Annotated in this window: 42 protein-coding genes and 2 pseudogenes (2 of these 44 only partly in view); 28 read left to right on the top strand and 16 right to left on the bottom strand. The window is 62.3% G+C overall.

Annotated elements, in window-relative coordinates; translation table 11 throughout:
- From HU770_RS00750 to HU770_RS00685, 14 genes are all read left to right on the top strand, one after another.
- Nucleotides 1–7,053, top strand: the final stretch of a protein-coding gene (locus HU770_RS00750) for a BapA/Bap/LapF family large adhesin (protein WP_186662898.1). Its footprint begins 16,002 nt before the window's first position; only the last 7,053 of its 23,055 coding nucleotides appear in the window; the start codon falls outside the window, past its left edge; the stop codon is at nt 7,051–7,053.
- Nucleotides 7,054–7,117: 64 nt separating this feature from the next.
- Nucleotides 7,118–8,554 (top strand): TolC family outer membrane protein, encoded by a 1,437-nt coding sequence (locus HU770_RS00745; protein ID WP_033701236.1) that lies wholly within the window; start codon nt 7,118–7,120, stop codon nt 8,552–8,554.
- Nucleotides 8,551–10,713, top strand: a complete 2,163-nt coding sequence (locus tag HU770_RS00740; RefSeq protein WP_186661059.1) for a type I secretion system permease/ATPase — start codon at nt 8,551–8,553, stop codon at nt 10,711–10,713. Before HU770_RS00745 ends, HU770_RS00740 begins: the two co-directional genes overlap by 4 nt.
- Complete coding sequence (locus HU770_RS00735; RefSeq protein ID WP_033701238.1) at nt 10,710–11,894, top strand: HlyD family type I secretion periplasmic adaptor subunit; 1,185 nt, start codon at nt 10,710–10,712, stop codon at nt 11,892–11,894. The genes HU770_RS00740 and HU770_RS00735 overlap by 4 nt, the downstream gene beginning before the upstream one ends.
- Before the next feature lie 117 nt (nt 11,895–12,011).
- A complete protein-coding gene (locus tag HU770_RS00730) occupies nt 12,012–12,911 on the top strand; it encodes a chemotaxis protein (protein ID WP_186662897.1) in 900 nt (299 codons plus the stop codon).
- 88 nt (nt 12,912–12,999) lie between these two features.
- On the top strand, nt 13,000–13,311 hold the full coding sequence (locus HU770_RS00725; protein ID WP_033701241.1) for a hypothetical protein: 312 nt from the start codon (nt 13,000–13,002) through the stop codon (nt 13,309–13,311).
- Complete coding sequence (locus HU770_RS00720; protein ID WP_186662896.1) at nt 13,308–14,042, top strand: YkgJ family cysteine cluster protein; 735 nt, start codon at nt 13,308–13,310, stop codon at nt 14,040–14,042. Before HU770_RS00725 ends, HU770_RS00720 begins: the two co-directional genes overlap by 4 nt.
- Nucleotides 14,043–14,274: 232 nt before the next feature.
- Nucleotides 14,275–15,438: an efflux RND transporter periplasmic adaptor subunit gene (locus HU770_RS00715; protein ID WP_186662895.1), complete on the top strand. Its 1,164-nt coding sequence runs from the start codon at nt 14,275–14,277 to the stop codon at nt 15,436–15,438.
- Entirely contained in the window at nt 15,435–18,527 is a 3,093-nt protein-coding gene (locus HU770_RS00710; protein ID WP_186662894.1) for a multidrug efflux RND transporter permease subunit, read from the top strand. Before HU770_RS00715 ends, HU770_RS00710 begins: the two co-directional genes overlap by 4 nt.
- Before the next feature lie 9 nt (nt 18,528–18,536).
- Nucleotides 18,537–19,211, top strand: coding sequence for a heavy metal response regulator transcription factor (locus HU770_RS00705; RefSeq protein WP_186661069.1), 675 nt, complete (start codon nt 18,537–18,539; stop codon nt 19,209–19,211).
- On the top strand, nt 19,186–20,598 hold the full coding sequence (locus HU770_RS00700) for a heavy metal sensor histidine kinase (protein WP_186661071.1): 1,413 nt from the start codon (nt 19,186–19,188) through the stop codon (nt 20,596–20,598). Before HU770_RS00705 ends, HU770_RS00700 begins: the two co-directional genes overlap by 26 nt.
- Before the next feature lie 130 nt (nt 20,599–20,728).
- On the top strand, nt 20,729–20,953 hold the full coding sequence (locus HU770_RS00695) for a hypothetical protein (protein ID WP_033701248.1): 225 nt from the start codon (nt 20,729–20,731) through the stop codon (nt 20,951–20,953).
- A 204-nt stretch (nt 20,954–21,157) separates the two neighbouring features.
- Nucleotides 21,158–22,492, top strand: a complete 1,335-nt coding sequence (locus tag HU770_RS00690; protein WP_095064026.1) for an OprD family porin — start codon at nt 21,158–21,160, stop codon at nt 22,490–22,492.
- Nucleotides 22,493–22,673: 181 nt separating this feature from the next.
- Nucleotides 22,674–24,170, top strand: coding sequence for a sensor domain-containing diguanylate cyclase (locus HU770_RS00685; RefSeq protein ID WP_186662893.1), 1,497 nt, complete (start codon nt 22,674–22,676; stop codon nt 24,168–24,170).
- Here the strand turns inward: HU770_RS00685 and HU770_RS00680 are convergent.
- Complete coding sequence (locus tag HU770_RS00680; protein WP_186660213.1) at nt 24,167–24,643, bottom strand: PA2169 family four-helix-bundle protein; 477 nt, start codon at nt 24,641–24,643, stop codon at nt 24,167–24,169. The genes HU770_RS00685 and HU770_RS00680 overlap by 4 nt on opposite strands.
- 201 nt (nt 24,644–24,844) lie before the next feature.
- Here HU770_RS00680 and HU770_RS00675 point away from each other — a divergent pair, with 201 nt between their 5' ends.
- Entirely contained in the window at nt 24,845–25,066 is a 222-nt protein-coding gene (locus tag HU770_RS00675; RefSeq protein ID WP_095064025.1) for a DUF3820 family protein, read from the top strand.
- Between the two features lie 34 nt (nt 25,067–25,100).
- Here HU770_RS00675 and HU770_RS00670 read toward each other — a convergent pair whose 3' ends face one another.
- The 3 genes from HU770_RS00670 to ptsP are packed head-to-tail and all read right to left on the bottom strand — an operon-like array spanning nt 25,101 to nt 30,636.
- Nucleotides 25,101–26,840, bottom strand: coding sequence for a PTS fructose-like transporter subunit IIB (locus tag HU770_RS00670; RefSeq protein WP_186660215.1), 1,740 nt, complete (start codon nt 26,838–26,840; stop codon nt 25,101–25,103).
- Nucleotides 26,837–27,784: a 1-phosphofructokinase gene (gene pfkB, locus HU770_RS00665; protein WP_186662892.1), complete on the bottom strand. Its 948-nt coding sequence runs from the start codon at nt 27,782–27,784 to the stop codon at nt 26,837–26,839. The genes HU770_RS00670 and pfkB overlap by 4 nt, the downstream gene beginning before the upstream one ends.
- A complete protein-coding gene (gene ptsP / locus HU770_RS00660; RefSeq protein WP_186662891.1) occupies nt 27,784–30,636 on the bottom strand; it encodes a phosphoenolpyruvate--protein phosphotransferase in 2,853 nt (950 codons plus the stop codon). Before ptsP ends, pfkB begins: the two co-directional genes overlap by 1 nt.
- Nucleotides 30,637–30,923: 287 nt before the next feature.
- Here ptsP and cra point away from each other — a divergent pair, with 287 nt between their 5' ends.
- Nucleotides 30,924–31,919, top strand: coding sequence for a catabolite repressor/activator (gene cra / locus HU770_RS00655; protein ID WP_186660221.1), 996 nt, complete (start codon nt 30,924–30,926; stop codon nt 31,917–31,919).
- A gap of 2 nt (nt 31,920–31,921) precedes the next feature.
- Nucleotides 31,922–32,698, top strand: a complete 777-nt coding sequence (locus HU770_RS00650; RefSeq protein ID WP_047582730.1) for a TatD family hydrolase — start codon at nt 31,922–31,924, stop codon at nt 32,696–32,698.
- An 18-nt stretch (nt 32,699–32,716) separates the two neighbouring features.
- Here the strand turns inward: HU770_RS00650 and ampE are convergent, their stop codons facing one another.
- The 3 genes from ampE to HU770_RS00635 form a co-directional block, all read right to left on the bottom strand.
- Nucleotides 32,717–33,547 carry a regulatory signaling modulator protein AmpE gene (ampE, locus tag HU770_RS00645; RefSeq protein ID WP_186662890.1) on the bottom strand — a complete coding sequence of 277 codons (831 nt, stop codon included), beginning with the start codon at nt 33,545–33,547 and terminating at the stop codon, nt 32,717–32,719.
- Entirely contained in the window at nt 33,544–34,110 is a 567-nt protein-coding gene (gene ampD, locus HU770_RS00640; protein ID WP_033701263.1) for a 1,6-anhydro-N-acetylmuramyl-L-alanine amidase AmpD, read from the bottom strand. The genes ampE and ampD overlap by 4 nt, the downstream gene beginning before the upstream one ends.
- An 86-nt stretch (nt 34,111–34,196) precedes the next feature.
- On the bottom strand, nt 34,197–36,362 hold the full coding sequence (locus HU770_RS00635) for a DUF1631 domain-containing protein (protein WP_186662889.1): 2,166 nt from the start codon (nt 36,360–36,362) through the stop codon (nt 34,197–34,199).
- Between the two features lie 242 nt (nt 36,363–36,604).
- Between HU770_RS00635 and nadC the strand changes: the two genes are divergently transcribed.
- Complete coding sequence (gene nadC / locus HU770_RS00630; RefSeq protein ID WP_186660227.1) at nt 36,605–37,453, top strand: carboxylating nicotinate-nucleotide diphosphorylase; 849 nt, start codon at nt 36,605–36,607, stop codon at nt 37,451–37,453.
- Nucleotides 37,454–37,516: 63 nt separating this feature from the next.
- Here nadC and trxB read toward each other — a convergent pair whose 3' ends face one another.
- Entirely contained in the window at nt 37,517–38,479 is a 963-nt protein-coding gene (gene trxB, locus HU770_RS00625) for a thioredoxin-disulfide reductase (protein ID WP_033701267.1), read from the bottom strand.
- A gap of 329 nt (nt 38,480–38,808) precedes the next feature.
- Between trxB and cysZ the strand changes: the two genes are divergently transcribed.
- The 4 genes and pseudogenes from cysZ to HU770_RS00610 all read left to right on the top strand — a co-directional run bounded on the left by cysZ (nt 38,809) and on the right by HU770_RS00610 (nt 43,087).
- Nucleotides 38,809–39,573 (top strand): sulfate transporter CysZ, encoded by a 765-nt coding sequence (gene cysZ / locus HU770_RS00620; RefSeq protein ID WP_186662888.1) that lies wholly within the window; start codon nt 38,809–38,811, stop codon nt 39,571–39,573.
- Nucleotides 39,574–39,627: 54 nt separating this feature from the next.
- A complete protein-coding gene (locus tag HU770_RS00615) occupies nt 39,628–40,908 on the top strand; it encodes a site-specific integrase (RefSeq protein WP_186662887.1) in 1,281 nt (426 codons plus the stop codon).
- A 68-nt stretch (nt 40,909–40,976) separates the two neighbouring features.
- Nucleotides 40,977–41,141: pseudogene (locus HU770_RS27000) on the top strand (integrase); the annotation flags it as partial.
- 470 nt (nt 41,142–41,611) lie between these two features.
- Nucleotides 41,612–43,087 (top strand): DEAD/DEAH box helicase family protein, encoded by a 1,476-nt coding sequence (locus HU770_RS00610; protein ID WP_186662886.1) that lies wholly within the window; start codon nt 41,612–41,614, stop codon nt 43,085–43,087.
- A 1,118-nt stretch (nt 43,088–44,205) separates the two neighbouring features.
- Here HU770_RS00610 and HU770_RS00605 read toward each other — a convergent pair.
- Together HU770_RS00605 and HU770_RS00600 are read right to left on the bottom strand one after the other, a co-directional pair.
- Nucleotides 44,206–44,643, bottom strand: a complete 438-nt coding sequence (locus HU770_RS00605; protein ID WP_148265666.1) for a hypothetical protein — start codon at nt 44,641–44,643, stop codon at nt 44,206–44,208.
- 108 nt (nt 44,644–44,751) lie between these two features.
- A complete protein-coding gene (locus HU770_RS00600; RefSeq protein WP_238347458.1) occupies nt 44,752–45,030 on the bottom strand; it encodes a hypothetical protein in 279 nt (92 codons plus the stop codon).
- 170 nt (nt 45,031–45,200) lie between these two features.
- Between HU770_RS00600 and HU770_RS00595 the strand changes: the two genes are divergently transcribed.
- Both HU770_RS00595 and HU770_RS00590 read left to right on the top strand, forming a co-directional pair.
- Nucleotides 45,201–45,428: a helix-turn-helix transcriptional regulator gene (locus HU770_RS00595; protein ID WP_186662885.1), complete on the top strand. Its 228-nt coding sequence runs from the start codon at nt 45,201–45,203 to the stop codon at nt 45,426–45,428.
- 440 nt (nt 45,429–45,868) lie between these two features.
- On the top strand, nt 45,869–46,573 hold the full coding sequence (locus HU770_RS00590; RefSeq protein ID WP_186662884.1) for a recombinase family protein: 705 nt from the start codon (nt 45,869–45,871) through the stop codon (nt 46,571–46,573).
- 674 nt (nt 46,574–47,247) lie between these two features.
- Here the strand turns inward: HU770_RS00590 and HU770_RS00585 are convergent.
- Nucleotides 47,248–49,332, bottom strand: coding sequence for a hypothetical protein (locus HU770_RS00585; RefSeq protein WP_186662883.1), 2,085 nt, complete (start codon nt 49,330–49,332; stop codon nt 47,248–47,250).
- Between the two features lie 478 nt (nt 49,333–49,810).
- Here HU770_RS00585 and HU770_RS00580 point away from each other — a divergent pair.
- Nucleotides 49,811–50,005, top strand: a pseudogene (locus tag HU770_RS00580) (EI24 domain-containing protein); the annotation flags it as partial.
- A gap of 177 nt (nt 50,006–50,182) precedes the next feature.
- Here HU770_RS00580 and HU770_RS00575 read toward each other — a convergent pair.
- Nucleotides 50,183–51,499, bottom strand: a complete 1,317-nt coding sequence (locus tag HU770_RS00575) for a PAS domain-containing methyl-accepting chemotaxis protein (protein ID WP_186662882.1) — start codon at nt 51,497–51,499, stop codon at nt 50,183–50,185.
- A gap of 178 nt (nt 51,500–51,677) precedes the next feature.
- Here HU770_RS00575 and HU770_RS00570 point away from each other — a divergent pair, with 178 nt between their 5' ends.
- Nucleotides 51,678–52,895: a glycosyltransferase family 1 protein gene (locus tag HU770_RS00570; protein ID WP_186662881.1), complete on the top strand. Its 1,218-nt coding sequence runs from the start codon at nt 51,678–51,680 to the stop codon at nt 52,893–52,895.
- 9 nt (nt 52,896–52,904) lie between these two features.
- On the opposite strand, the gene HU770_RS00565 is transcribed toward HU770_RS00570, so the two are convergent.
- Nucleotides 52,905–53,387: a glutathione peroxidase gene (locus HU770_RS00565; RefSeq protein WP_186660236.1), complete on the bottom strand. Its 483-nt coding sequence runs from the start codon at nt 53,385–53,387 to the stop codon at nt 52,905–52,907.
- A gap of 145 nt (nt 53,388–53,532) precedes the next feature.
- Complete coding sequence (locus tag HU770_RS00560; RefSeq protein WP_016501463.1) at nt 53,533–54,018, bottom strand: peptidylprolyl isomerase; 486 nt, start codon at nt 54,016–54,018, stop codon at nt 53,533–53,535.
- On the opposite strand from HU770_RS00560, the gene HU770_RS00555 reads away from it, so the two are divergent.
- Both HU770_RS00555 and pta read left to right on the top strand, forming a co-directional pair.
- Nucleotides 54,017–54,319: a DUF3565 domain-containing protein gene (locus HU770_RS00555; RefSeq protein ID WP_095064021.1), complete on the top strand. Its 303-nt coding sequence runs from the start codon at nt 54,017–54,019 to the stop codon at nt 54,317–54,319. The genes HU770_RS00560 and HU770_RS00555 overlap by 2 nt on opposite strands.
- Nucleotides 54,320–54,351: 32 nt before the next feature.
- Nucleotides 54,352–56,439: a phosphate acetyltransferase gene (gene pta, locus HU770_RS00550; protein ID WP_186662880.1), complete on the top strand. Its 2,088-nt coding sequence runs from the start codon at nt 54,352–54,354 to the stop codon at nt 56,437–56,439.
- Nucleotides 56,440–56,481: 42 nt separating this feature from the next.
- On the opposite strand, the gene HU770_RS00545 is transcribed toward pta, so the two are convergent.
- Both HU770_RS00545 and HU770_RS00540 read right to left on the bottom strand, forming a co-directional pair.
- Nucleotides 56,482–57,201: an OmpA family protein gene (locus HU770_RS00545; protein ID WP_033701275.1), complete on the bottom strand. Its 720-nt coding sequence runs from the start codon at nt 57,199–57,201 to the stop codon at nt 56,482–56,484.
- Nucleotides 57,202–57,310: 109 nt separating this feature from the next.
- Nucleotides 57,311–57,671 carry the 3' portion of an MBL fold metallo-hydrolase gene (locus HU770_RS00540; protein ID WP_186660238.1) on the bottom strand. It continues 284 nt past the right edge of the window, so 361 of the gene's 645 nt are visible here — the last part of the coding sequence; its start codon lies beyond the right edge, outside the window; the stop codon is at nt 57,311–57,313.

The raw sequence follows: 57,671 nt of genomic DNA, 5'->3' as shown, positions 1-57,671 counted from the left end.
GGCACCGCGACCGTCGGCAGCAATGGCTTGTTCAGCATCAGCTTCGCGCCAGCGCTGGCCAATGCGCAAAACCTGATCGTCACCCAGGTCGATGGCGCGGGTAACGTCTCGCTCGCGGCCACCCTGCAGGCACCTGACCTGCAGGCGCCGCTGGCAGCCAACAACCTCAGCCTGAACAGCGCGGCCACCGTGCTCAGCGGCGAAGGCGAAGCCGGTGCCAACGTCACCGTGCGTGATGCCAGCGGCGCGATCCTGGCCACCGGCACCGTCAACCAGAACGGCCAGTTCCAGATCACCCTGCCGAGCGCGCAAACCGACGGCAGCCCCCTGCAGGTCACGCTCAGCGATGCTGCGGGTAACGTGTCTGGCCCGGCCAGCATGGCGACGCCAGACCGCACACCGCCTGCCGCCATCAGCAACCCCGTCCTCAGCCAGGACGGCCGGCAGCTGTCGGGCAGCGGTGAAGTGGGCGCCACGGTCCAGGTCCGCAATGCCGCCGGCATCGTGCTCGGCACCGCCGTGGTCGGGGCCGATGGGCGCTTCACGGTGGTGTTCGACACACCGCAGGCCAACGGCCAGGCCATCGGCGTCACGCAAGTGGATGCTGCTGGCAATACCTCGACGGCAGTCAACGTCAGCACCCCTGACCTGACCCCACCCGCGCCGCTGACCAATGTGGTGCTGAACAACAACGGCCTGACCCTGAGCGGCCTCGGTGAAGCAGGCGCCACCGTGACCGTGCGCGGCCCGGATGGCACCATCATCGGCACCGGGCTGGTGGCCGCCAACGGCAGCTTCACACTGACGCTCGACAATGCACAGCTCAACGCCCAGCACTTGAGCGTGACCCAAACCGACGCGGGCAACAACACCTCTACTGCAGTGGCAGTCACCGCGCCGGACTTCACCCCACCACCGGCACCGACCACCCTGGCCCTGGCTGCCACCGGCCTGCAACTGACCGGTAACGCAGAAGCGGGCAGCACCGTGACCGTGCGCGATGCCGCAGGCAACGTGCTCGGCACTGCAGTGGCCGGCAGCAATGGCACCTTCCAGGTCACCCTGAACAGTGCCCAGACCAACGGCCAGACCGTGCAGGTAACCGCCACCGATGCCGCAGGCAACGTGTCGCCAGCCGCGCCTTACACCGCAGCCGATACCACGCCACCTGCCGTCGTGACCAACCTTGCTGTAGCGGCCAATGGCGCGACCCTCACCGGCACCGGTGAAGCCAACGCCACAGTCACCGTTCGCGCACCGGACGGTAGCGTGCTAGGCACCGCCACCGTCGGGGCCGATGGCCACTTCAGCGTGGCCCTGTCACCGGCTGCCATTACCGGCGAAAGCCTCAGCGTGGTGCAGGCCGATGCCGCGCAGAACGTTTCGCCTGCGCAAACCGTCACCGCGCCGGGCGTGCTGGCGCCGGATACACCCGACAACCTGGTACTGGCTGCCGATGGCCTGGCAGTGACCGGCACGGCAACCCCAGGCAGCACGGTGAATGTGTATGGCCCCAATGGCGTACTGCTGGGTACCGCCCCGGTCGCCAACGACGGCACCTTCACGGTCAACCTCGGTAGCGCCCAGGCCAACGGCGAAGTGCTGCAAGTCAGCGCCGTAGGCACCGACGGCAGCACGTCGCTGCCGGCCAGCCTGCAAGCGCCCGACACCACCGCACCGTTGCCACTGGCCAATGTCGTGCTGTCCAGCGACGGGCTGGTGCTCAGTGGCCGCGGCGAGCCGGGTGCCACCGTCACCGTGATCGGTGAAGGCGGCATCGATCTCGGCACCGGTCTGGTCGATGTCAATGGCAACTTCAGCATTGGCCTTGGCAGCGCGCAGATCAACGGCGAACAGCTCAGCGCCAGCCAGTCCGATGTTGCCGGCAACGAGTCCAACAGCATCAGCCTCACCGCGCCTGATCGCGTGGCACCCGATGCCGCCGAGAACCTGGCCTTCGCCGGGGGCGGCAGCCTGCTCAACGGTACCGGCGAAGCGGGCGCCACTGTCCGCGTGCTGGCTGCCGATGGCAGCGTGCTCGGCACCGCGGTCGTGCGTGGCGACGGCAGCTTCCAGGTAGACCTCGGTACGCCGCAGGCCAACGGCCAGCAGGTGCAAGTGGTGCTGATCGATGCCGCCGGCAACCAGTCGGATGCCAGTGCCATCACCGCGCCCGACACCACGCCACCAGCCGCACCAACCGAGCTTGCCATCTCCAGCGATGGCATCACCCTCACCGGCCGCGGCGAGGTTGGGGCAGAGGTCATCGTCACCGCGCCGAATGGCGATGAAGTCGGCAGGGCCACGGTCGACGCCAGCGGGCATTTCACCGTCACCCTCACCCCGGCGTTGGGTAACAGCGAGCTGCTCAGCTTCACCCAGACCGACGCTGCCGGCAACGTATCGGCGGTGGCCACCCTGCAGACCCCAGACTTCACCCCGCCCGCCGCGCTCACCGAGGTCGACATCAGTGTCGACGGCAGCGTGGTGACCGGCCTGGGCGAAGCCGGGGCAACCGTCACCGTGCGCAACACTGCAGGCACCGTGCTGGGCTTTGGCACCGTGCAGGCCGACGGCAGCTTCCGCGTCGAGCTGACCCCCGCGCAGATCAACAGCGAACCGCTGTCGGTACAGCAGGCCGACCCACCCGGCAATATCAGTGCGCCGGTCAACATCCTGGCGCCCGACCTCACGCCACCAGCGCCTGCGACCGAGCTGCGGCTCAACGTGGCGGGCGACCAGCTCAGCGGCATCGGCGAAGCGGGCGCTACCGTTCGCGTCTATGTCGGCATCACCCAGATCGGTACCATCGAGGTCGGTGCCGACGGTAAGTTCGTGGTCGACCTGAGCTCGGCGCAGCTTGACGGGCAGGTGCTGCAAGTGACCCTGACCGATCCGCGCGGCAACGTCTCGCCGATCAGCACGACCACCGCAGCTGACATTACCCCGCCAGCCACAGTGATCGCCGTGATCAACGACAGCGGCACCCAGCTGGTTGGTACCGGTGAAGCCGGCGCCCGCGTCACCGTGGTAAACAACAATGGCGACCTGCTTGGCCAGGTGACAGTCGACCCGGACGGCACCTTCGTGCTCGACCTGAACGCTGCGCAGATCAACGGCCAAACCCTGACCCTCATCGCCCAGGACGCCACCGGCAACCCGTCCGCGCCACTGCAAGTGACCGCACCGGACCTGACGCCACCGCTACCACCGACCGACTTGTTGCTCAACCCGGCCGGCACCTCGATGACGGGTACTGCCGAAGCAGGCACCACCATCACCGTTCGCGGGCCGAACAACGCGGTGGTTGGCACGGTGGAGGTACCTGAGAACGGCCAGTTCACCGTCACCCTCAACCCGGCCCAGAACAATGGCCAACTGCTGACCGTTGTGTCCACCGACGATGCCGGCAACGCCTCGCTGCCTGCCAGCTACCAGACCAACGACACCTCGCCGCCTGCGGTGGTCACGGACATGGCCATCAACAACACCTTCAACGTGCTGACCGGTAAAGGCGAACCCAATGCGACGGTCACCGTCAGCCGCGGCGGCATCGTGCTGGGCACTGGCGAGGTGGATGCTGCCGGCAACTTCCAGGTAACCCTGGTGCCGGCAGCCGGCAGCCTTGCCACGTTGGCGGTGACGCAGTCTGACGGCTTCAACACCTCGGCGGTCGCGACCTATATCACGCCACTGCTGGCACCGCCAGTGCCGCCCACCAACGTGACCCTGGGCAGCGACGGCCTGACCCTGTCGGGCAACGCGCCGAGCGGTGTCGGCATCCGCGTGTACGATGCCGCAGGCAACCTGATCGGCACGGGCGGGGCCACACTCAATGGCACCTTCACCCTGCAACTGGACACGGCGCAGCTCGACGGCCAGCACCTTAGCGTGACGGCAGTGGCACTGGTGGGCGGCGAATCGCAACCGACCTTCGTCCAGGCCGCCGACATCACGCCACCGGCCAACCCGCTGGTGACCGGCCTGTCCGCCAATGGCCTGGTACTCACCGGTACCGGTGAGGCCAATGCTACGGTGACCGTGCGCGACGCCGCCAACAACGTGCTCGGCACCGGGGTGGTGAATGCCGGTGGCGTGTTCAGCATCAACCTGATCACGCCGCAGCTCAATGGCCAGGTATTGGCCGTGAGCCAGGCCGATACGACCGGCAACGCGTCTGGCAGCACCAGCTTCACGGCTATCGATGTACAGCCGCCTGTTGCGCCTACCAACGTGGTCATCAACGGCACGGGTACCGAGCTCACAGGGCGTGGCGAGGCCGGTGCAACCGTGACCGTGCAAGGCCCGAGCGGCCCGCTCGGCTCGGCCGTGGTGCAACCCGACGGTACCTTCACCATCACCCTGACCACAGCGCAAAATGATGGGCAATTGCTGGTCGTACGCCAGTCCGACCCGTCCGGCAACCTGTCCGCCAGCATCAGCCTGACGGCGCCGGACACCACGCCACCGGCAGCGCCGCTGGCAACCATCAACGCCAACGGCACGGCCGTCAGCGGCTCTGGCCAGGTCGGCAGCACCGTCACCGTGCGCAACAGCGCAGGCACCGTGCTGGGCACTGCAACAGTGGGCAGCAACGGCCTGTTCGTGGTCAGCCTGACTGCGGCGCAGATCGACAACCAGGCCCTGAGCGTCACCCTCACCGACGGTGCGGGTAATGCCTCAACCGGCACCGCGCTTACCGCACCTGACCTGACCCCACCAGCGGCCGCCAGCAACCTGGTTATCAGCGCCGACGGCAGCAGCCTCACCGGCAGTGGCGAGGTGGGTGCCACCGTCACCGTGCGCAGTGCCAACGGCACCGTGCTGCAGACGGCGGTGGTGCAACCGGACGGCAACTTCACCGTGGCCCTGAGCCCACCTCAGGATAATGGCCAGTTGCTGTCGGTCACCCTCAGCGACGGGCGCGGCAACGTGTCCGGCAACGTCAACATCACCGCGCCCGACGTCGACGCCAATGCCCCGGTGATCGCCAGCGACAACCTGGTGACCGCCGAGGTCAACCTGGCACCGGTGGTCAGCTCGCGGACTTATCAGGACAGCTTCACGACCTTGCTGGCGGGCTTCACCAAGACCTACACCTGGACGGTAGGTGCCGGTACCACCGTGGACCCGACGCTGACCCTGAACACCAGCAGCGCGCTGTCGCTGCTCGACAACACGACCTTCACCCTGCAGGTGAAGAACGCTGACGGTAACTGGGTGACCTTGGCCACAGGCACCAGCCAAGGCCTGCTCGACCTGATCCTGCTGCCGCTGGGCCAGGGCATCCGCGTCGATATCGGCGTGCTGCAGGCGGGGGACTATCGCCTGACCGTCGGCAGTGGCGGCATCGGCCTGATTACCAACGTGACCACCACGCTGGACATCGAAACCACCAGCCTCACGCAGTTCACCGGCACCGGCACGGCAACATCGGGGAACGTCATCACTGACGTCGGCACCGACGGCGCCGTCGACGCCCTTGGCCCGGACAGCGCCGCCGTCCTTCAGGTCATGAAGGACGGCAGCTATGTCTCGGCGGGCAGCGCCACCACGGTGCAGGGCTTGTACGGCACCCTGGTGATCCGCGGCGACGGCAGCTACACCTACACGCCTAACGGCAGCCCATCGAGCGTCGGCAAGGTCGATGTGTTCAGCTACCAGCTGCTGCATGCCAACGGCGCGTCCGATGCCGCCAACCTGTATGTGCGCATCGACAGCCCACAAGCCACGGAAATCTGGAGCGACAGCAACTACGGCGCACCGGCCACGGTGGTCGACGCGGTCAACGATGCCGGTACCAGCCACCTCACCCTGGCCAACCGGGTAGACACCAACAGTGACACGCTAGGCACGCTCCGCTTGCCATTGATTGGTTCACGCCAGGCCCTCTACGACACTAGCGTTGCCGCCGACACCACGGCCAACCTGCAAGTGGTAGTCAACTCCACCAACCTGTTGAGCCTGCTCAATGGCACCACCCTCGACCTGCTCAAACTCAACCCGGCTACCGGCCAGTACGTGCTGGTGCAGTCGGTCGGTGGCGGCTCACTGATCAGCCTGCTTGGCGGCGGTGCCGGCTACACGTTCCAGAACCAAGGCGCCGGCGCCTACCAAATACGTGTCACCGCAGGCGGCATCGGCCTGGCCAGCTCGATCACCACCAGCGTCAACGCCACTACCACGCACCTGACCGAGTTCGTGGTCAGCGGCGCCACCGCAGTCACCGGCAACCTGTTGACCGACGACAACGTCGGCTCGCCATTGACCGTGCTGAGTGTGATGACGGCGGCCAATACCTACACCATCCCGGGCTACAACGGGGTCAGTGTGGAGGGCAACTACGGCACCTTGCTGGTGCACGCCGATGGCAGCTACACCTACACCCTCGACGCCGGGCTGACCAATGCGGTGATCGGCCAGCATGAAACCTTCACCTACGAACTGACCCACCCCAACGGCACCACCGACACCGCCAACCTCACCATCAACCTGGACAACGCCGCCAATTTCACCGCCACCAGCTCGCTGCTGGCCGACACCGGCGACGAAGGTGTGGCACTGGCCAGTATCGCGGCGGCGGCCTCCAGCGAAGTGATCGCCGGCACCGACGGCAACGACCACCTCGATGGCAGCCAGGGCGGCCACATCACCCTGCAAGGGGGGGCGGGCGACGACACCTTGGTGGTGGTCGACCAGAACTTCGCCAGCGTCGATGGCGGCACCGGTACCGACACCCTGCTGTGGGGCGGCGGTGATGCCAGCATCGACCTGGGTAACCTGGCCGGGCGGGTGCATGACATCGAAGTGATCGACCTCAACGACACCAGTTCGGTGGCGCTGACCCTGAACCTGGCGGACGTGGTTGCGATCACCGAAACCGGCACCGACACACTGGTCATCAAGGGGGATGAAAACGACTCGGTTCACATGACGGACAACTGGGCGCTGGTCGGAAACCAAACCGCCGACGGCATCGACTATAACCAATACACGGCCCAGGAGGATCCAAGCCAGCACCTGTGGGTGCAGAACGGTATCCATGTCGTCTGAGGCCGCTGCAACCCCGCCGGGCCATCGCCCGGCGGCAAGGACGGAATAGCAGTAAGGGAACTATGTGAAGCGAAGCAGTCCGCTGTCACCGCTGTTGCTGGGAGCCTTGGGGCTCCTGGCCCTGAACTTCAACACGGCTGCCCAGGCGGCCGATGACATCGACCCACAACTGCGCCAGATCGGGCCATCACTGTTACGTGATGCGCCCGATGCAGTGCCCGCCCGCCCTGCCATCGGCATGGCCCCCGTCGCCAATGGCGACCGCCTTGGCCTGACCGAAGCGGTGCTGCAAGCCGCGCAATGGCACCCCAGCATCGCCGAGGCCATCGGCAACCTCTACAAGCAAGGCGAAGGCATCAATGTTGCCCGCGCCGGTTACTACCCGCAGATTTCCGGCGGTGTGCGCACTGGCTATGACACCGGCTACGGCGGCGACCGCAACAGCCAGGCGCTCAACCTGTCACTCAAGCAGATGCTCTACGACTTCGGCAAGGTCGACAGCGCCGTCAGCGCTGCCCAGGCCGCCGCCGCCCGCGCCCAAGCCAATATCCTGCTGGTGGTCGACGAACTGGCCCGCGACACCGCCTATGCCTGGGTCGAAACCCGGCGCTACGAACAACTGATCACCATTGCCCGCGACCAGATTCGCGGGGTGGGCGACATCGCCGGCATGGCTCGCCAACGCAGCGACATGGGCGCCAGCACCCGCTCCGACGTGGTCCAGGCCGAGTCCCGCGTGGAAAGCGCCCGCGCCACCCTGGAGGAATACCAGTCACAGTACGAACGCTGGCGCTCGACCCTGGCATCGTTGCTGGGGCGGGTCACGCCACCGGCGCTGGCCGAAGAATCGCCACCCGAGCTGAACCAGGCCTGCAAGCGCCCGGCACAAGGCGACGACCGCTTGCCCGCCGTGCTGATGGCCTTGGCCCAGCGTGCCCAAGGCCAGGCCGAACTGGCCCAGGCCAAGGCCGAAGCCTACCCCACCGTGTCGCTGCAGCCGCAGATCAACCACTACCTGGACAACGACTACGACCGCGACAACTCACGCATGGACCGCACCCAGGCAGGCATCTACCTGAACGTCGAGGTGCCCATCTACCAGGGTGGCGCCATCAGCGCCCGCAGCCGCGCCGCCGGCCATGCGCTGACTGCCGCCGACTCGGCCGAAGATGCCGCCCGCCTGCAGGCCCGTCGCGGCCTGGCCGAGGCCATGGCGCAGACCTCAGGGCTGGGCCGTCGGCTCAGTTCGCTGGAGGCCCGCCAGGTCAGCATTCAGGAAGCCCGCATGCTGTACGGCCGGCAGTACCTGGACCTGGGCACCCGGCCCCTGCTCGACCTGCTCAACGCCGAGCAGGAAATCTACCAGTCACGCTTCGAACTCGCCGGCACCCGCTCCGACCTGCTGCGCCTGGATGTCGACTGCCTTTACAACACCGGCGCCCTGCGCACGGCCTTCGGGCTCGAGGGGCGTAACCTGCAAGGTGTGGAGATCCAGCCATGAACGAATCCGTCAATGTGACCCTGCCCAGCCAGCCCCCGGAGCAAACGGCCCAGCAACGGCCAGACCTGGGGCCTTGGCTTGAGGTCATGCTCCAGGTCGCGCACCACTACCGCCTGGACGTGTCGCCGCAACGCATACGCCTGGCGGCCGTCGAAGATGCCCGCCCACTGGATGAAATTCTTCGCCACATGGCCCGCCAGGCCGGGCTGGCGCTGCGCTTCGTGCGCTTCGATGCCAAAGGCCTGCGGCAATGGCGCACGCCGCTGGTACTGGAACTCGACGACGGCCAGTTGGCAGTGGTCGAGTCGGTAACCGAAGAGGACGACCTGGCGGTAGTCTTCGCCGGTGACCAGGGGCTGACCTCACGCCTGCCGCGCGACACCCTCAAAGGGCGCATCACCCGGGTTGCCCTGCTGCGCCCGGCGCGGCCGTTGCGCGATGTGCGCACCGACGACTACACCGCCCCCTACGACCGCCACTGGTTCGCCCGCATCGTGTTGCGCGACCTGCGCCCGTATGGGCAGGTGATGGTCGCCTCGCTGGTGGCCAACGTGCTGGCCCTGGCCGGCGTGCTGTTTTCCATGCAGGTGTACGACCGGGTGATCCCCGCCGAGTCCCTGCCCACGCTGTACGTGCTGTTTGGCGGTGTAGTACTGGCGCTGGTGTTCGACTTCAGCATGCGCCTGCTACGCCTGAAGGTGACCGACCTGCTGGGCAAGCGCGCCGACCTGCGCGTCTCCGACCTGGTCTATGGGCATGCCTTGCGCCTGCGCAATTCGGTGCGACCCAAGTCGACCGGCTCGTTCATCTCGCAGTTACGCGAGCTGGAGTCGATCCGCGACCTGATCACCTCAAGCACCGCCACGGCCCTGGCCGACCTGCCGTTCTTCCTGTTGTTCCTGTTCGTGTTCTGGCTGATCGGCGGCGTGCTGGTGTTCATCCCGCTGGTGGCGTTGCTGGCCATGGTCCTGCCCGGCCTGCTCGCGCAACGGCGCCTGGCCCGCCTGGCCAATGCCTCGATGCGTGAGTCGGCGCTGCGTAACGCCATGCTGGTTGAGAGCATCCAGGGCCTGGACGAAATCAAGGCACTGCAAGCCGAGGCACGCTTCGAGCGCCAATGGAACCAGTACAACGCCGCCTGCGCCCACACCAACCTGCGCCTGCGCACCCTGACCAACGGCCTGGTGACCTGGACGCAGAACGTGCAGGGTGCGGTGTTTGCGGTGGTCATCGTCATCGGCGCACCGATGGTGATCGCCGGCGACCTCACCACCGGTAGCCTGGTGGCGGCGTCGATGCTGTCGTCGCGCATGATGGCGCCGCTGGCACAACTGACCCATGTGCTGACTCGCTGGCAGCAGGCCAAGGTGGCCCTGCAAGGCCTCGACAAGTTGATGCAGTCACCGGTCGATCACCCCGAAAACGAAGCCCGCGTGCACCTGCCGGCCATCCGCGGCGAGTATCAGCTGCGCCAGGCCAACTTCCGCTACAGCCCGGAGGCCCCGCCCGTCCTGAGCATCGCCCAGTTGGACATCCAGCCGGGGGAACGCATCGCCGTGCTCGGCCGCAACGGTGCCGGTAAATCCACCCTGCTACAGGCCCTGGGCGGTGCCATGGACCTGGTGCAGGGCGAAATCAACCTGGACAGCATCGCCCTGGCCCACCTCGACCCTGCCGACCTGCGCCGCGATGTCGGCCTGCTGCCGCAGTACTCGCGGCTGTTCCACGGCACCCTGCGGGAAAACCTCACCCTGGGTGCCGGCCAGGCCAGTGATCAGGAGTTGGTCGCCGCCCTGGCCGCCACGGGGGCGCTGGACTTTGTCCGGCGGCTGCCCAAAGGCATGGACCACTTGATTCTGGAAGGCGGCGTGGGCCTGTCCGGCGGCCAACGCCAGGCCCTGGTGCTGTCACGCTTGCTGGTGCGCCAGCCGCAGGTGCTGTTGCTGGACGAACCCACCGCGTCCCTCGACGACATGACCGAACGCAAGCTGCTGGATAACCTCGAACGTTTCTGCCAGGGCCGCACCCTGGTGATCGCCACTCACCGCCTGAGCGTGCTGCAGCGGGTCGACCGGATCCTCGTGCTCGATGGCGGGCGCATCGTCATCGACGACAAACGCGATGCCGCGCTGGCGAAACTGCAAGGAGCCCAGGCATGAGCAACCATGAACTCCCGGCGTCCTACCTGGACGGGCAGGACGACCAGGCGGTGTTCCGCGCCGGCCGTATCATCACGATCTGTGCGCTGATGCTGGCGGCGTTCCTGGCGTGGGCGGCCTGGTTCGAGGTGACCGAAGTGTCCACCGGCACCGGCAAGGTGATCCCCAGTTCACGCGAGCAGGTGATCCAGTCGTTCGAGGGCGGCATCGTCGCGCAGATGAGCGTGGCCGAAGGTGACCTGGTCGACCGCGGGCAGGTACTGGCCCAGCTCGACCCGACCAAGACCTCCTCCAGCGTCGGCGAAAGCGAAGCCAAGTACCGCGCGGCGAAGGCCAGCCAGGCCCGCTTGCAGGCCGAGGTGACCGGCAAGCCGTTGGTGTTCCCCGACAGCCTGCGCGACTCACCCGACCTGATCGACGCCGAGACCGCGCTGTACCAGACCCGCCGCCGTGGCCTGGAGCAGACCCTGGCCGGTATCGAGGACTCGCTGCAACTGGTGCGCAGCGAGCTGAAGATCACCGAGAACCTGGCGAAGATGGGCGCCTCGAGCCGGGTCGAGGTGATCCGCTTGAACCGCCAGCGCTCGGAACTGCAGCTCAAGGCCAACGAAGCGCGCTCCGATTACCTGGTGCGTGCACGCGAGGAACTGGCCAAGGCCAGCGCCGAGGCCGACAGCCTATCCGAGGTGATCCGCGGGCGTAGCGACTCGCTGACGCGCCTGACCCTGCGCTCACCGGTGCGCGGCATCGTCAAGGACATTGAGGTCAATACCTTGGGCGGTGTGGTGCAGCCCGGTGGGCAAGTGATGAAGATCGTGCCGATGGACGAGCGCCTGCTGATCGAGACCCGCATTGCACCACGGGACATCGCCTTCATCCACCCCGACCAGGCGGCCAAGGTCAAGATCAGTGCCTATGACTACTCGGTGTACGGCGGGCTGGAAGGCAAAGTAGTCGGCATCTCGCCGGATACCCTGCAGGACGAGGTGAAGCCGGAGATCTACTACTACCGGGTGTTTATCCGCACCGAGCAGGACAGCCTGCAGAACAAGGCCGGCAAGCACTTTGCGATCGTGCCCGGGATGATTGCCACGGTGGATATCCGCACGGGCGAGAAGACCATCCTCGACTACCTGATCAAGCCGTTGAACCGGGCCAAGGAAGCCCTGCGCGAACGGTAATCGTGGGGGCGCTTTGCGCCCCCCGCTCTATCAGGCCAGGCAGCGACAACACGCCCACTAAAGCCCGACGCAAATACGCCGATAACCCGTTATCCCCCTATTCCCACGAAGGTCACCATGGCCACGCAAAATGCCCGCGCGGATTCGCTGTCCTTGCTGCTGTTCACCCTGCGCAGCGGCAAGCTGATGGCAATCAACCTGCTCAAGGTCAGCGAGATCATCCCCTGCCCTTCACTGACCAAGCTGCCCGAATCGCACCCCCATGTGAAAGGTGTGGCCACCCTGCGCGGCAACTCGCTGTCGGTCATCGACCTGTCCCGCGCCATCGGCGAGCGCCCGCTGGCCGACCCGGACGGCGGCTGCCTGATCGTCACCGAGATCAGCCGCTCGCGCCAAGGCCTGCATGTACAGGCCGTGAGCCGCATCGTGCATTGCCTGAGCACCGACATCAAACCGCCGCCCTTCGGTTCGGGCAACCGCTCGTTCATCACCGGCGTGACCCGGGTCGACAACGCGCTGGTGCAGGTACTGGACATCGAGAAGGTCATCCATGCCATCGCCCCGCCTGCCGCCGAGCCACAGCACGGCGCCCTGACCGAAGAAGACGCGAGCCTGCTGGCCGTCGCCAACATCCTGGTGGTGGACGACAGCCAGGTGGCCTTGCAGCAGTCGGTGCACACCCTGCGCAACCTGGGCATCGAATGCCATACCGCACGCAGTGCCAAGGATGCCATCAACGTGTTGTTGGAACTGCAGGGCACCGCGCAGGAGATCAACATCATCGTCTCCGATATCGAGATGTCCGAAATGGACGGCTATGCTTTCACCCGTACCCTGCGTGAAACGCCCGATTTTCAGCACCTGTATATCCTGCTGCACACCTCGCTCGACAGCGCCATGAGCAGCGAAAAAGCCAGGCTGGCGGGGGCCAATGCCATCCTTACCAAGTTCTCCTCGCCGGAGCTGACCGATTGCCTGGTAGTGGCGGCGCGGGCAGTGGTGTTTGCCGAGCGTTGATACATCAAGCGACAAACTCCCCGGCTTGCCGTCGGGGGTGACTCGGGCATAATTCGCTCCCCTCGGAAGATATTTGCCGGAATCGCGTATGAAGTTTTTCAGCTCCCTCCTAGTCGCCTGCGCGCTGTTCAGCGGTGTCGCCCAGGCCTCCAGCAGCCAGGCCTGGAACGAGCAGCGCCAGCAGATGCTCAAGGCGTGCCTTGCCGCCAGCCAGTTCAAGGACGCCCATGCGCGCGGCAAGCCCGCCGAATTCGACGACCAGGTCGGCATGAGTGCCCTGCTGATCGAAGGCGTCTACCCGCAAAAGCACATGCAGCAACGTAGCGGCACCGAATTGTGCCTTTACGACCGCCAGCACCAGCGCGCGTTCGTCAGCGAATGGAACCCGGAAGCCAAGTGACCGACAACCTGCGTTTCGCCTGCACCGGCTGCGGCAAGTGCTGCACCGGCCACCATGTGCCGCTGACCCTCGACGAGGCGCGCCAGTGGGCGGGGGCTGGGGGCCAGGTGGTGGTATTGATAGAAGCCTTCGTGGCCGATGGCCCGGGCATGCCGGAGGAGCAACGCGAGCATGTGCTGCGCCGCTCTCACCCGGTGGCCTGCGGCGACACGGTCGCTCGCGTCTCGGTGACCTTCGCGGCCTTCAACCCGGGGCGCTGTCGCAACCTCGACGACAATGACCTGTGCACCATTTACGACACGCGCCCGCTGGTCTGTCGCATCTACCCGGTGGAAATCAACCCGCATATTCCGCTGCGACCCGAGAACAAGGACTGCCCGACCGAGGCTTGGCAGCAGGGGCCGGCGCTGATTCATGGCAGCCAGCTGGCCGACGCGGGGCTGGCGGCGCTGGTGGAGGCTTCGCGCCAGGCGGATCGTGATGACATCGCGGCCAAGGTTGCGGTTTGCCAGGCGTTGGGCATGACTACCAGTGCGCTGAAAGGGAACGGGTTTACGGCTTATCTGCCGGAGATGGGGGCTTTTGCGACAGCGTTGGCGCAGGTGCCAGAGGATAATGGGGCGCGGTGGACGCTGCATGTGCAGGATGAAGCGTTGACGGCCAGTTTGCGGGGGATTGGGCTGAGCACGACCTCTGAAACGCCGGTTTATTACGCGTTTATTGGGTTTTGAGGGGGTAACGCGGATTGCGGGGGGGGGCCGGGTGCATGGCTTGGGCCTTGTGGCGGATTCGAGATCGAGCGCCGCCCGCGCGGCGCTCGATTTCCGCCCCACCACAAAACCGTCGCCAAACCCGAAACTGTCACCGCTGTCAGCCAGCCGTCATGCTGCCGACCCTCTCCGGGGGCTATAAGCTTGAGTACAGAAAACCGTCTCCCCCTTCTGGCCAAGGTGCCCGCCCTCGATGCGACGTCCGTCCCGCTCTGTCACCCTTGCCGCCTTGGCGCTGCTCATTCTGGTAGCGCTGGGCGTCTGGTTCAGCCAGCGTCAACCAGCGCCCGCCCCCCGCGCCCAGGCAGCGATCCCCGTGCGCGTGGTCAGCGTCACCCAACAAGACGTGCCGCGCTATGCCAGCGCCATCGGTTCGGTGCTGTCGCTGCACAGCGTCGAAATCCGCGCACAGGTGGAAGGCGTGCTGACCCAGGTGCTGGTCAAGGAAGGCCAATGGGTAAAGGAAGGCGACCTGCTGGCCACCCTCGACGACCGCTCGATCCGCGCCAGCCTCGACCAGGCGCGCGCGCAGCTCGGGCAGAGCCAGGCGCAGATCCAGGTCGCCGGTGTCGACCTCAAGCGCTACCGCCTGCTGAGTACCGATGACGGGGTATCCAAGCAAACCCTCGACCAGCAGCAGGCCCTGGTCAACCAGTTGCAGGCCACGGTCAAGGGCAACCAGGCCGCCATCGCCAACGCCGAAGTACAACTGTCCTACACGCAGATCCGCTCACCGGTGACCGGCCGGGTCGGTATCCGTAACGTCGACCCCGGCAACCTGGTACGCAGCAGCGACACCCAGGGCCTGTTCAGCGTGACCCAGATCGACCCGATCGCCGTCGAGTTCGCCCTGCCGCAACAGATGCTGCCCACCCTGCAAAGCCTGCTCAAGGCGCCCAGCCCGTCGCTGGTGCAGGCCTACATGGACGCCGACGGCGAACGCAGCCTGCTCGGTGAAGGCCACCTGGCGCTGATCGACAACCAGATTTCGGCGACCACGGGCACGGTGCGGGTAAAGGCCGAATTCGACAACAAGGACGGGCGCCTGTGGCCCGGCCAACTGGTCACCGTTCGCTTGCGCACGGCAATGCAAGAAGACGCCCTGGTGGTGCCGCCACCCGTGGTGCAGCGCGGCGTCGACGGCCATTTCGTGTATCGCCTGGACGGTGACAAGGTGACCAGCGTGCCGGTCAAGGTGCTGTACCAGAACAGCGGGCTGAACGTTATCGCCGGGGTCAAGGCAGGCGAGCGCCTGGTGCTCGACGGCCAGTCGCGGCTCAAGCCTGGGTCGCGGGTCGAAGTCACCACCGATGCGCCGGCCCCCGCAGAAATGGCCGACGGCCGGGGCCAGCCATGAACGCGCGCAACGGGGTTTCGGCCTGGTGCATCGACCACCCGATCGCTACCTTGCTGCTGACCTTCGCTCTGGTGATGCTGGGGGCCATCGCCTTCCCCCGCCTGCCGGTGGCACCGCTGCCCGAGGCCGACTTTCCGACCATTCAGGTCACTGCCCAGTTGCCAGGGGCCAGCCCGGAAACCATGGCCTCGTCGGTGGCCACGCCGCTGGAGGTGCAGTTCAGTGCCATCCCCGGCATGACCCAGATGACCAGCAGCAGCGCGCTGGGGTCGACCAACCTGATTCTGCAGTTCACCCTCGACAAGAACATCGACACGGCGGCCCAGGAAGTCCAGGCCGCGATCAACACCGCCACTGCCCGCTTGCCGCAAGACCTGCCCAACCCGCCGACCTGGCGCAAGGTCAACCCGGCCGACAGCCCGGTGCTGGTGCTGACTGTCAGCTCGAACCAGATGCCCGGCAATGACCTGAGCGATTACACCGAAACCCTGCTGGCACGCCAACTGAGCCAGATCGACGGGGTCGGCCTGATCAATATCACCGGGCAATTGCGCCCCGCCATCCGCGTGCAGGCGCAACCGGAGAAGCTGGCAGCCATCGGCCTGACCCTCGCCGACCTGCGCCTGGCCATCCAGCAGACCAGCCTCAACCTGGCCAAGGGCGCGCTGTACGGCGAGCACAGCGTGTCGACTCTCGCGGCCAACGACCAGCTGTTCCACCCCGAGGACTACGCCCAGCTGATCGTCTCGTACCGCGACGGCGCGCCGGTGCACCTGCGCGACGTGGCCAAGGTGATCAACGGCGCCGAAAACGCCTACGTCAAGGCCTGGTCCGGCGACCAGCCTGGGCTGAACCTGGTGATCTTTCGCCAGCCCGGTGCCAATATCGTCGACACCGTGGACCGGGTGCTGGCGGCCCTGCCCAAGCTGCAGGAAATGCTCCCCGCTTCGATCGAGGTGTCGGTCCTGCAGGACCGCACCCAAACCATCCGCGCCTCGCTGCACGAAGTGGAGCTGACCCTGATGATCGCTGTGGCCCTGGTGATCGGGGTCATGGCGCTGTTCCTGCGTCAATGGTCGGCGACCCTGGTGGTGTCCAGCGTGCTCGGGGTGTCGCTGATTGCCAGTTGCGCGCTGATGTACGTACTCGGTTTCAGCCTGAACAACCTGACCCTGGTGGCCATCGTCATTTCGGTGGGGTTCGTGGTGGACGATGCCATCGTCGTGGTGGAAAACATCCACCGCCATCTCGAAGCGGGGGACGACAGCCGCACGGCGGCACTCAAGGGCGCCGGCGAAATCGGCTTTACCGTGGTGTCGATCAGTTTCTCGCTGATTGCCGCCTTCATCCCGCTGCTGTTCATGGGCGGGGTGGTCGGGCGCCTGTTCAAGGAGTTTGCCCTGACCGCCACGGCCACCATCCTGATTTCGGTGGTGGTCTCGCTGACCCTGGCACCCACCCTCTGCGCGTTGTTCATGCGCCGCCCGGCCGGCGAGCAGCACGGCGGCTTTGGCGAGCGCCTGGTGAGGTGGTACGAAAAAGGCCTGAACCACGCCCTGGCCCATCAGCGCCTGACCCTCGGCGTGTTCGGCCTGACTCTGGCCCTGGCCGTGGTGGGTTACGTGGCCATCCCCAAGGGCTTCTTCCCGCTGCAGGACACTGGCTTCATTCTCGGCACCAGCGAAGCGGCAGCGGACGTGTCGTACCCTTCGATGATCGAAAAGCACCAGGCCCTGGCCAAGATCATCGAGGCTGACCCGGCCGTGCGTGCGTTTTCGCACTCGGTCGGCGTCACCGGCAGCAACCAGACCATCGCCAATGGCCGCTTCTGGATCGCCCTCAAGCCTCGCGGCGAGCGCGATGTCTCGGCCAGCGAGCTGATCGACCGGCTGCGCCCCAAGCTCGCCAAGGTGCCGGGCATCGTCCTGTACATGCGCGCCGGCCAGGACATCAACCTCAGTTCCGGCCCGTCGCGCACCCAGTACCAGTACGTGCTCAAGAGCAACGACGGCGTGGCACTGAACCTGTGGACCCAGCGCCTGACCGACCGCCTGCGTGAAAGCCCGGCACTGCGCGACCTGTCCAACGACCTGCAACTGGGAGCCAGCGTCACCCGCATCGACATCGACCGCCAGGCCGCCGCGCGCTTCGGCCTGACCACCACCGACGTCGACCAGGCGCTGTACGACGCCTTCGGCCAACGGCAGATCAGCGAATTCCAGACCGAGACCAACCAGTACAAAGTGATCCTCGAACTGGACGCGCGCCAGCGTGGCAAGGCCGAGAGCCTCAACTACTTCTACCTGCGCTCGCCCCTGAGCAACGAGATGGTGCCGTTGTCCGCCGTGGCCCACGTTGCCGCGCCCAGCACCGGGCCGCTGTCGATCAGCCACGATGGGTTGTTCCCAGCTGCCAACCTGTCGTTCAACCTGGCCCCGGGCGTGGCCTTGGGCGATGCGGTGAGCATCCTGGAGCGGACCCAGCGCGAACTGGGCATGCCCGACTCGATCAGCGGCAACTTCCAGGGCGCGGCCCGGGCCTTCCAGAGCTCGCTGTCGAGCCAGCCGTGGCTGATCCTCGCCGCCCTGGTGGCGGTGTACATCATCCTCGGGGTGCTCTACGAGAGCTTTGTCCACCCGCTGACCATCATCTCGACCCTGCCCTCAGCGGGCCTGGGCGCGCTGATCCTGCTCTGGGCCATGGGCCAGGACTTCAGCATCATGGGCTTGATCGGCGTGGTGCTGCTGATCGGCATCGTCAAGAAAAACGGCATCCTCTTGATCGACTTCGCCCTTGAAGCCCAGCGCCATCACGGCATGACGCCCGAGCAGGCGATCCACCAGGCCTGCCTGACGCGCTTTCGGCCGATCATCATGACCACCCTGGCCGCGCTGCTCGGCGCGGTGCCGCTGATGTTCGGTTTCGGCGCCGGTGCCGAGCTGCGCCAACCGCTGGGCATTGCCGTGGTCGGCGGGTTGCTGGTGAGCCAGGCCCTGACGCTGTTCACCACCCCAGTCATATACTTGGCCCTGGAGCGCCTGTTCCATCGCCGTCGGGCCGCCAACGCGGCCGCGCCAAGTGCCAGTTGAGACAAGACCATGCGTGTGCTGATCATCGAAGACGAAGAAAAAACCGCCGATTACCTGCATCGCGGCCTCAGCGAGCAAGGCTTTACCGTGGACCTGGCGCGTGACGGTATCGACGGCCTGCACCTGGCCCTGGAAGGTGACTATGCGGTAATCGTGCTCGACGTGATGCTGCCGGGCCTGGACGGCTACGGCGTGCTGCGCGCCTTGCGGGCGCGCAAGCAGACGCCGGTGATCATGCTGACCGCCCGCGAGCGGGTTGAAGACCGCATCCATGGCCTGCGCGAAGGGGCCGATGATTACCTGGGCAAACCCTTTTCCTTCCTCGAACTGGTCGCCCGCCTGCAGGCCCTGACCCGCCGCAGCAGCAGCCACGAACCGCTGCAGATACAGGTCGCCGACCTGTGGATCGACCTGATGGCACGTAAGGCCAGCCGGGGCGGCCAACGCCTGGACCTGACCGCCAAGGAGTTCTCGCTGCTCAGCGTGCTGGCCCGCCGCCAGGGCGAAATCCTGTCCAAGACCGCGATTGCCGAGCTGGTCTGGGACATCAACTTCGACAGTGACGCGAATGTCGTCGAAGTGGCGATCAAACGCCTGCGCGCCAAGCTCGACGGGCCATTCGACCACAAGCTGCTGCACACCATCCGAGGCATGGGCTATGTCCTGGAAAGCCGTGCGGGCTAACTCCATCGCACTGCGCCTGTCGGCGCTGTTCATCCTGGTGGCGGTGGGCGTGTTCCTGCTGATCGGTACGGCGCTGTACCGCCAGGTGGACCGCAGCCTCGACCTGCTGCCGGCCGCCGAGCTGGATGCGCGTTTCAGTGTGCTGGAGTCCACCCTCAACCGTTTCGGCACGGCCGATCACTGGGCCAAGGTCAGCAACAAGCTCAACCTGCTCAGTGAAGAGGACAAGCGCATCCGCTTCTGGGTGGTCAGCAGCGACCCGGCCTACGACTATGGCCACCCCAGCGAGCTGGTTCGCGCGTTTGCCGAAGGCCCGCCGGGCATGCGCGACCTGCGCCTGCCCGGCCAGCCCTACCCTTACAAGGTGCTGGTCAGCGAGTTGCCGGCGCTGGCCGAGCGCCCACCGCTGCGCTTTCTGATCGGCATCGACACCGAGACCTTCTGGCAGGCGCAGCACAGCCTGCTGGTGGCCATCGTTGGCTTGGCGGTGCTCGGCGTGCTGCTGGCCTCGGTGCTCGGCTACTGGGTGGCGCGCATCGGCCTGCGCCCGCTGCTGGCACTGTCCAACGAAGCCCAGGCATTGGCGCCGCCACGCCTGGACGGGCGCCTGCAAACCCACGACCTGGCCCCGGAACTGGCGCAGTTCGCCGGGGCCTTCAACGCCGCGCTCGACCGGGTCAGCCAGGCCTACTCACGGCTGGAGGCGTTCAACGCCGACGTCGCCCACGAGCTGCGCTCGCCGCTGACCAACCTGATTGGCCAGACCCAGGTGGCACTGACCCGCGGCCGCAGCGCCGAGCACTACTTCGAAGTGCTGCAATCGAACCTCGAAGAACTGGAGCGCCTGCGCAGCATCATCAACGACATGCTGTTCCTGGCCAGCGCCGACCAGGGCAGCAAGGCCACCGCACTGACCCAGGCCTCGCTGGCCGAGGAAGTGGCGACCACGCTGGACTACCTGGACTACATCCTCGAAGACGCACAGGTCCGCGTCGCGGTCAGTGGCGATGCCCAGGCGCCCATCGAGAAAGCCCAGCTGCGCCGGGCGCTGATCAACCTGCTGAACAATGCCGTGCAGCACACCGCGCCCAACCAGGTGATCCAGGTGCGGATCGACAGCGGGCCGAGCCAGGTCAGCATCGCCGTGAGCAACCCGGGGCCGGCGATCGAAGACGCACACCTGCCGCTGCTGTTCGAGCGCTTCTATCGGGTGGATGCAGCGCGCAGCAACAGTGGGGGTGGCAACCATGGTTTGGGCTTGGCCATCGTCAAGGCGATTGCGTTGATGCATGGCGGCGAGGTTTTTGTGCGCAGCGAGGCAGGCGCCAACACCTTCGGCATTCGCCTGCCAAGCGCTCAACTGCGCGGGTTTGCCGCAGAAGCCTGAGCTTTCGCCGCATGATCGTTACCTTTTGCGCAACAGTGCTTATCGTACTTCGCTCTGTTTAAAGTGCCCTGAAGGGACTAACTTTAGCCCTGTCCTCATTAGCACTTGCATCGCAAGAAGGTAGTTTCAAATGTCCAACAGTATGGGTATTGCCAGCGTCTTCGTCCTGTCTTCCCTGTTGTTGTCGCCCCTGGCCATGGCCGAAGAATCCCCGGCTTTCGTCGCCCGTAATGCAGAGCTCGCCGCCGTCCATCAAGAGGCCCGCGACGCTGTAGCCGCACAACAGGCCGACGCCGTAAAAGACGCAAACCAGACAGCTTCCAAGGTGTCCAGCGACGCCAATGCCGACAGCTGATCGGCCGCCGTACCTGCTCCCGTTTTCCCTTGGCTACGCCATGGGCACCGTAGGTGCCGATATGTTAGCCTTTTAAAGCCGCTGCCAATCAGCGGCTTTTTTTATGTGTTTTAACTATCAGCCCGGCGGTAACGTCACCCATAAGAAAGTTGCACATTCAAAAATAAAAACTGCCCCACCGTCAGACCAAAGGAGCTAGTACCGGTGCCTTCCGCGTTTCGTTTTACCCCGTTGTTCATTGCATTGACTGCAACGATGCCTTTCGCCGCCCAGGCAGATGAAGACAAGGCTGATGGCTTCATCGAAGGGTCTTCCCTGAACCTGCATTTTCGTAATGCCTACTTCAACCGCGACAACCACAATGCCGGCGCGCGCGACACCCGCGAGTGGGGCCAGGGCGCAGTGGCGCGCTTCGAGTCGGGCTATACCCCCGGCGTGATCGGCTTCGGCGTGGACGCCCATGCCATGCTGGGCCTCAAGCTCGATGGCGGTGGCGGCCATGCTGGCACCAGCATTCTGCCGCAGCATGTGAAGGACGACGGCGAACTGGGCGCGGCCCCGCATTCGTTCTCTACCGCAGGTGCAGCGGTCAAACTGAAGGGTTTTGACACCGAGCTGAAGGCCGGTGACCTGTTCCTCACCAACCCGGTGATCGCCGGTGGCGAAACCCGCATGCTGCCGCAGACCTTCCGCGGTGTGAGCCTGACCAACACCAGCATCGACGGCCTGCTGCTCGAAGGCGGCCAGGTCAGCTTCACCAAGCCGTACAACCAGAGCGGCCACCGCCGCATCGACACCTACTACGGCTCGCTGGACGAACACGACAAGAGCAAGCACCTGAACTGGGCCGGCGCAGCGTGGAGCGGTAGCGAAAACATCACCGCCAACCTGTACGCCGCCGAGCTGAAGGACATCTGGAACCAGTACTACGCCGACTTCGACTACACCTATGTGGTCAACGACCTGGTCAGCCTCAACCCGGGTGTGCACTTCTATCACACCCAAGACACCGGCCAGGCCCTGCTGGGCAAGATCGACAACAACACCTACAGCGTGCACTTCACCGTCAACGCCGGCTTCCACAGCGTCACGGCTGCCTACCAGCGGGTCAATGGCGATACGCCGTTCGACTACATCAACCTGGGCGACAGCGTGTACCTGGACAACTCGCGCATGTACTCGGACTTCAACGCGCCCAACGAGCGCTCGTGGAAGCTGCAATACGGCTACGACTTCGCAGGCCTGGGCATCCCCGGCCTGAGCACGACGCTGTCGTACTCGCGCGGCGAGGCAGACCTGACCAAAGCCGACCAGAACAACACCCACTACGACTACTACCGCGCCGATGGCAAGAATGCCATGCACTGGGAGCGTGACCTGGACGTGAAATACGTGTTCCAGGAAGGCGACTTCAAGGACCTCTCGGTGCTGGTGCGTTACGCCGCCCACCGGGGCAGCCAGGGCTATGCGTCGATCGACAGCAACAGCGACAACGACGAACTGCGGGTGATCGTCGATTATCCGTTGAACGTGTTCTGACCTGAGTTAGGCGCGAGGGCGACGCTGATAGGGGATTAGGGGCGGGCGGCGCTCGATCTCACAGGCACCGCCCCCTTCCAGCCAAACACGCGCGTGATTCCGTCGGACAAATCTTGTCCGACAATCCCCAGTTCCCTAGAATGGCGCCGCCGCGAATGGCCCTGCCTCAGCAGTAGCGAGCATGCTCACCCGATCACCGCGTTTCGCACTCTACAGGTCGCACCCCGAGCTGATCCTCAACCTGGGCAGTTGCCTTGCCGTGCTCGCCATCGTGGCCATCGTCAGTTACCTGCTGGCCCGTGAGCGCGAAAGCGTCGAACTGTCGGCCATCCGCGCCTCCAACAACATCGTCCAACTGATCGAAAGCGACATCCTGCGCAACGCCGAACTTTACGATCAGTCGTTGCAGGGCTTGATCTGGGCGGTCGGGCGCAAGGAACTGCCGGAGATCCCCGGTGCGCTACGCCAACGCCTGTTGTTCAATGAAGCGTTCGTCGACCGCAAGCGCGGTGACGTGCTCTGGCTCGACAAGCAAGGCAACGTGGTGGGCGATTCCACCAGCACCGTACCGCGCAAGGCCAACTTCAGCGACACCGGGGTGTTCCAGGCCCATTTACACAATGCCGACCTCGGCTTGCTGGTTGGCCCGCCGTTCAAGGCCAGGCTGGGCGACCTGGACTGGTGCATCAGTTTCAGCCGGCGCATCTCCGGCCCCGATGGCGAGTTTGCCGGCCTGGTGGCGGGCGCCCTGCGCCTTTCGTACTTCAGCGAACTGTTCAAGCGCCTGGACATCGGCGATGACAGCAGCATCAACCTGTTCAATACCGACGGCCAACTGCTGGCCCGCCAGCCCACGCGCCCGCAAGACCCGCTGATCGGCACCCACTATGCCGAGCGGCCCAACTTCAAGCGCATCCTTGGCGAGCGCAGTGGCAGCTTCACTGCCCACTCCGCCACCCACGGCACCTCACGCATGTACACCTTCGCCCACGTGGCCGACTTGCCACTGATCGTGTTGGTGGTGCACTCGGCCGACGAAGTGTTCCAGTCGTGGCGGCGTACCGCGATTGTGGTCGGCGTGGCCACGGGCGTGCTGTGCATGGGCCTGCTCTGGCTGACCTTGTTGCTAGGCCGCGAACTGCGCCGTCGCCACGAGGCCGAGCAGGGCCTGGCGACACTGGCTGCCACCGATAGCCTGACCGGCCTGGCCAACCGCCGTCGGCTGGATCAGGTGCTGCGCCTGGAGTGGGCGCGCGCGCAACGCAACCACAAACCGTTGGCAGTGCTGATGGTGGATGTGGACCATTTCAAAGCGTTCAACCAACGCCACGGCCATGCCGGGGGTGACCATGCACTGCGTGAAGTAGCCAAGTGCATCGAGGCCTGCATCAGGCGGCCGGCGGACTTGGCGGCGCGTTATGGTGGGGAGGAGTTTCAGGTGATCTTGCCCGAGACCGATCTGGCCGGGGCGCGGCTGCTGGCCGAACGTATTCGCAGCAGCGTGGCGGCGCTGGCGCCGTTTGCCAATGACACCCGGGCAGTGACGGTGAGCATTGGCATTGGCCTGTACGAAGCAGGCCCCCAGCACGATCTGGCGAGCGTACTGAGGGCTGCGGACGAGGCGCTCTACCGGGCCAAGGCCAATGGCCGCAACCGGGTAGAGGGGCCTACGCTTTAGGAACGGGCGCGGGCGGCGTTACGCAGTGCCTTGACCTGGTCGTGGTTACGCTGCACACCTTGCAGCTGTCTCTCTACCAGGGTGTAAGTCTGATCGCTGGCGGTACGGCCCAGTTTGACCAGTTTCTCACGGGCTTCCTTGTAGGCTTTCAGGGCATGGTCCTCGCCCCGCTCGACCTCGTTCAGCACGGCCTCTTCATCCTTGCCGGTGACCATCGCCTTGAGGTTGACCCAGCCACGGTGCAGGTCACCGCTGATGCTGGTGGATGTCTCAGGGTCGCCACCCAGGCGGCGTACTTCGCTTTGCAGCTCGCCGGCGGCGTTGCCACATTCACCGGCACGCTGGACGAAGAAGGCTTTCAGCTCGGGGTTTTTCACATCTTCGGCCGAGGCCTTGAAGCCTTTTTCGCCATCCTTGCTGTATTCGATCAAGTCGTTGAGCACATCGATCACGTCTTTGTTGGGGTTGCTCATGTTCACGAACTCCTTGGCAGGTGATAGTCATCTGTAATGGAGCAGCGTTCGTGCCAACCCTCGACTTAGAATTAAATCCTTTTAAATCAATTAGTTAAATAACAGCCCAGCCATGCTCGAAGCGGCGTTCTGCATGATTGCCGCTTGGGCCTTCGTGCAGATTGCAGTATGGTCGGCGCTTTTCCACAGCCAGGTGCGCCGATGAAACCGGAAACCCTCGAACTGCTGGTCACCCGGACCATGCCCTTTGGCAAGTATCAAGGCCGCATCATTGCCGACTTGCCGGGCGACTACCTGGCCTGGTTCGCGCGCAAGGGCTTCCCGGCCGGGGAACTGGGGGGGTTGTTGGCGCTGATGCATGAAGTCGATCATAACGGGCTGATGGACTTGCTGGAGCCGTTGCGGCGTAAACATCAGCGGTAGGCAGGGGGCTGCTGCGCAGCCCCAGAACGCTCGATTACCCCTTCACCGGCACCACTGCCAGTTCCACCTGCTCACGCTTCTTGATCACCGCGTACACCACGGCCGTCAGCAGGCTCCCCGCCACGATCGCCAGCAGGTACAGCAACGCATGGTTGATCGCGTTGGGAATCAACAGCACGAACAGGCCCCCGTGCGGTGCCATCAGCTTACAGCCGAAGTACATCGACAACGCACCGGTCAAGGCGCCCCCGGCGACACTGGCCGGAATCACCCGCAGCGGGTCCTTGGCGGCAAACGGGATGGCGCCTTCGGAAATGAAGCACAGCCCCAGGGCCAGCGCGGCCTTGCCCGCCTCGCGTTCGCTCTGGGCAAACTTGTGCCGGGCGATGAAGCTGGCAATCCCCAGGCCGATCGGCGGCACCATGCCGGCAGCCATGGTCGCCGCCATGGGGGCATAGCTCGACGAGGCCAGCAAGCCCACCGAAAAGGCGTAGGCGGCCTTGTTGATCGGCCCGCCCAGGTCCACGCACATCATGCCGCCAAGCACCAGCCCAAGCAGGATGGCGTTGGTGGTGCCCATGCTGTCGAGAAACTGCGTCAGCCCTTCGAGCATCGCCGCCACTGGCTGGCCGACCACATAGATCATCACCAGGCCGGTGAACAGGCTGGCCAACAGCGGAATGATCAGGATCGGCTTGAGCGCCTCCAGGCTGCTTGGCAGCCTCGCCCAACGGGCAATGGCCTTGGCGCTGTAGCCGGCGAGAAACCCTGCAATGATGCCGCCGATGAAGCCAGCCCCCAGGGAGCTGGCCAACAGACCACCGATCATGCCGGGCGCCAGGCCCGGGCGGTCGGCGATCGACCAGGCGATGTAGCCGGCCAACAGCGGCACCATCAGCTTGAACGCCGCCTCGCCGCCAATCTGCATCAAGGCCGCCGGCAAAGTGCCAGGCTCTTTGTAGGCTTCGATACCGAACACGAACGATAATGCGATCAACAGGCCGCCGGCCACCACCATCGGCAGCATGAACGACACCCCGGTAAGCAGGTGCTTGTACACCCCCGTCTTCTCACCCTTCCCGGCGCTGGAGGCCGCAGCGGCATCGGCGGCATGTTCGACCTTGGCTTCGGCCAGGGCCTTGTCCAGGGTGGCGCCAGCCTGCTTGAGGGCGATGCCGGTGCCGCAGCGGTAGATGCGCTTGCCGGCGAAACGCGCCGTGGGCACTTCGATGTCGGCGGCCAGCAGCACCACGTCGGCCTCGGCGATGGCTTGGGCGGACAGTGGGTTACGCGCGCCCACCGACCCTTGAGTCTCCACGGTGAGTTGGTAGCCCTGCTGCTGTGCGGCCTGCTGCAAGGCCTCTGCGGCCATGAAGGTGTGCGCGACGCCGGTCGGGCAGGCAGTCACCGCGACGATCCGCGTGCCAGCGCCACTCACCGCGACCGGGCTGCCGGGCACCTCGGCCAACAGCTGGGCCTTGGCCGCCGCCTCGTCGAGGAAACCCTCGCGGTCGGCCAACGCCTGGGACGGTGTGCTCTGGTACACGCGCTTGCCGACAAAACGGGCCAGGTCCACTGGCCCGGTGCTGACCACCAATACCCAGTCGGCTTCGCTGATCTGTGCCGGCGTCAGCTGCCGCTCGGGGTGCTCGGCGTCCTCCACCTCGACGCTGGTGCTCCAGCCACGACGCTGGGCAGCCGCAGCCAGCAGGCGTGCGCTCAGCACGCTGGACACCTGGCCGTTGGGGCAGGCGGTGACAATGGCAATGTTCATCGGCAACCCTCTTGTTGTTCTGTCACTTGCACGCCCGCTTCCAGGCGTGCCAGTTGCTCGCGGTCACGAATGCCGAAACCGACCTGGGTCACGGCCTGGGCGGCGATGGCGGTGGCTCGGCGCAAGGTCTGCGCGGGCGCCTCGCCAAGCAGCAGGCCATGGACCATGCCCGCCACCAGCGAATCCCCCGCGCCCACGGTGCTGGCAACCCGTACCTTGGGCGGCTGGGCATGCACGGCCAGGTCGCGGGCGAACCAGCTGACGCCCTGCTCGCCGGCGGACACCACCACATGCTCGATGCCACTGGCCAGCAGGCGCTCGGCCGCCGCGCGTTGCTGCGCCGGGCTTTGCACCGCCAGGCCAAGCACCTCGCCAAGTTCCTCGGTATTGGGTTTGACCAACCACGGCGCGCATTGCAGGCCGGCACGCAGCGCTTCGCCGCTGCTGTCCAGGGCAATTTTCAGGCCCTGAGCCTTCAGTTGTTCGAGCAACTGACGGAACCACTCAGGGCTGATACCGCGGGGCAGGCTGCCGGCCACCACCACCGCATCATGCCCGGGGGCGACCTGCAGCAGCCGCCGCAGCAACGCAGCGCGGGCGGCTTCGTCGACCTCTGGCCCCTGGCCGTTGATGTCGGTCACGCGGCCATCGGCTTCGACCAGCTTGATGTTGCTGCGCGTCTCGCCCGCTACGCGGACAAAGCAATCGGTAAAACCACGCCAGTCGATCAAGGCTTCGAACGGCTGCAGGTTGCCCTGCCCGAGGAAGCCGCCAACGGTGACGCTGTGGCCCAGATCGGCCAGTACCTGGGCGACGTTCAGCCCTTTGCCGGCGGCATGGCTGTGCTGCGCCTGGCTGCGATTGACGTGCCCTGGGCGCAAGGTATCGAGGCCGATGGTGATATCCAGCGCCGGGTTCAGGGTGAGGGTGAGGATCTTGGCCATCAGTAACGCTCCACCAGCGCGCGAACCGCCGCGGCGCTGTCTTGTTGCAAGGCTTCGCGCGCCAAGGCGCGGGCCGTCTGGTGATCGGCCTGGCGGACCAGGGCCTTGACTTCGGCAATGCTGCGGGCGGCGACGCTCAACTCGTCAACGTCCAGGCCAAGCAGCACGGCGACCGCCTGCGGGTCGGCGGCCAGCTCACCGCACACGCCCACCCACTTGCCTTCGGCATGGGCAGCGCGCACGGTCATGTCGATCAGGCTCAACACCGCCGGGTGCAGGCCGTCGGCCTGGGCCGACAGGCTCGGGTGGCCACGGTCGATGGCCAGGGTGTATTGGGTCAGGTCGTTGGTGCCGATGCTGAAGAAGTCCACTTCACGTGCCAGCTGCGGCGCCAGCAGGGCCGCCGAGGGCACCTCGACCATGATGCCCAGTTGCAGGTCGGCCACCGGAATTTCCTCACGCAGGCGCTCGACCATGGCCCGCGCTTCACGCCATTCGTGCACCTGGCCGACCATCGGGAACATGATCCGCAGCGGGCGCTGGTCGGCCGCGCGCAGCAAGGCGCGCAGCTGGTCTTCCATCACCTGTGGGCGCTGCAAGGTCAAACGCACACCGCGCACGCCGAGGAAGGGGTTGTCTTCGGCAGCGATCGGCCAGTAAGGCAGCGGCTTGTCGCCGCCGACATCCAGGGTGCGCACCACCAGCGGCCGCCCACCCAGGCCGTCGAGCACGCGGCGGTACTCGGCTTCCTGGGTGGCCACGTCCGGCGCCTGGGGGTGGGCCATGAAAATCAGCTCGGTGCGCAGCAAGCCGACGCCTTCTGCGCCCTGCTCCACGACCTTGTCGATACCGCTGCTCTCGCCGATGTTGGCAAAGACCTCGACGGCATGGCCATCACGGGTGACAGCCGGTTCATGACGATTGGCCCAGGCCGCTTGCAGGCGCTGCTCACGCTGGTCGCGCTCGGCCAGGGCGCGTTGCAGCTCGGCGGCGGCTGGCGCGATGTTCACCACACCGCGTTGCCCATCGAGCAACAATGGCGTGCCGCCATCGAGCAGCAGAATCGCTGCACCGGCGCCGACCACCGCTGGGATGCCCAAGGCGCGCGCGACGATGGCACTGTGAGCAGTCGCCCCGCCCTGGGCGGTGACGATGCCGGCGACCCGGCTTGGGTCCAGCCTGGCCACATCGGAAGGCCCGACCTCGGTCATCACCAGTACATAGGGCTGGTCGGGCTCAACCTGCGCCTGTACGCCGCACAACTGGGCCAGCACGCGGCGGCTGATGTCGCGCAGGTCGGCGGCACGCTCGGCGAGCAAGGCGTCGTGCAGCGACTCCTGCTGCCGGGCGGCCGCCTCGATCACCGCCATCCACGCCGCAGGGGCGCTCTCGCCCTGGGCCAGGCGCTGCTCGACATCATCGGCCAACGCCGGGTCGGCGAGCATTTCCTGGTGGGTGACGAAGATCTCGCCGATGGCCTTGTCGCTGCGCTGGACCAGCGTTTGCAACTCGCCGTTTACCGTTGCCAGGGCCTCGCGCAGCTTGACCCGTTCCTGGGCGGGGGACTCACCGCGCAGCGGGTAGTCGATGTCGCGCTCGACGCAGACGTGCGCCGGGCCACTGGCAATGCCGGGGGCCGCGCCGACGCCCTGAATTCGGCTACCTGCGGCGGGTGCCTGCAGCACCTCCTGCGGCGGGACGGCAAGCGCTGCAGCGCTTTGCGGCAGCGGCTCGACGTCCTCGCCCAGGCCCTGCTCGATGGCCGCCAGCAGCACCGGCAGCGCATCAGCGGCAATACCGGGTTCGGCAATCAGTTCCAGCTCCTGACCACGACGGGCACCGAGGCTGAGCAACTTGCTCAAGCTCTTGACCGACACGGCGGGTTGCGCGCTGTCGGTCAGGCGCACACGGACTTCGCCCTCGAACCCCTTGGCCAGTTGTGCCAGCACCTTGGCCGGGCGGGCATGCAAACCATGCGAGTTGGCCAGCACGATGCGCGCGCTGGGCCAATCTGCCGGCGCCTCGCCGCCCAGCACCTGCAGCACCGCGCGGCTGCTGGTGGCCTGGTAGAGCATCTGCCCGCGCCCTTCGATCAGCACTTCGCACAGGCGCTCGAGCAAGGCCTGATGGGCAGCGCCGAGGCTTGCCAGGCAGAACAAGCCGTTGAGCGGTTGGTCGCGGTAACGCAACGGTTGCTGCGGGGTAATGAATGCCAGGCCAGGCTGGCGCACCTGGCGCTCGCTGTGCAGCCACCACAGGCCCTCGCCCAGTGGCAGCGGCTCGGCCTGTTGCAGCACGGCGGCAAAGCCACTGTCGACGCAACCGGCGCGCTGCAGCAGGCGCGCACCGCGCCAGGCCAGTTCGTCGAAGTCTTCGGCCGGCAGGTTCAGGCCAACCAGTTGCGCATCCAGCGCCAAGGCTTGCGGCGCACCTTGCAACAACTTGAGCAAGGCTTCGGCAGAGCTGGCCCGGCGCAGCGCTTCGGCGAGGTCGGTCTCGCCCAAGGCGCGGGTCAGCAGTTGCAGCAAGCGCAAGTGTTCGTCAGAGCGGGCAGCGATACCGATGGCCAGGTAGACCACCTGGCCATCGCCCCAGTCCACACCCTCGGGGAACTGTAGCAAGCGCACTCCGGTGGTATGCACCAGGTCGCGGGTCTGCGGGGTGCCGTGGGGGATGGCAATGCCCTGGCCGAGGAAGGTCGAGCCCTGCGCCTCACGGGCCTGCAGGCCTTGCAGGTAACCCTCGGCGACCAGGCCGTCGGCAACCAGTTGGTCCGCCAGCAGGCGCAATGCCTCGGCCTTGTCCGCGGCCTTCTGGCCCATGGCTATCTGCCCTGTGGCGAGCTCGAGCATGACCTTCTCCTTTTACAGTGCCCAAAGTCGGGTACTGAGGTTATTGTTGTGAAATTCACGAAAACGGCCAGTTCAACAGCCTTGCACAGGCGGCAGCCAAGGCAGAATATTTGGCAGCTGAAACGTTTAACCTGACCAGGCGGCCACGTTACTCGATAATCTCCCCAGGAAAAAGCCCCATCCTGTCGGACAATTGCGACAATGGTCGTCTGCGCGCGGTGGCAACTCCGGGTCAAACTACCCGGTCAGGCCTCGCAGCCAGCCCCGGTAATAATAAGGAAAATTCGGTGAAACTCAGCGATATCGCCCGTCTGGCCGGTGTGTCCGTGACCACTGCCAGCTACGTCATCAATGGCAAGGCCGAACAGCAGCGCATCAGCAGCGGCACTGTCGAGCGTGTGCGCGCGGTGGTCGAGGCCCATGGCTTCACGCCCAACCCGCAAGCCGCCGGCCTGCGCAGCCGACACACCCGCACATTGGGCTTCATTCTCCCTGACCTTGAGAACCCCAGCTACGCGCGCATCGCCAAGCAGTTGGAACAAGGCGCCCGCGCCCGGGGCTATCAACTGCTGATTGCCAGCAGCGATGACCAGCCCGACAGCGAGCGCCAGCTGCAGCAACTGTTCCGCGCCCGCCGTTGCGACGCCCTGTTCGTCGCCAGCTGCCTGCCGGTGGAAGACGACAGCTACCGTGAACTGCAGGACAAGGGCATGCCGGTGATCGCCATTGACCGCCGCCTGGACCCAGCGCACTTCTGCTCGGTCATCAGCGATGACCGCGATGCCAGCCGCCAGTTGGCGGCCAGCCTGCTAAACGCTGCCCCGCGCAGCATCGCCCTGATCGGCGCGCGCCCTGAGCTTTCGGTCAGCCAGGCCCGTGCCGGCGGCTTCGACGAAGCGCTGCAAGGCTATGCCGGTGAAGTGCGGCGCTACCAGGGCGAGGCATTCAGCCGCGAATGCGGCCAGCGCCTGATGCAGCAACTGATCGACGAGCAAGGCGGGTTGCCCGATGCCTTGGTCACCACTTCCTACGTGCTGCTGCAAGGGGTGTTCGACACCCTGCAGGCGCGCCCCGCCGACTCGCGCCAGCTGCAGCTGGGCACCTTCGGTGACAATCAACTGCTCGATTTCCTGCCGCTTCCGGTCAATGCCATGGCCCAGCAGCACGGGCTGATTGCTGCCACCGCACTGGAGCTGGCCTTGGCTGCAATCGAGGAAAAACGCTACGAACCCGGCGTACACGCCATCGGTCGAACCTTCAAGCAACGGATCACAGCGGGCTGAGCATGCGCCTGATCGACACCCACACCCACCTCGACTTCCCCGACTTCGATGCCGACCGCCCGCGCCTGCTGGCCAACGCGGCGGCGCGAGGGGTTGAACGCATGGTGGTGCTGGGGGTGTATCAGGCGAACTTCCAGCGGGTATGGGACCTGGCCTGCGCCGAGACGCAGGTGTTTGCAGCCCTTGGGCTGCATCCGGTCTATCTCGACCAGCATCGCCCCGAGCACCTCACGCAACTGCGCGACTGGCTGGACCGCCTGCGCGGCGACCCGCGCCTGTGCGCTGTGGGTGAGTTCGGGCTGGACTACTACCTCGAAGCGCTGGACAAGGGCCGCCAACAGGCGCTGTTCGAGGCCCAGTTGCAACTGGCCTGCGACTTCGCACTGCCCGCCTTGCTGCATGTGCGCCGCAGCCACGCCCAGGTGATCGCCACGCTCAAGCGCTACAAGCCGGCGCGGGCGGGGGTGATCCATGCGTTTGCGGGCAGCTACGAAGAAGCGCGTGAATACATCAAGCTCGGGTTTCGCCTTGGCCTTGGCGGGGCAGCCACCTGGCCCCAGGCGTTGCGGCTGCGCAAGACCCTGGCACGGCTACCGCTGGAGAGCGTCGTGCTGGAGACCGATGCGCCGGACATGGCCCCGGTGATGTACCCGGGTGAGCGCAACAGCCCGGAGCACCTGCCTGAGATCGCGGCGGCGCTGGCGCAGGTGATGGGGGTCGATGTCGAGCAATTGGCCGCTGCCAGCAGCCGTAATGCCTGCGAGCTGTTTGGCTGGTAGCCAGCTACCTGGGTAGGCTCAGACCAGCACCGTCCACAAGGCGAACCCGGCATACCACAGCACCGCGCAGCGCAGCAGCAACTCCCACAAGCTGTCCAACCGGCTCAAACCACGCTGGCTGTCTTCTTCCTCGGGAATATCGTCGGCAATCCGGCCGACCCGGGCCACCAGGTGCCCGGCGCTGATGTGCCAGTTGAGCAGTTCGTGGAGCATGACGCGGGTGACCGCGACGAAATTGCCGACCAGCGCGAAGCTCAAGGCCAGCACCCGCACCGGCAGCCAGTCCATGATGTGCCGCAATTGCTCGGCACGCGCCTTGAGCGCGGGCTGATTGCTATGCTCGCCGCACAGCGCCAGCAGGCGATAGGCCAACGCAGCACCTGGGCCGAGCACGAAATACCAGAAGATCACGGCAAAGAAGCTCTGGTAAACCTGCCACAGCAAATAGCCCTGCACGCGCACCAGCAGGCTTTGCGGTTCGTCGGCCACCAGGCCCAGATCGCGCTCGGCAACGTGCAGGGCGGCCTGATCATCACCGCGCCGCCAGGCATCGCGAAACGGCCCCAGCGCCGCCTTCGCATCACCGCGGCCCAGGCTGTAGACCAGCACCAGCAGGTGTACCGGCAATGCCAGCAGGCCATAGGCCACCGGCTCCAGCACATGCAGCAGCAGTACCAGCACCGCTACCGGCGCCAGCACCAGAATGGCCAGCGTCCACCACGGCTGCACCTTGCCGCTGCGCTCCAGGCGCACCATCTCGCCCAGGAAAAAACCATCACGCTGTACTTGATGGCGCAGTGCCGAGAACTTCTCGACCCACAGCGCCAGCAGCAGAACCAGAAAACTCATGGGTAATCCTCGTTATCCTTCACGGTTTGGCGATAGCGGCCCCAGTCGAATGCCGGGCCTGGGTCGGTCTTGCGCACCGGCGCAATGTCGCTGTGGCCCTGGATGCGCGCCAGGCCGATGACCGGCCAGGCGTTGCGGATCTGCCGGGTAAGCTGCGCCAGCGTGGCGTACTGGGCATCGGTGTAAGGCAGGTCGTCAGTGCCTTCGAGCTCGATGCCGATGGAAAAGTCATTGCAGCCTTCACGCCCGTCGAAGCTGGAGACGCCAGCATGCCAGGCGCGGTCGAGCAATGACACGAACTGGGTCACGGCGCCATCGCGCTCGACGAACAGGTGCGCCGACACCGTCAGCTGGCAGATGCTCTGGAAATAGGGGTGCTCATTGGCGTCCAGGCGGTTCTGGAAGAACTCCTGAACCTTGCCGGTGCCGAAACACGCGGGCGGCAGGCTGATGTTGTGGATCACCAGCAGGGAAATCGACTCGCCCTCGGGGCGCGCGTTGAAGTTCGGCGAAGGGCAGTGGGTGATTCCGTGGAACCAGCCGGTGGCGCGGTCCAATTGCATGGTGGCAGATCCTGAAAAACGCCGGGTACAGAACAGCAGTATGCCCTGCGGGCGAGGCCGTTTGCATGTGAATCATTGTAAGGGGGTCAATGCACCTGCTGTTGCCGCAGCCCTTCAAGCACCGACGCCAGCGCCCGTTCGAACAGCAAACCGTCATCGAGCACACGCGCATCCCCCCGCTGCAGCGCCTGGGCCAGGCTGCCAGTGCTCCATTCTCGCACCTTCATGCCCGTGCGATTGGCAAAGACCAACCGATCATTGCTGTCGATACGTGCCACCAGCTTGCAGCGCAGTGGGTCGTCTTCATCGAACACCTCGACCCAGGTGCCGATACGCAGGCGCTGCACTTGGCGCAGTTGCGCGGCGAACCCATCGGCAATGTGCAAGGGCGCACAGGCCGGCTCTTCGGCGAGGGCCAGGACGATGTCCTCGGCTACCCGTACCTCTTGCAACGCCGGGTGGTCATCGGCCAATGGCGGTACGCAAGCCGAGCAGGCACGCAGGTGCAATTGCTCCAGTTGCTGGAAGAAGTCGCGGGTGGCGGACGAGTCCAGCGCCACGCCAGCCAGGCCTTCACGCAAGGCCTTGAGCAGGCCTGGCACCTGTTGCAGCAGTTGCTCGCAGGCCTGGTGCGGGGCAATGCTGACGAGCAGAGTGTCCATGGTGGCCAGGGCATCACGCCACACGGGCGAGCCTTCGCCCTGCTTGAGCCACGCCAGCAGCAGCACCTGGCTCCAGGCCTGCACCAGCATCTGTACCACCACCTGCGGCAACACCCGCCCGCGCAGACGCTGGTTGAGCACTTGCTGCACCCGCAGGCGGGCCTGCAAGGTGCGCGCCCGGCCCTCTTCGGCGTCTCGGGTGCGCTGCTCGAGCAGCTCGTTACGGCGGCGCTCGTCGTGGCTGAAGGCGAGGAATTCGTCGAGCAGTTCGGCGAACAGGCACGCGTCCTCGGTGTAATCGTTGAGCAGGCGCTGAATGATTCGCTCCACCCGCAGATGCAAACTGTCGCGCAGGCCCTCACCGCCGTGCTCCCAGCCGATCGCAGCAGCAGCGATCTCGTTGAGCAGGCGGCGGGCCGGGTGGCTGGCACGGCTGAACAACCCCTTGTCGAGCAGCGCGACCTTGAGCAGCGGGATATGCAAACGCGCAATCAGCGCCCGCAGGCTGGGCGGCAGGTTGTGGTCATTGTGGATATAGCCGAACAGCAGGCCGACCAGGTTGATCATGTCTTCATCGGCGGTGGCGATGCGCCGGCGGGTGCCACTGCGCACACTGACGCGCAACAGCAGTTGCTCAAGCTGCTGGCCGAGTTCGAAGTCATCTGCCGCTTGGGTGGCGGGTACATAGTGTTGCAGGTGCGAGAGCAGGCGCAGCAGGTCGCCGGTGCTGATCGGTTGGGCAGCGGCCACAGCCTGCAAACGCGGTGCGATCTGCCCACGCGACGGGGCCAGCAGTGCCTGCAGCGAAGCAAAAAACGCTTGCCCCGCACTGTCCGCGCCCACCTGCCCCTGTGCCTCCAGGTTTGCCGGCCGGCGCCCGGCACTCATGCGCCGGTCCTCGGCACGCCGACGCGGTGCGGGTTGCAACTCGGGCAGCACGCCGGCGGCGGCCAGCAACTGGTTGGCCTCCGCGTAAAGCACATCGACATCACGCAGCACGTAGCGCTCGAAGAGCTTGAGCAACACCAGCTTCACCCGCAGACCGACCCCCAGGTTGCGGCCCGCATCGAGAAAATAACCGCACAGGGCAGCAGGCCCGACCGGGTTCTGCTGCTCCGCTACAGGGCTATCGAGCAAGGCCTGCAAGCGCAGGCCCAGTTGCTGGAGGGCAATGCCGTCACGCGAGAGCACCCGCGCGACCATCCCTTCAAGCGCCGATGCGCGCTCCAGTTGCGCCTTGCTCGCTGCGCTTTGCGTTTCACCCAGGCACCCCAAGGGGTCGACCTTGCCGATGCTGGCGAAGGTGTCGTAGAAGGTATCGAGAAAGCCCCGCTCGATGCTTTTGCGCTTCAGGCGCACGTCGCGCATCGCTTCGAAATACAGGTTCTGGTCGCAGCGCTCGAAGGCCTTGTCGGCCATCTCGAACAGGGTGTCGTCGGCGTTGTCGAACAAGGCTTGCAGGCCTTGGCGCAATTGCAGTGCAGCCTTGTCGCGCACTTGCAGGAGCAATACCGGAAGGCAAGGCAGAGGCGTGCGCGCCCCTCTGTCGATGGCTGCCGCCAGCGGCACCACCTTGCCTTCTTTATGCATCCCGAACTCCTTGCAGGCTCGCTTGCCCGAGCGGGCAATAATTCGTCAAAGCTATGACGCCAAATACTGGGCACTATTATCAGCAAAAAATCTGATAGCTGCCAGCGCCGTTTCGCGTACGGGGAAATGACCCTGCTTTGCCGCACATGCTCACACCGACCGACCAAAGGTCACCCGCCAGGGCGCTGTACACACCGGCCCCCTGCCCTATAATCGCCGGCATCTAGCTTGTGGAGCCGACCATGCCGAACCTACGCCTCGCCGACCTGACCGCCGAAATCGAAGCCAACGTGCGCCGCGCGCTGCTGGAGGACATCGGCAGTGGCGATATCACCGCGCAGCTGATCCCTGCCGAGCGCCTGGCCAAGGCGACCATCATTACCCGCGAGGACTGCGTGATCGCCGGCACCGCCTGGGTCGACGCCGTGTTTCGCCAGCTCGACCCGCGGGTAGCCGTGCACTGGCAAGTCGCCGACGGCGACCGCGCGCTGGCCAACCAGCCGCTGTTCCACCTGGAAGGCCCGGCACGCTCGCTGCTCAGCGGTGAGCGCAGTGCGCTCAACTTTTTGCAGATGCTGTCTGGCGTCGCCACGCGCGCGCGCTTTCTGGCCGACCTGGTCGACGGCACCCAGGTGCGCCTGCTCGACACCCGCAAGACCCTGCCCGGCCTGCGCCTGGCGCAAAAGTACGCAGTCACCTGTGGCGGTTGCGACAACCACCGCATCGGCCTTTACGATGCCTTCCTGATCAAGGAAAACCACATCGCCGCCAGCGGTGGCGTGCCTGAAGCGGTCGCAGCAGCGCACCGCATCGCCCCTGGCAAACCCGTGGAAATCGAGGTCGAAAGCCTGGACGAACTGCGCCAGGCCCTGAGTGCGGGCGCGGATATCATCATGCTCGACGAGCTGACCCTGGATGAAATGCGCGAAGCGGTGCGCATCACCGCAGGCAAGGCCAAACTTGAGGCCAGCGGCGGCGTCAACGAGAGCACCTTGCGGGTGATTGCCGAAACCGGCGTCGATTACATCTCCATTGGTGCCATGACCAAGGATGTGAAGGCGGTGGACTTGTCGATGCGCTTGAGCCTCTGAAGGCGCAGAAAATTGCAGGCATGAAAAAACCGGCCAGATGGCCGGTTTTTTTTTAACGTTGGATCAGAACGAGGCGTTGGCCAAGCCGTCCAGGTAACGCTCGACGTCCAGTGCCGCCATGCAGCCTGCACCGGCCGAGGTGATGGCCTGACGGTAGACGTGGTCGGCCACGTCGCCCGCTGCGAACACACCTTCGACGTTGGTGGCAGTGGCGTTGCCTTCACGGCCGCCATTGACCACCAGGTAGCCGTCCTTGAGGGTCAGCTGGCCTTCGAACAGCGACGTGTTCGGCGTGTGGCCGATGGCGATGAACACGCCGTCGACCTTGATTTCGTCGCTGCTGCCATCGTTGTTCTTCAGGCGCGCACCGGTCACGCCCATGTTGTCACCCAGTACTTCGTCCAGGGTGGCGTTGAGCTTGAGCTCGATCTTGCCTTCGGCCACGCGGGCGTTGAGCTTGTCGACCAGAATCTTCTCGGCACGGAAGGTTTCGCGACGGTGAACCAAGGTCACCTTGCTGGCGATGTTGGCCAGGTACAGCGCCTCTTCAACCGCGGTGTTGCCACCGCCGACAACGGCTACCGGCTTGTTGCGGTAGAAGAAGCCGTCACAGGTAGCGCAGGCCGAAACACCCTTGCCCATGAAGGTTTCTTCCGACGGCAGGCCCAGGTAGCGAGCGCTGGCGCCAGTGGCAACGATCAGCGCGTCGCAGGTATAGGTGCCACTGTCACCTTGCAGGGTGAATGGCTTGTTGGCCAGGTCGACAGCGTTGATGTGGTCGAAGACGATCTCGGTCTCGAAGCGCTCGGCGTGCTCTTGCATGCGCTGCATCAGGGCTGGGCCAGTCAGGCCATGGGGGTCGCCCGGCCAGTTGTCGACTTCGGTGGTGGTCGTCAGCTGGCCACCGGCCTGCATGCCGGTGATCAGCAGCGGCTTGAGGTTGGCACGGGCGGCATAGACTGCGGCGCTGTAACCGGCAGGGCCGGAACCGAGGATGATGACGCGCGAATGACGTACTTCAGACATGTCGAACTCCTGTCGAGCCGGCCGCACGGGGCCAGCATCGGTGTGCCGGCGGTGCCAGCTGGAATTTAAAAAGGACCCACGCAACCTTGGGGAAGGCTACAACGCGTCGGTCCAGAACCTAAAAGTTGAGCGCACTGTAGCGAGGTCGCAAAGATTAAGGAAATATCCTTCGACAATCCACCTCATAGGCATCGTCTATTCAGCAATTTCATTCACGAAAAACGCCCTGATGCTTTTGTTACAGCCGGTTTCGCCGACATCGCCCGCCTTTCGTCGGCGCAACAAACTCGGTAAGGTCAGCGCGTTTTCCTTATGTTCGGAGTGTCTCGATGCAAGCCCCTGTCCTCTCTGGCCCCCAGTATCTGCGCGAAGGCCTGAAACTGGTGCTGAGCCCGAACCTGCGGTTGTTCGTGCTGCTGCCCCTGGCGGTCAACCTGCTGCTGTTCGGCGGCCTGATCTACTTTGCCGGCCACCAGTTCAGTGTGTGGGTCGACGCGCTGATGCCGACCCTGCCAAGCTGGTTGAACTTCCTCACGTACATTCTCTGGCCACTGTTCGTCGCCCTGGTGGTGCTGATGGTGTTCTTCACCTTCACCTTGGTGGCCAACGTCATTGCCGCGCCGTTCAATGGTTTTCTGGCCGAAAAGGTCGAAGTGGTGGTGCGCGGCGAAGACAATTTCCCCGCGTTCAGCTGGGCTGAGCTGGTGGCCATGGTGCCGCGCACCTTTGGCCGCGAGATGCGCAAGCTGGGCTACTTCCTGCCCCGGGCGATCGGCCTGTTCATCCTGTCGTTGATCCCGGTGGTCAACGTGATCGCGGCGCCGCTGTGGCTGATTTTTGGGGTATGGATGATGGCTATCCAATACATCGACTACCCGGCGGACAACAACAAGATGAGCTGGCAGGACATGCTCGCCTGGCTGCGCAGCAAGCGCTGGCAGTCGCTGGGCTTTGGCGGCATCACCTACCTGGCGCTGATGGTGCCGGTGGTGAACGTGCTGATGATGCCAGCGGCGGTGGCCGGTGCTACGTTGTTCTGGGTGCGGGAAAAGGGCGACATCCGCGTCAGCAAGCCGGCCAATCAGGACGCCTGATAACCACGTAAGAGATGCCCTTTCCCAGCCTACTGATACACAAGGCTGGTACACATGGCACTGATAGCACAACCATTCAGGCACCCCGACTCGGGCATTTATTACCTACGTCGCAGGGTGCCGGATGACCTCAGGCAAATCATCGGTAAGACTGAGATACGCCGCTCGTTAAATACCCGACACCACCAGCAAGCGAAGGCTGCATTTGCCCTTGCTTATGCAGAGTCCGAGAGGCTGTTTAATGATGCCCGCCAGAGCCTCTACATTGAGCCCCGTAAGCAAGATACGATAGTCCAGCCTCTACCTACGCCAACTCTGCCTGACCTCAAGGAAAGCTCCATAAGGCTCTCAGAAGCGCTCAGCCGCTACGTCCAGTCCATCTCCCTGTCTGGTAGATCTGAGTACGTTTCGCGGCGCCATGCGGTGGACTACAGCCGTGCCGTCAATCGATTCATTACAGACATGGGTGACAAGCCAATCGCCTCGATACAGCCATCGGACATCCATGCATTCGCGGCAAACTTGATTCAGCCTGCTGAGGAGAAGGTAAGGCCGCTGGCTACCTCATCTACTCGCTTGCTGTTGGCCCGACTGTCATCGGTGATGGCCTTCACCGTCGATTCAGGTCTGCTTGAAACGAATCCCGTAACCGCGTCGCGCATTCACAAGAGACTGGGGTCGGGCAAACCAAAACGACGCTTGGACGATAACCGAGGCTACACCTGGGACGAGCTGGTTACGCTTTTCAGCCACACAGAATTTCAACAGCTACGAAATGCCGAAGGTCGGCCAGGTAATGCTGTGTACTGGATACCTTTAATAGCCGCGTACACAGGAGGCCGACGTGAGGAGCTGGCTCAGCTCTATGTGGAGGATATCCACCAGCATGAGGGCGGCGCTTGGTTCATTCGGATCATTGATGATCAGCCCGACAAGTCAGTTAAGACGGACAGCAGCCGCAGGGAAGTCCCTGTTCATCCCGACCTAATCGCCCTGGGCTTGCTCACACTCGTACAAAACCGCAGGCCTGGAACCAGAGTCTTTCCGCAGTTAGTAAAGGTGAGCGACGGCTTTGCAGGGATCGTGTCCAAGACATGGCGACCAGTTACGCAGCGTTGTGGTGTGTACCAACCTGGTCGTAACCCACTGCATGCTTTCCGGCACAGCTTCAAGACCCTTGCAAGAGAGCACGGTATACCTAAGGAGGTGAGTGACTGGATCACTGGCCATGCATCGGGTCACATAGGGGACAGTTACGGCGTTAACCCCCTCTCCCGCATGGCAATGGAGATCCAGAAGCTTCCCAGTCTTGCTAAAGCTGCCGGACTTCTCTGACGAAGATACCCGTGAGATGCATCCCTGCCGTCTCAAGGCGGTTCGACCGGCGAGAGGCTCCACAGCTACGGCATACGCTCATCGATGACCTACATGACGCTGGGGTTCAGGATTCGCATATCAAACGGATTGCTGGACATGAAGATGGAGCAGTCACCTTCAGTATCTACGGCAGCCGTAGCCCTCTGAGGGCGATGCTAGAGGCCCTGAAGCACATCCACATTCCAGGCTGAATGCTTTGCACGCAGAAGCGCTAGCCTGAACCCTAGGTTGTCTACACGGCTGGGTACTTACCCATTTGGGTGCATGAGTAACCATCCCGACGCCTGTTGTCTATACATCTACTCATTTGCGTACGTACGCACGTACGCACTTGTATAGGTAAGCCATTGATCAATGGATCAAGCAATCACTTGATCAATGGCTCACGTGCTTGAGTGCTTGAGTGCTTGAGTGCTTGAGTGCTTGAGTGCTTGAGTGCTTGAGTGAGTAATTACGCACCCAATCAATTAATTAAGCAATTAAGCAATTAAGCAATTAAAGGCAAATCAACGACGAACAATAGTCACAATAAAAAATTATTTACCCTATTGACATGAAGGAGAGTCGAGTCAAAAATGATCGCCATCAACTTCACAGCCAACTACATACACTATCTATCCGAAACTTATTTGTAGCCACACCCCTTCACACCAATCGACTAATGAAAATCATCAACACCTTAATAGCACCGCCCGGAGCGGGTAAAACCACCTGGCTAATAAATACTCTCAATGAAAATCGTAGGCAGCGGTCAATAATTGCATTTCCTACCAAGCTTCTTTCCACAGAAGTGCAAAGCAGGTTGAAAACCTTAAACCTTGAATTCAATGCAATTGATAGCGACACAGTAGAAGGCTCTGTAACTCAATGCTTGGAGACAAACCTACTACACCAAAACGATCAGATAATCATATGCACGCATGAGTCTCTCAGACTGATTAAACCAAGCACGCTACAAGGCTGGCATATATACATAGACGAAATACCTACAACATGGGATTGTGAAACACTCACCTTTACAGAAATTTCATATCAAGCAGTAATAGCGCAATACATTGACGACAGCGAAGCAGGCAGCAAGCAAATAAAAGTGAAAACTGCCTGCAAGCAATTAATTCACGAACTCGCCACAAAGCACGATACAACAATATCGAAAGAAGCCCGCAAATTATTTAAATCGCTTTTAGATCAAAGGTACGCAATTGAAATTGACCCGCTGGACGTCAAGAAAAATAGAACCGTACGAGTAATCGGAGTCAAAGACTATATCCCTGCATTCGAGGCAGCAGAGTCAATTACCATCATGGGCGCAGAGATTGAGAAATCGCTTCTTGGAGTTATTTTGAGGGGAGCAGGCTGGACGACCCTCCCGATCAATGCAGACCTGGGTTTTGAAGGCTACCAGAATAAGGTCATTATCCACCCATTCCTCGAAAACAAACCTTATTCGAAGAAGATTGCACTAATGAAAGGAGGCAAGGAAAATAACGAGTACCAAGAAGACTGCTTGCTTGACGCCTGGCTGAGAAAGGATGTTCTGCGAATAATTGGTTCTAAGAAAGCGATCCTAGTTGCACACGCCTGGTGCGCAATTCCTCTATCTGAGTCCAGCAACATAACGCCCATCAAGATCGATAGTCGTGGAGTCAATGAATATAATGATTACACCATTGCTGTCTGCCTTCAGCATGGCAACATAACCCCTATCGAGAACAGAAGCATTCCGACCCTGGCGGAACTCCTTTCGAAAAACTGCTCTATTGATGCGAAGCAAATTAGAGAGGCTATCAAGTACGAGAGATTTTATGAATCTACTCTGCAATCTGTTTGCAGGACCGCTCTACGATCACGAGACCATGGAGATGAAATTTTACTCTTCGTCCAAGATCAGTGCATAGCTAAATTTCTTCTCGATAAAATTCAAGACTGCATCATAGACAACACTTACTCCGAGGTAGTGGTGAGCGAGAAATCTTCCGCCAAGACCATTAGAGAAAGTCTTCAACAGCAAGCAGTCATGTTATGGAGCAATGGGCACAAAGAAGATTCTATTGCTGATAAATTAGGAAAAACCACAAAAACAATAAGGAATTGGCTCAAACCTCACAAACAGCTTAGAGCAATACAAGGGGGTTAGAGACTGGAAATTTTCCCTTAAGAATTCTCTAAGAGATTTTTTCCACCGACCTTGATAATCAGCATCACGATCATCAACAGTCGAGCTAACCAGTGCAAAAAGTAAAGTCCAGGAGGCAGGTGAACACCACCACTGCCCCTTCTTATAGTCCTGGCGTGAGGCAAGAATACAATTCTATGCAGAGGGAAGGAACAAGGGCGAGCAGAGCCCCTTCCCGCTCTTGATCTTGCTGTGTAGATATACACTGCAGCCTCAGCCACGATTAGTACACGCTTAAGAGCACGCAGCGACCATGGTCAAATTTAGCAAAGTGTACTCATGTGCACCATTACACTATTTAAGAGTTATCAGCAGAGTGGGGAGGGCTTTCCTCCTCCCTCCACCTAGACATAAACACAAGCATCACTCCGTGCCCAGCGGCACAGGTGTGGGATAACGGTGCAGGTCACCAAAGACGGAAGTAAGCAGGGAGCATACAATGCATGCCCCTTGCTTGCTCACTACTGGACGCAACAAGCGATTTAACGCAAGACCATTCCCGGCTGAAGGATTGAAGCTCTAATGATGCAATCGAAGATTCCATCCTGCTTCGCGTCTTCGTTCACAGCATCCAGCCAGCCAAGCTCAGACAGCCTCATCATGGCACGAGAAATACGTTCGCTATCGATGCAACAAAGGCGAGGCAAGGACTCAATCTCAATTCTCGCCCCTCCTTCACTGTCCATCCGTGCCAAGAGAAGCAGCATCAGTGACACCTCATCTGGGCACGCTTGTATTAGCGCCGCCATCAGCTCGAATGTACATCGCGGAGGATGTACTGGCTCCCCATGGTCATAGATCAAAGGGGGTCTGCCGTCCCATTTATCCGCCATCAGCTGATACCCCGCACGTTGCCGATAAAGGCTACCATTGCGTGATGCTTCGTCTGGGCCAGCTTACCCGGTTCCTCGAATAAGGCTTGACTGGCCCACGCCTTGTCTTGCTCTTGACCGGGGATGCTTTCGGGTGAAACGTGTCGTTCAGTCATAAGTAATCCTCTGCAATGCAGTTAAAAGTTCGTTTGTCTTACGGACTTACCGGCTTACTGACTTACCGCTGGATCACGTTTCGCAGACCAGCTACTGGGAAAATTTGTCCTCCGTCAATAGAGCACGCCTACTCGTCTCATACTGGGTCGCAGCCATGGCATCTTTGGGTGCGGATATGGTCATCCCAGCCACATAAACCGACCACTTCGAGTACAAGTCCTTACTCAGCTCCAGGGTCTTGGTAGACACCTTGGCTTGCTTGAGGCGGGCGATGGCTTCATTCCCCAGCTGGTACGCGTATTGCTGGCAGTCCGCTAATGCTTGAGCGCGGTCGTCTGGCCGCTTACTCGACCCATAGCCACGAAGCTGACTGTAGAGGATGTAACCCATTGCTGCTTCCTGGCCGCATCTCCCGGCGTTGTGCTCAAGCACATTCTGGAAATTCCAAGCCGGAGAGAAGGTGTCTTTGTACTTGACTTCAATCGGCGTGAACGTCCATCGCTCAGCAGGTGCAGCATCTGTGTACACGATTGGTTCGTACCGGGACTGAGCACACCCAGCCAAGAGACCCAGCGCTCCTGCGACCGCGACGCTTCTAATCGTACAACGCATCGTCAAACTTCTCTCGTAGTGGTATCACTGAATCCTGATGGCGCTATAGCCTTTGCCGATCATGCAGTTCTGGTACGCCTTCTGCTGCTTGAGCTGGATGTTTGCACCCTCGGCAATGGTGCCACGGTACTCCCAGTCGGCAACCTGGATCATCGCAGACTGGTTCTGGCACTTGGCGTCATCCTGCATCACCGTCTCATCAGAGGCCCCAGGCTTCACCATCCGGTACTGCGGGGTAGTACAGCCAGCCACCAGCACCACAGCCCCGGTAACCAGCAAGGCCAACGATCTTCCTTTCAACATCAACATTCCAGCCTCTACTTGAGTAGCGACCATCACAGCCGCCGCTGCAATAGCAACATGCCATTGTCCGAGCAGGATGATGCCATGCCGCCAAGTAAATTCACAGTATACTGTGAAGACGCAAGCACAGCCCGCCCCGAGAGTGCTACCTCATACAGAGGGGGTACGGTTTGGACGCAGGGCTGGCATTCGGTAGGGTTCTCCGTGAAAGACGGAAGCAGGCAGGACTGACGCAGGAGAAGCTGGCGCTGGAAGCGGATGTGCAAAGGAACTACGTCAGCCTCATTGAAAGGGGCGTTCACCAGCCCACCATCAACATCATCTTCAAGCTAGCATCCGCACTCGGGTGCAAACCGTCTGACCTAGTTGCAGACGTCGAGACGCTCCTCCACGATTGACCCTTGCTCGCTACGACAGTAGCTCGGCCTGCTTAATCCGAGGCCAGGTAACGCTACTTTGCGCTACAGCCCCTACAGATCAAGCTTTCGATTACTAGACGCATAACTAATCTCGAACTAATTACCCCAACGCGTATTTTCTGGAAATGCCCTCCTCTCACTAACATCTAAGGCCCTAGGTACGTGGCATTGATGGTGACGGCGCTAAGCAAATGTCGCCATACGGCCTTATCTCCCGCAATTCGGTGAAGTGCGGCCACCAAGCTGCCTGGACTTTCCCCCAGCGGGGAGTAGTAACCTTCCTGTAATGAAGGGGCTTGTGATGTAGCCCAGTCTTACCCGCCATCGAGCGGCGCCGTGAAATGACCATTACAACTGTTGATCGGTCGTTGTAACAGTTGTAAAGTGGCATCACTAGCCGCTCGAAAAGAATCGCCACCATGGAAGTTGTCGCCTACTACCGAGTTTCGACCAAGGGCCAGGGCGAGTCCGGTTTGGGCCTTGAAGCCCAGCGGGAGTACATCAAGTTTGCTGCCGAGCAGCATGGCTGGGTGGTGGTGGCTGAGTTTCAAGACGTCGGCGTATCAGGTTCGATTCACCCGCTAGAGCGTCCAGCAGCTTCCAAGGCGTTTGCAGACGGTCGCCCAGTAGTGGTGGCCAAGCTGGACCGCCTGAGCCGCGACGTAGAGCATATAGCGGGCTTGATGAAGCGCCACAAGTTTCGTGTGGCCACTATGCCCACTGCGGACACGTTCCAGTTGCATATCTATGCTGTTCTGGCCGAGCAGGAACGCACTTTTATCAGCGAACGCACCAAAGCCGCATTAAAGTCGCTGGAAGCTCGTGCAGCAGCAGGGGACTTAGAAGCGGTGCAGAAGATCGAGAACCGCTCTCAGGCACTCGCCAAGGGCCGGAGTAAGTTGAACAGAGGTAGAGGGCACGCCACCCAGCGGCGCCAGGCAGACGACCGTGCCGCACTGGTCAAGGACGCCATAGAGCTGTGTGTACTCAAGGGGGCCAGTAGCCTACAGGCCGTGGCCGACTGCCTGATAGCACGCAACATACCTACCGCCCGTGGAGGTCAATGGTCAGCAACATCAGTGATGCGAGTGATGCAGCGGCTGGAATTGCAACTGGTCAAGTGAGCGGCACTAGAACAAGGTTCTATGTGCAACTATCCTACGGCATCAGCCCCTAGAGTGAGCACACCATGGAAGACCGGGACGCGGCGATAGCGAACGCCCTTGAAGCGTTGCAAATTAACCAGACTGCGTTGAGGGCAGCGGTGGAAGAGGTAAGTACATGGATCAGGCAGCGGGGGTCAGTCAGTGTCCACGATAATGTAATGGTCACGCTGGAGGCACTTGACCTTCAAGCAAGCAGCATAGCCTCTGCAATAGAACGCCTACGCTCATAGCCGCCTTCGGGGCGGCGTTTCTTTGACTGCCATATTTCAGGGAAATCATGCCAAGTGCCCGTTCAACTAGGCAAAGGCGTTAAGCACCGACCCACACTTAGCCGATTCTGGCCGGTTGCCCAGTGCCCCGCTACATATTTTGCCCCTTAATTAGCTAGTCGCATTGTAAGAGGCGACGACGCTTTTGAAAATCCAGAGACACCAGGATGGCGAGAGCAAGTTGCCTGCTTAAAATTTAGGTAGATTATACATGATCAGTTGCCGAGTGTATTCCACCGCCCACTAGGACGCGAGCCATAGGCTCGCTCGGTCGACTATCAAAGTCTCATACATGCAGTGCAATACGTCACAAAGTAATGAACACACTTGAGCTCGCACTAAATTTCGCTTTTCGATCCCGTGTTACCGACATTCTAACGCATCTATAAATTCAGACTTTGTCGTAAAGCCCTCAACATTATTAAGCGCAGTTAGCAAAGCATTATATATCGCAAGCGTTGCTATGAATAAAGCCTCTTTTACCAATAGCGATGGAGACTCAACATCATCCCTCATAAAATAAGATTTTGATATGCAACCAGAAACCTTTTCTTGATCCACGTCATCAAATCTGACCACGTTTGAAATTCGCTTGGCAATACAGGACGCAGCATGTTCCTGGCTGTGCCTTAGATAAACTTTTTCTGCTGATAAAATTGTATAACGCAAGCGATCTGTATCGCTCGCCATCGTACAACCTTTGCTATACAGAATCATAGCTGATCGCACAGCCCTCTGAAACTCATTAAGCGAATAAGCATCCAAAAGTTGGCCTGCTTTCGCAACCCCCTTAGCGAGCAATTCGTTTACACCCCTACTAGATAACTGCCAGTAAGAAATAAACTTATCCCCACCGCCTTCATAGTTCATAAAGCCTGCAGCGGAAATAGCAATAATTTTTTTAACAGGGACAAACTCGTTCCCACATAACGCCAAGGGAGATCGAGCATCTGCATTTGGCGACCTTGGAGAAAAGAAACGGATCAAGTCTACGCAGTCTTTAGCTAAGACATACGAAGCCTTATGAATAAATGATGGGTGCACTTTCATTTGCACTTTGACCGCAGCAAGCCCCTGGTACTTACTACGTAGATCACCGATTAACTTATCGAACCCCACCTGCTGCCCCTCTGCGATGGGACGTAGATCGGACTCAACCTTATCAAACACCTCACCACTTACCGGCGCAATCACCACTTCGCCAAACTCAAATGGCTCTTCGACTTCCAGTTGGGCTATCGGGTAAAAAACCTCGTACTCGACCACTTCTTCTTCAGCACGCTTGTACAAATAATCATAGAAGGACTCAACTACCTCAGAGCGCCAGCTGTACCTGCTCCACGAGATGAATGCTTCTAGTACAAACTCATGATCAAATCGTGACCTTACCCAATGATCATTCGCAATCTCATCATGCAACTCTTGAACAAGAGACAGTTCAACTTCGCGAAGTCCGTAGCTTTTACCAGTCTCATGCACAAATAGCACTACAGCCTGATCACTTACATCATGGCCCCGGATCACTGCATTTTTTAAATAGTCGTCATCCAATAAAGTCAAGCTAGGCCGCTGACTTTTGAAGTCTCTTTCAGAATCACCTTTCGAAGGCATTTCAAACTCAGTTATCTTTTCTAAAAGCGACTCTGCAAGACCATCTACAACTTGTTGAATCCTAGGCTTCTCTTCCGTACCGCTTTCATCAGAGCCTACACTTAACGTACTAGTCTCTCCTGGAGAGGACGGGAGCTGATTTATTAATTGCAGCCTCTGCAATTCGAGGAGGTCTTCAGAATGATGAGATACCAACCTATCTTCCAACCACAGGGTAAACGCATTAATCTCTTCAAGATATTGCTTAGTAAACTCTTGAATCTGGATGAACTCACTAGCGTTCCGTAGATAGCTTTTCGATAATGATTTCCATCCATCCCAGTTCAATAGTTCGGCGGTCCGAATCCTTACTCCGGCCTTGAAAACAAACCCGTCATCTGTATTTGTGCCTTCAAGATACATTTCCGAATTGGGAAGCCCTTTGTGCACTATGTAATTCCTCATATCCTGCACGAACTTACACACAGGAGATGCAGCAACAGTTGACTTTATTCTCTCAAGTATCTCATCATGAACTTTCTCACCGCCGTACAGCTCTGCTAGCATTACTCGCGTATGATCAACGAGTGTCATCGCCGACGCCACAAAGTTATGTAGATACCTTTTTAGCTCTCTATGCGCCTGACTCCCTGCGTCCTTGTTATTTACGTACATCAAGGAAAGCCCAATTTCTTCATCATGCAACTTCTCAGCCGCCATTAGCAGCTCAGTACCATTCATGCGCAGAATATTGGTGGAAAAAGTTCGCAACTGCTGCTCATTTATAAACCGCATACCTCTAGATTCATGAATAGCTCTTATATTTTCTGGCCAAGACGACCGATCTTCATTACTCATGCTTCCCCCCACTGTAATTTAATATCAAACCAAGCAAGCATTCAAATTAAGAATCGCACACCAACATGAGCAGCACACCGCAAAAATTACTTATAATGATAGACCGCCGCACATCACTTTCCTGATGAGTCATCTCATTAATATTAACTCGCATGAGACCTTCCGGCACAATTGATAGCAATCACCTGCATTCCACCGATTCCGAAACTCTCTTGACTGCCCCATAGTCATCCATGCGAGCCATGATTAATCCTATAGGCTGCTGTGCGATGGCTCCGACCGGAAGCCCTGGTCCATCGTGCCTAATGTATGCCCCATGACAGCCTGAGCGTGTGTGCAGGAGGCGCTGAAATAACGCCTTATAGCATCCCCTAGGACCTTCTCAAAGCATCCACCTAGCTGATACATTTCCCGCTCAACCCATTGGGAAAGGGCCTTGATTTACGTGGTTTGCAGACGATGTACTAGGCTTTTGCTGTACATCGACTACCCGGCGGACAACAACAAGATGAGCTGGCAGGACATGCTCGCCTGGCTGCGCAGCAAGCGCTGGCAGTCGCTGGGCTTTGGCGGCATCACCTACCTGGCGCTGATGGTGCCGGTGGTGAACGTGCTGATGATGCCAGCTGCGGTGGCCGGTGCTACGTTGTTCTGGGTACGCGAGCGTAACTGAGCCTGGCACGCGCTGGTGTAGGAGCGGCCTTGCGTCGCGAAAGGGTCGCGTAGCGGCCCCAGGTTCTGTGGCGCAGCAAAAATCGCCGGGGCCGCTTTGCGACCCTTTCGCGACGCAAGGCCGCTCCTACAACAACAACAACAACAACAACAACAACAACAACAACAACAACAACAATCACTGAGCCAGTCGGCTGGAAAACTGCCCCACCACGTCCACCACCCGCTTCGCCCCGTCCTGAATCTCGACGATCACGTTGCCGGTCTCATCGGCAAGCGCCAGCCCCTGCTCGGCCTGGCGCTTGCTGGTGTCGATGATCGCCACCGCAGCCTGGGCCAATTGCTCGTTCTGCTGCACGACCCGGGCAATCTCTTCGGTGGCAGTGCTGGTACGCGAGGCCAGCTGGCGTACTTCGTCGGCGACCACGGCAAACCCCCGCCCCTGCTCCCCCGCACGGGCTGCCTCGATGGCGGCGTTGAGCGCCAGCAGGTTGGTCTGCCCGGCAATGTCGCTGATGGTCTTGATGATTGAGCCGATCACCCGCGACTGAGTGTCCAGCGCCTGGATACCCTCGGCCGCTTCCTGCATCGACGCCTCCAGCCCACGCATGACGCTTACGGTTTGCGTGACCACCTCGGTGGCCTTGCGCGCGCTGGTGTCCGTGCCCAACGAGGTGTTGAAGGCGATGTCCGCCGCCTCGGCAACTGCCTGCTCCTGGTTGACCTGGTCGGTGATCACGGTGGCAAATTTGACCACTTTGTACAGCACGTCATGGGCATCAAAGATCGGGTTGTAGGACGCCTCCAGCCACACTACCCGGCCATGGGCATCGATGCGCTTGAAGCGCTCAGCGATGTACTCGCCCCGGCGCAGCTTGTCCCAGAACGCCTGATAGCCTGCCGAACTGGCTTCTGCAGGCTCACAGAAGATGCGGTGATGCTTGCCGCAGATCTGCTCGAGACGGTAGCCGACCGCGCTCAGAAAGCGTTCGTTGGCAGTCAGGATGGTGCCATCGAGGCCAAATTCGATCACGGCGGTCGAGCGCATCAATGCCTTGATCAGGCTTTCGTGCTCGCGTGAGGTTTCGATGGTGCGGGTAAGGTCGCTCGAGTGCAGGGTGAAATACTTGAGGCGCCCTTCGCTGTTCTTGACCGGCTGCAGGATGGAGCGCAGCCAGGCTTCCTGGCCATTGCCACGCAGCAGGCGGAACGCCCCGTTGAGGTGCTCGCCACGGCTGATGGCACTTTTCATGCGCTGATAGAAATCCAGCGTCTTCACATGGGGCGGGACAATGTCTTCGAGTTTGCGTCCAAGCAGTTGGTCGGCACGGTAGAGCATCTCGCTCTCGAAGTTGCCGTTGACCATCTCGATCCGTCCTTGGGGGTCGAGCTGGAGCACCAGCATCTCGCTGTCGAGGCTGCTCTTGACCTGTTCGACCGACAGCAGGTCTTCACGCAGTTGCTGGATTTCTTGCTTGAGCTTGTTGTTGAACATTCCCGCTCTCCTGGAGCGCAGCACGTAATCGAATGCATCTTCATCGGCTGGTGGTGGCAGGTTCTTGAGCACCCTGCAGACAAATATTCACACCGTTGAAACAACCGGCGATCAGGCGTCACCTGCACGTCACAAGGCCGTCACATGCGCGCAATGCTGCAGGAGGACACTTTTTGTCATGAATACACCCGCCCTGCGTATCACCCTCGTCAGCGAAACCTTCCCACCGGAGATCAACGGTGTCGCCAATACCCTTGGCCGCCTCAGCGAAGGGTTGCGCCAACGCGGGCATGACATCGAGATCGTGCGCCCACGCCAAGCCGGCGAAGCGCCTGTGCAAAACGACCCGCAACTGATGCTGTGCCGCGGCTGGGGCTTGCCCGGCTACCCCGGCCTGCAATGGGGCGAAGTGTCCATGCACAAGCTGCTGCGGCGCTGGCGCAGACAACGCCCGGATGTGCTGTACATCGCTACCGAAGGGCCATTGGGGCTGAGTGCGCTGCGCGCGGCACGGCGCCTGGGGGTGCCGGTGGTCAGCGGTTTCCATACCAACTTCCCGCAGTACTCCGGCCAATATGGCTTGGGTTTGCTGGCACGCCTGCTCACCCACTACCTGCGCTGGTTTCATCGCCGCACGGCCATCACCCTGGTGCCCAGCGTCAGCCAGCGCCTGGAGCTTGAACGCCGTGGCTTCGAGCGCCTGGAACTGCTGGCTCGCGGCGTCGATGCCTGCCTGTTCAACCCGGCCCGGCGCAGCCAGGTGCTGCGTGAAAGCTGGGGGCTTGGCCCGGACGATATCGCCGTGCTGCATGTCGGGCGCTTGGCGGCAGAAAAGAACCTGGGGCTGCTGCGCCCGTGCCTGGACGCGCTGAAGCAGACTTATCCACAGAAGCGCCTGCGCCTGATCGTGGTCGGCGACGGCCCACAGCGCGCCGCCCTTGAACAACAAGTGGCTGATGCCGTGTTCTGTGGCGCCCAGCGCGGTGAGGCACTGGCCGAGCACTATGCCAGCGGTGACCTGTTCCTGTTCCCAAGCCTGACCGAAACCTTTGGCAACGTGGTACTCGAAGGCATGGCTTCGGGGCTGGCGGTGGTGGCCTACGATGAGGCGGCGGCCGCGCAACATCTTCGTCATGGGCACAGTGGCGCGCTGGCCATGCCCGGGGACCAGGCGGCCTTTATCGATGCCGCCTGCTGGTTGCTGGAAGAGGAAGAAACCCTGCGCCGAGTACGCCTGAATGCCCGTCAACACGCCAGCCGCCAAGGCTGGCCAGCAATTGTCGAGCAGTACGAGGCCTATCTGTATGGTGCCTGCAAACAACGCGCAGGCGCGGCGCAACAGGCCCCGGGCACTGCGCTGGCGATCAAGCCAGGTTCGACAGCCCCGCGCGGCTGAGGAAAAACCTTAGCCCAGGGCCTTCTCGATGGCCTGAACCACGGCAGGGTCATCCGGCGCAGTGCGCGGCGAGAAGCGCGCCAGCACGCGGCCGTCCTTGCCTACCAGAAACTTTTCGAAGTTCCAGCTGATGTCACCGGGGAATTCAGCCCCCTCCCCTGCCAGCAGGCGATACAGCGAGTGGCGTTGTGGCCCATTGACCTCCAGCTTGGCGCCCAAGGGGAAGCTGACACCGTAGTTGAGGCTGCAGAATTCCTGGATTTCCTTCTCGCTGCCAGGCTCCTGGCCGGCAAACTGGTTGCAGGGCAGCCCCAGCACGCTGAAACCCTTGCCCTTGAACTGCTGTTGCAGCTTTTCCAGCGAAGCGTATTGCGGCGTCAGGCCACACTTGGAGGCAACGTTGACCACCAGCACCACTTGGCCCTTGAACGGTGCGAGGGGCAGATCCCCGCCGTTCAGTGCCTCCAACTTCAGGTCGTGAAATGCACTCATGATGTAATCCCCTCTCAGGTTCCCGATGGCCGCGTGGGCGAAATCCGCCCAATAAAAAAGCGCTCGTCCAAGCCGTCCACCTCCCGTTGGGAAGGCAAATGGCTTGCCCGAGCGCCTGGCGACTCTCTGAGCTTAGCGCAGAAAATCAGTGGTGATGGCCACCTTCACCGTGGATGTGACGGTGAGCGATTTCTTCTTCGCTGGCGTCACGCACGTCGACAACCTTGACCTGGAAGGTCAGGCGCTGGCCGGCCAGCGGGTGGTTGCCGTCAACGGTAACGTCGTCGCCGTCGAGGTCGCGAATGGTGACGATCTGCATCTGGCCATCCGGCGCCGAGGCGTGGAACTGCATGCCGACTTCCAGCTCGTCGACGCCTTCGAACAGGCTGCGGTTCAGGGTGCTGACCAGCTCGGCCAGGTATTCACCGTACGCGTCTTCCGGCTCGATGGAGACATTCAGCTCGTCACCGGCCTGTTTGCCTTCCAGGGCTTTTTCCAGGCCCGGGATGATGTTGCCGGCACCGTGCAGGTAAACCAGCGGCGCGCCACCGGCGGAGCTGTCGATGGTCTCCCCGGCGTCGTTGGTCAGGGTATAGTCGATGGAGACAGCCTTGTTGGCGGCGATCAGCATGGGGCAAGACCTTTTGCAAAAGTATGTAGAGCGGACAAGTGTAACCAAGCCATCGCCCGATTGCGAACGCGCCTCGGCCGAGGAACAGCCCATCAGTCGGATCACTGGCTTCCATCAGGACGAAGAAGGCCACTGGGTGGTCGAGCTGTCGTGCGGCCACACCCAGCACCTTCGCCACCAACCGCCCTGGCAAGCACGCCCGTGGGTGCTCGATGCCGCTCAGCGCCAGCAGCGCATCGGCCAGGCTTTCGCCTGTGGCTGGTGTGCACAGGCGGCCGATAGCGCTACCCTTGGCCGTTGATTCCTTGCACCGCTTTATTTCGAGAAGCACGCATGCAAACATTTTTCATTGCGCCGACCGACTTTGGTGTCGGCCTGACTTCAATCAGCCTGGGCCTGGTTCGCACCCTTGAACGCGCAGGCCTGAAGGTCGGTTTTTTCAAGCCCATCGCCCAGCCGCACCCCGGCGATACCGGCCCCGAGCGCTCCACCGAACTGATCGCACGGACCCACGGCATCAAGCCGCCCAAGCCGTTGAGCCTGGCGCACGTCGAGCGCATGCTCGGCGATGGCCAACTTGACGAACTGCTCGAAGAAATCATCCGCCTCTATCAGCAAGCCTGCGTGGGTAATGACGTGGTAGTGGTCGAGGGCATGGTGCCGACCCGCCACGCCAGCTACGCGGCGCGGGTCAACCTGCACCTGGCCAAGAGCCTGGATGCCGAGGTGATTCTGGTGTCGGCGCCGGAAAACGAGGTCCTCAGCGAGTTGTCCGGCCGGGTCGAGCTGCAGGCCCAGCTGTTCGGCGGCCCACGCGACCCGAAAGTGCTCGGGGTGGTCCTCAACAAGGTGCGCACCGAAGAAAGCATGGCGGACTTCGCCACGCGCCTGCGCGAGCACTCGCCGTTGCTGCGCGGCAACGACTTCCGCCTGCTGGGCTGCATCCCTTACCAGCCCGAGCTGAACGCCCCGCGCACCCGCGATGTGGCCGACCTGCTTGGCGCCCAGGTGCTCAACGCCGGGGACTACGAGCAGCGGCGCATGAGCAAGATCATCATCTGCGCACGCACCGTGGCCAACACCGTGCCATTGCTCACACCTGGCACCCTGGTGGTGACCCCGGGTGACCGTGACGACATCATTCTGGCCGTGAGCCTGGCGGCGATCAATGGCGTGCCCCTGGCCGGCCTGCTGCTGACCAGCGACAGCAAGCCCGATGCGCGCATCCTTGGCTTGTGCCGCGGCGCCCTGCAAGCCGGCCTGCCGATTCTTTCGGTGAGTACCGGTTCGTACGACACGGCCAACCAGCTCAATTCACTGAACCGCGAGATCCCCGTGGATGACCGCGAGCGTGCCGAGTTCATCACCGATTTCGTCGCCAGCCACCTCGACGCGGCCTGGCTGCATCAGCGCTGTGGCACACCACGTGAGGTGCGTCTGTCGCCTGCGGTGTTCCGCTATCAGTTGATTCAACGCGCACAACAGGCCAACAAGCGCATCGTCCTGCCCGAGGGCGCCGAGCCGCTGTTGGTGCAGGCGGCGGCGATCTGCCAGGCCCGTGGCATCGCGCGTTGCGTACTGCTGGCCAAGCCCGAGGCCGTCGAAGCCGTTGCCCGCGCCCAGGGCATTACCCTGCCGCCAGACCTGGAAATACTCGACCCGGAGCTGATTCGCGGGCGCTATGTCGAACCGATGGTCGAGCTGCGCAAAAGCAAGAACCTCAATGCGCCCATGGCCGAGCAGCAGCTGGAAGACCCGGTGGTGATCGCCACCATGATGCTGGCCCTGGATGAGGTCGACGGCCTGGTCTCGGGCCTGGTGCACTCCACCGCCAACACCATCCGCCCGGCCCTGCAGCTGATCAAGACGGCGCCAGGTGCCAGCCTGGTGTCTTCGGTGTTCTTCATGCTGTTCCCCGAGCAGGTGCTAGTGTACGGCGACTGCGTGATGAACCCGCACCCCAGTGCCGCAGAACTTGCAGAAATTGCCCGGCAGAGCGCCGAATCGGCACAGGCCTTCGGCATCGCGCCGCGTGTGGCGATGATCAGTTATTCAAGTGATTCGGCGAGCGATGAAGAAGTCGAGAAGGTGCGCGAAGCGACACGCCTGGCACAAAGCGCGGAGCATGATCTGCTGATCGATGGGCCGTTGCAGTATGACGCTGCGGCCAACCCGGCCATCGCCCGGGAACTGGCACCAAACAGCCCGGTTGCCGGGCGAGCCACGGTGTTCGTCTTCCCCGACCTCAATACCGGCAATACCACGCACAAAGCGGTGCAGCGCAGTGCCGATGGGGTCAGCCTGGGGCCGATGCTGCAGGGGTTGCGCAAGCCGGTGAACGATTTGCCGCGCGGGGCTCAGGTGGACGATATCGTGCATACCATCGCCCTGACGGCGATTCAGGCCAGCGTCGTGCGCTGAAGCCTTGGGGCTGCTTGGCAGCCCCAAGGCGACCCTCATGACTTACGGATACTGCTGAACCTGCCCTTGCTGGTCATACTGCTGACCTGGGATCGGCTTCAGGTTGACCTCCACGCGACGGTTCTGTGCCCGGCCGTTGGCGTCGCCGTTGCTGGCGATCGGCTGGTCCGGGCCCATGCCACGTACCGAAATGCGCGAAGCATCCACACCCTGCGACGTCAGGTAGGTGCTGACCGCCTGCGCGCGGCGCTGGGACAGGTCCATGTTGTGCTGACGGCTGCCGGTGCTGTCGGTGAAGCCGACCACTTCGATGGTGTTCTGGTTGAACTGCTTGAACGAGCCGGCCAGGTTGTTCAGCGGCGAGTAGAAGCTTGGCGCGATGTTGGCCGAGTCGGTGGCGAAGGTGATGTTGCCTGGCATGATCAGCTTGATCTGGTCGCCCTGGCGCTGCACCTCGACGCCGGTATTGGCCATTTGTGCGCGCAGTGCGGCTTCCTGTTTGTCGGCGTAGTAGCCGTAACCGGCTGCTGCGGCACCCACTGCGGCGGCGCCGATCAGCGCACCTTTACCCCGGTTGTTGTGGTCGATGGCGGCACCGGCGACAGCGCCGGCCAACGCGCCCAAGCCGCCGTACTTGGCGGTCTTGCTCATCCCCGTGGAGCCCTGCGCCTGACCCTGGTTGTCGTACGGGTTCTGGCTTGCGCAGCCAGTCATCAGGGCTGCAGCGGTTGCGACGATAATCAGACGACGCATGGTGAACATGGACAAGCTCCTACTGAAATTCATAAATGCGGCAGACCGCGAATGGATCTATGCCAGCCTTGGATTGCCAAGCGGCAAAAAAATTCCATGAACACGTTTTCACGCAGGTTCATGCCCGCACGAACGGGTTCTCGCGCATCTCGTCACCCAGGCGGGTGTCTGGCCCGTGGCCTGTGACCACGATGGCCGTTTCATCCAGCCGGTACAACCGCTCCTTGATCGAACGAACGATAGCCCGCTGATCACCGCCCCACAAATCGGTGCGGCCAATACCGCGACGGAACAGGGTATCGCCGGCAATCAACAGCTTGGCATCGGCGAACCAGAAGCTCATCGAGCCGGGCGTGTGCCCCGGGGTATGCAAGGCCACGCCACAACCACAGGCCAGTTCCTCGTCATCGCTCAGCCAGCGGTCTGGGGCAGGCACCGGGGTGTAAGGTACGCCGAACACCTGGCACTGCATCTCCAGG

The organism is Pseudomonas sp. SWRI68 (genome assembly GCF_014269165.1).
Classification (GTDB): domain Bacteria; phylum Pseudomonadota; class Gammaproteobacteria; order Pseudomonadales; family Pseudomonadaceae; genus Aquipseudomonas; species Aquipseudomonas capeferrum.
This window is presented reverse-complemented; position numbering and strand designations above follow the sequence as displayed.

What these genes read in the sequence shown, in the direction of transcription:
- HU770_RS00740 (WP_186661059.1), top strand. Translation starts at nt 8,551, where the DNA reads ATGAACGAATCCGTCAATGTGACCCTGCCCAGCCAGCCCCCGGAGCAA.
- HU770_RS00735 (WP_033701238.1), top strand. Translation starts at nt 10,710, where the DNA reads ATGAGCAACCATGAACTCCCGGCGTCCTACCTGGACGGGCAGGACGAC.
- HU770_RS00730 (WP_186662897.1), top strand. Translation starts at nt 12,012, where the DNA reads ATGGCCACGCAAAATGCCCGCGCGGATTCGCTGTCCTTGCTGCTGTTC.
- HU770_RS00725 (WP_033701241.1), top strand. Translation starts at nt 13,000, where the DNA reads ATGAAGTTTTTCAGCTCCCTCCTAGTCGCCTGCGCGCTGTTCAGCGGT.
- HU770_RS00715 (WP_186662895.1), top strand. Translation starts at nt 14,275, where the DNA reads ATGCGACGTCCGTCCCGCTCTGTCACCCTTGCCGCCTTGGCGCTGCTC.
- HU770_RS00710 (WP_186662894.1), top strand. Translation starts at nt 15,435, where the DNA reads ATGAACGCGCGCAACGGGGTTTCGGCCTGGTGCATCGACCACCCGATC.
- HU770_RS00705 (WP_186661069.1), top strand. Translation starts at nt 18,537, where the DNA reads ATGCGTGTGCTGATCATCGAAGACGAAGAAAAAACCGCCGATTACCTG.
- HU770_RS00700 (WP_186661071.1), top strand. Translation starts at nt 19,186, where the DNA reads ATGTCCTGGAAAGCCGTGCGGGCTAACTCCATCGCACTGCGCCTGTCG.
- HU770_RS00695 (WP_033701248.1), top strand. Translation starts at nt 20,729, where the DNA reads ATGTCCAACAGTATGGGTATTGCCAGCGTCTTCGTCCTGTCTTCCCTG.
- HU770_RS00685 (WP_186662893.1), top strand. Translation starts at nt 22,674, where the DNA reads ATGCTCACCCGATCACCGCGTTTCGCACTCTACAGGTCGCACCCCGAG.
- HU770_RS00680 (WP_186660213.1), bottom strand. Translation starts at nt 24,643, where the DNA reads ATGAGCAACCCCAACAAAGACGTGATCGATGTGCTCAACGACTTGATC.
- HU770_RS00675 (WP_095064025.1), top strand. Translation starts at nt 24,845, where the DNA reads ATGAAACCGGAAACCCTCGAACTGCTGGTCACCCGGACCATGCCCTTT.
- HU770_RS00670 (WP_186660215.1), bottom strand. Translation starts at nt 26,840, where the DNA reads ATGAACATTGCCATTGTCACCGCCTGCCCCAACGGCCAGGTGTCCAGC.
- pfkB (WP_186662892.1), bottom strand. Translation starts at nt 27,784, where the DNA reads ATGGCCAAGATCCTCACCCTCACCCTGAACCCGGCGCTGGATATCACC.
- ptsP (WP_186662891.1), bottom strand. Translation starts at nt 30,636, where the DNA reads ATGCTCGAGCTCGCCACAGGGCAGATAGCCATGGGCCAGAAGGCCGCG.
- HU770_RS00650 (WP_047582730.1), top strand. Translation starts at nt 31,922, where the DNA reads ATGCGCCTGATCGACACCCACACCCACCTCGACTTCCCCGACTTCGAT.
- ampE (WP_186662890.1), bottom strand. Translation starts at nt 33,547, where the DNA reads ATGAGTTTTCTGGTTCTGCTGCTGGCGCTGTGGGTCGAGAAGTTCTCG.
- ampD (WP_033701263.1), bottom strand. Translation starts at nt 34,110, where the DNA reads ATGCAATTGGACCGCGCCACCGGCTGGTTCCACGGAATCACCCACTGC.
- HU770_RS00635 (WP_186662889.1), bottom strand. Translation starts at nt 36,362, where the DNA reads ATGCATAAAGAAGGCAAGGTGGTGCCGCTGGCGGCAGCCATCGACAGA.
- nadC (WP_186660227.1), top strand. Translation starts at nt 36,605, where the DNA reads ATGCCGAACCTACGCCTCGCCGACCTGACCGCCGAAATCGAAGCCAAC.
- trxB (WP_033701267.1), bottom strand. Translation starts at nt 38,479, where the DNA reads ATGTCTGAAGTACGTCATTCGCGCGTCATCATCCTCGGTTCCGGCCCT.
- cysZ (WP_186662888.1), top strand. Translation starts at nt 38,809, where the DNA reads ATGCAAGCCCCTGTCCTCTCTGGCCCCCAGTATCTGCGCGAAGGCCTG.
- HU770_RS00615 (WP_186662887.1), top strand. Translation starts at nt 39,628, where the DNA reads ATGGCACTGATAGCACAACCATTCAGGCACCCCGACTCGGGCATTTAT.
- HU770_RS00610 (WP_186662886.1), top strand. Translation starts at nt 41,612, where the DNA reads ATGAAAATCATCAACACCTTAATAGCACCGCCCGGAGCGGGTAAAACC.
- HU770_RS00600 (WP_238347458.1), bottom strand. Translation starts at nt 45,030, where the DNA reads ATGTTGAAAGGAAGATCGTTGGCCTTGCTGGTTACCGGGGCTGTGGTG.
- HU770_RS00590 (WP_186662884.1), top strand. Translation starts at nt 45,869, where the DNA reads ATGGAAGTTGTCGCCTACTACCGAGTTTCGACCAAGGGCCAGGGCGAG.
- HU770_RS00585 (WP_186662883.1), bottom strand. Translation starts at nt 49,332, where the DNA reads ATGAGTAATGAAGATCGGTCGTCTTGGCCAGAAAATATAAGAGCTATT.
- HU770_RS00575 (WP_186662882.1), bottom strand. Translation starts at nt 51,499, where the DNA reads ATGTTCAACAACAAGCTCAAGCAAGAAATCCAGCAACTGCGTGAAGAC.
- HU770_RS00570 (WP_186662881.1), top strand. Translation starts at nt 51,678, where the DNA reads ATGAATACACCCGCCCTGCGTATCACCCTCGTCAGCGAAACCTTCCCA.
- HU770_RS00565 (WP_186660236.1), bottom strand. Translation starts at nt 53,387, where the DNA reads ATGAGTGCATTTCACGACCTGAAGTTGGAGGCACTGAACGGCGGGGAT.
- HU770_RS00555 (WP_095064021.1), top strand. Translation starts at nt 54,017, where the DNA reads ATGGGGCAAGACCTTTTGCAAAAGTATGTAGAGCGGACAAGTGTAACC.
- HU770_RS00560 (WP_016501463.1), bottom strand. Translation starts at nt 54,018, where the DNA reads ATGCTGATCGCCGCCAACAAGGCTGTCTCCATCGACTATACCCTGACC.
- pta (WP_186662880.1), top strand. Translation starts at nt 54,352, where the DNA reads ATGCAAACATTTTTCATTGCGCCGACCGACTTTGGTGTCGGCCTGACT.
- HU770_RS00545 (WP_033701275.1), bottom strand. Translation starts at nt 57,201, where the DNA reads ATGTTCACCATGCGTCGTCTGATTATCGTCGCAACCGCTGCAGCCCTG.